Origin of the sequence: Paucibacter sp. Y2R2-4, assembly GCF_025717535.1 — a bacterium.
GTDB lineage: Bacteria > Pseudomonadota > Gammaproteobacteria > Burkholderiales > Burkholderiaceae_C > Paucibacter_A.
In genome coordinates, this window is record NZ_JAJIRO010000002.1 from 921,851 (window position 1) to 964,436 (window position 42,586).

Here is a 42,586-nt window from a genome sequence, read left to right on the forward strand (position 1 = left end):
GACCGCGCCATGGCCATCCCGGGCGCCCCCATGGATCTGGAAGACCTGAAGATCATTGTGCTGATGGTGTTCTGGAGCCTGGGCGAAGAGCCCGATGCGCTGATTCTGGACGAACTCTTCGTCGCCCCGGAAGACCGGCTGATTCACTGAGCCCATCCGACCGCGCCAGCGCGGTCTGAGGACTAGTTCAACAGTCGCCCGGGGTCCACATCCAGCTTGGCCAAGGCGTTCCGCGTGGCCTTGACGGTCAGCGACTCATCCTGCGCCGGCAAGAGCAAGCCAGCTTGCAAGAAGGCCGCCATGCGCTTGAGCGGGAACAGCACGCCGCGGCCGCTGGCGGTCACGAACAAGGCCATCTGCCTGCGTGTGCCGCGCCAAGCCAGTTGCACCGCCTCATTGCGATTGCGGTAGTCCAACATATACCAGCCGCCCACCTGCAACTCGCGCGCCCAGGCCAGCATGGCCGGGGTGGGGTCGGAGCCGCCCTCGGCCACCACTTCCATGCCCTCGGACTCATGGCCTGACAGATCGCGCACCAAGCCTTCGTCGATATTGATCTCGCCATCGCCCTCGGGCAGCATGGCTTCCAGCGTTTCGAGCTGATCCATCAACTCGTCCAAACGCTCGCGCGGAATCTCTGCGCTCTTGGCGGTGAAGGCCGCCGCCAGCGCGTTATTGAGCACGCGGATTTGTTCGTCCTGCTTCTCGGCCGCCAGCCCGGCTTGGCCCATGCCGTCGCGCAATGTTTTCAGCAGCGGCGGCAAGCGGCGGATGACTTCGGCACGCTCTTCGCGCGAGACCTTGGCGCTGGCCGACCAGATCAAGTCCGCCGCCGCTCGCTTCATCAGCCGCGTGGCCTCGGACTGAGCACCGTCGCGCACCGCAGCCACGGCCAAGACATCGGCCCAAACATGGAACAAGAACTCGCGCACACCGTCTTGCACCGGCACGGCATTGAGCATCTTGCGCAGCTCGATGGTGTACTGAATCGCCAGCGTCTCCCGCTGCTCGACCTGCTGAGCCAGAGAGACGCCCAGGCGGCTGGCCTGATTCTCATGCTCGAAATAGTTGTCGAGGAATTTGGCGAACTCGGTCAGCACCGTTTGGAAGACGCGCCGCCCGGTGTCGGGATAAGCCTCGACCACCTGCACCACCCGCTTGATTTCACGCTCCAGCGGATCGCCACCTCCGGCGCTGGCGCCCGCATTGCTGCCGGCGCTGAAACCCATCACGCAAGAGCCCATGCGGTCGATCAACTGGCGAGCGGGATGGTCGGTGGTGGCGAAAAAGTCGGGCTCGCTGACTGCGACCCGCAAGACCGGCATCTGCAATCGCGCAAACCAGACCCGCACCGAGGCGGGAATGCGCTCTTCCATCAAGATGCTCTGGAACATCATGGCCACCAACTCGATGGTGGCGCGTTCGGCCGGCGAATCGGCGGCCTGCTTGAGCACCTGTTTGAAGGCTTGATTGCGCGCCCGCAAGTCCTCCAGCAACTGCGGCGCCGCCATTTCAGCGTTGTCGCCCGCCAAGGCGCTCGCGGCCGGGGCGCGCAGCGTTTCTTGCGCATGCTTGATGGCCGCCGACAAGCGCATCCCCGTGGGCCGCGCTGTGGCCGCGCCCATCAGGCCGGTAGCAGCCCGGGTGGGGTCCAAGCGCGTCGCCGCGAAGGAAGGCACCTGGCTGCCGACAATTTTCTGCAGCAGATGCAAGACCTCTTCGGCTTGGCTACTGACCGGACTGCGAGCTGAGCTTGGCGCACCGCTGGGCATGCCCGACAGCCCCGAGCTGCCGCGAATCTGACCCGCCAGCCGAGAAGGCACCTCGCTGCCATCGCTGGCGGCACTGGCATTGGCGGCGCTGCCTCCATGGCCCGAGCGGCGGATAAAGGGGCGCAAGTCCACTTCGGGCAAGACCGCCTGGGCCAAGAGCCAGCGGTTCACTTCGTGGTAGGCCTCGCCCAGAATCTGAGCGAACTCCTCATGCAGTTCATTGCGCAGCATCTGCCAGTCGGAGGTGCTGAGGCCGCTACGCGTCCAGGCATCCAGCACCAGCTTGGCCACCACATTGGCGCGCAAGAGGTCTTGCGCCGGCAAATCGTCCTGCTGCTCCAACTGCTGCAAGCGAGTGCGCAGATCGGTGAATTCCCAGGTGGCTTTGTCCATCATGGCCAAGGCCAGGCGCGAGGCGGTGATCTCGCGTTCGATGATGTCATCGTCCACCAAGGCCATCATCTTGCTGGTGGTGGGCTCGGCAGCCACCGCTGAGCCAGCAGCATGCGTGCTGGCGCCATGGCTGTCGATGATGCCGTAGACGGCCGCGTGGCGCAGGCCGCTGATCACGCCCGCCTGCCAGGCCGGGCCATGGCGATTCCAGGATTGCACACCGTCCCGGCGTGCCACCATCACTGCGTACTCGGCCGACTGCAACAGCAGTTGAGCGGCCGCCTCATTGATCGCCTGCCCCAGGCCCACCATGCCCTGCACCAGCGCCTCGACGTAGATGCGCCGTGCCTGTGCGGCCATGGCCTGGTTGCGAGCGACGGCGGTCATGGAGTCAAAAGGTCCTAAGCGATTGAGAGTTCAGTCTCGAAGACTCTACACCAGCGCTCCGGCATTCGGATCATCGGGGTCGCCCTTGTTGACCGGGGTGCTGATCAGATCTTCACGCTTGACACCCAGCCACATCGCAATCGCGGCGGCCACAAAGACCGAGGAGTAGATGCCAAACAAGATACCAATGGTCAGCGCGACCGCAAAGTAATGCAATGTTGGGCCGCCGAAGATCAGCATCGACAAGACCATCAGCTGAGTCGAACCGTGGGTGATGATGGTGCGGCTCATGGTGCTGGTGATGGCGTGATCGATCACCTCTTGCGTGTTCAGCTTGCGGAACTTGCGGAAGGCTTCGCGCACCCGGTCAAAAATCACCACCGACTCGTTCACCGAATAGCCCAACACGGCCAAGATCGCCGCCAGCACCGAGAGCGAGAACTCCCACTGGAAGAAGGCGAAGAAGCCCAGGATGATGACCACGTCGTGCAAGTTGGCGATGATGCCGGCCACAGCGAACTTCCACTCAAAGCGGATCGCCAGGTAGATCATGATGCCGATGACGGTGGCCAACAGGGCCTTGGCGGCGTCCCAGGCCAGCTCAGCACCGACGGCCGGACCGACCACCTCGCTGCGCGAGAGCTTGATCGGCTCAGCGCCGGCGGCGTTGACGCAAACCTGCTTGCTGATCGCTTCGCCCTTTTCGCTGACGATTTGACGCTGGCTGATGTTGCCGCTTTCGGCCTTGCACAAGGCGCCAAACACCAGATCGACCTGCTCGGTCTGCTTGATGTCCGGGCGCAGCGGCAAGCGAATCATCACATCGCGGGTGCTACCGAAGTTCTGCACCTGAACTTCGCCGAAGCCCAATTTTTCAACCAGCTGACGGGTCTTCTCGATTTCGGCCGCCTGCGCATACTCGGCCTCGATAACCGTGCCGCCGGTGAATTCGATGGAGAAATGCAGTCCGCGGGTGGTCAGGAAGAACACTGCGGCGGCGAAGGTGAGGAAGGAGATGACGTTGAAGATCAACGCATGCTTCATCAGCGGGAGGTCCCGCTTGATACGGAAGAGTTCCATTTTTTCTCGACTCCCTAGGGCTTACTTGGCCGCAGGCTGTTCGGCCTCGGGTTCAGGTTTCCAGATCTGCCCGATCGACAGCGATTTGAGTTTCTTCTGGCGCCCATACCAAAGATTGGCCAAGGCGCGCGAGAACACCACCGAGGAGAACATCGAGGTCAAGATGCCCAGGCAGTGCACGATGGCAAAGCCCTTCACCGGCCCCGAGCCGAAGGCCAGCAGCGACAGACCGGCGATCAAGGTGGTGACGTTGGAATCCAAAATGGTGGCGAAGGCGCGCTCGTAACCAATATTGATGGCCGCCTGCGGAGCCATGCCGGCACGCAGCTCTTCACGAATGCGCTCATTGATCAGCACATTGGAGTCAATCGCCATACCGAGCACCAGCGCAATCGCCGCAATGCCCGGCAACGACAGGGTGGCCTGAAGCATGGACAAAACCGCAACCAGCAGCAAGAGATTGAAGCCCAGCGCCAGCGAAGAGAACACGCCGAAGAGCATGTAGTAAATGCTCATGAAGATGGCCACGGCCACAAAGCCCCAGGTCACCGACAAGATGCCCTTTTCGATGTTTTCCTTGCCCAGGCTGGGGCCAACGGTCTTTTCTTCAATGATTTCCATCGGCGCGGCCAGGGAGCCGGCGCGCAGCAGCAGCGCGGTGTCACTGGCTTCCTGGGTGCTCATGGCGCCCGAGATCTTGACGCGGCCGCCGCTCAATTCGCTGCGGATCACCGGCGCGGTCACGACCTCGCCCTTGCCCTTCTCAAACAAGATAATGGCCATGCGCTTGCCAATGTTCTCGCGCGACATGTCTTTCATGATGCGGGCGCCCTTGGCGTCCAGCGTCAGGTCCACCGAGGGCTGATGGTTTTCATCAAAGCCGGGTTGCGCATCGGTCAGGTTCTCACCGGTCAGCACGAACTGGCGCTTGACGATGATGGGTCCGTAGCCACGATCGATGAATCGCTCGGTCCCAAAAGGCACCGGGCCTGAACCGCTCAGCGCGGCTTGCGCTTCGGCGCCATCGTCCACCATGCGCAACTCCAGCGTGGCGGTACGGCCAATGATGTCCTTGGCCTTGGCGGTGTCTTGCACGCCGGGCAACTGCACGACCACGCGGTCGCGGCCTTGCTTTTGAATCACCGGTTCGGCCACGCCGAGTTCGTTGACGCGGTTGTGCAAGGTGGTGATGTTTTGATTCAGCGCGGCGTCTTGAACCGCGATTTCAGCCTTGGGCTTCAGAGTGCCGGTCAGGCGCAGATCCAGGCCTTCGGTGCTGGGCAGCCACTGCACATCGGGCAACTGGCTGCTCAAGACGTCTTCGGCCTGCTTGCGCACCGCTTCTTCGCGGAAGGCAATCACAACCGCATTGCCATCGCGGCTGATGCCGGCGTGGCGGATGTTCTTGTCGCGCAGCAGGGTGCGCGCATCGCCGGTCAGCGACTCGGCCTTCTTGGTCAGCGCGGACTTCATGTCCACCTGCATCAAGAAGTGCACACCGCCGCGCAGGTCCAGACCCAAATACATGGGGAAGGCATGCAGCTTGGACAACCACTGCGGCGAGCGCGACAGCAGGTTCAGGGCGACGATGTAAGAGGGCTCGGCCGGATCGGCGTTGATGGCCTTGTTGATCGCGTCCTTGGCCTTGATCTGGGTGTCCAGATCGCCAAACCGGGCCTTGATCGAGTTGCCTTCCAACTGCACGAAGTCGGGCTTGATCTGGGCGTCAGCCAGCGCTTTTTCGATGCGGCCCGTCAGCGCCTCATCGACCTTCATGGTGACCTTGGCACTGGACACCTGCACGGCCGGCGCTTCGCCAAACACATTGGGCAAGGTGTAGATCGTGCCGATCAGCAAAGCGAGCACCAGGATCGCGTACTTCCACAGCGGATAACGGTTCATAGGAACATCCTCTCAGGCCCGGCATGTGCAAACCGGCGCCCTCCCAGGCGCCGGCTGCGTCAGACCGGGTTGCCGCCTGTCGCGGCGGCTTGGCAACAATGCCGAATCTCGGCTTGGCTTAAGACTTGATGGTGCCCTTAGGCAGGACTTGAACCACCGCGCCGCGCTGCACTTGCAACTCAACACCTGCGGCCACTTCCAGCGTCAAGTAGCTCTCGCCGACCTTGCTGATCTTGCCCAGCAGACCGCCGGAGGTCACGACCTCGTCGCCCTTGGCGATGGCGTCGATCATGGCCTTGTGTTCCTTTTGACGCTTCATTTGCGGACGAATCATCACAAAGTACAGCACCACAAACATCAAAACCAGCGGCAACATGCTCAGCAGGCTGGACTCAGCACCACCGGCGGCAGCCGGGGCGGCCTGGGCAAAAGCATTGGAAATAAACACAGCAAATCCCTTTGGAATGAAAACGTCGCCCTGCACACGGTCCACAGACACGGGCGCGGCGGTCGAACAAGCGGCGGATTGTAAGCGCCAGGGCTGAGGGCACTCGATCACCCTCGGCCCCCGACTTACCCGCAGCCATCTGGGGTTGACAGGCCCGCTTCGCAAGGTTATCGTTAAATATATTAACGGCATACCAACGGAGATCCCATGAGCGCCAAACCCCTGCCCCAAGCCCGCCCCGAACTGCCACGCTGGAAGGGCATCTTCCCGGCCGTGACCTCCAAGTTCAAGCCCAACGAAGACCTCGACGTGGCCGAGATGGAGCGCCACTTTGAATTCTTGATCGCCAACGGCGTGGACGGTCTGGTCACCGGCGGCTCGCTGGGCGAAGCCAGCACGCTGACGCTGGAAGAAAAGCTGGAAGTCGCCGCCACCGCCGTGCGCGTTTCTGCCGGCCGCGTGCCGGTGCTGGCCAATGTGTCGGAAACCAGCACCCGCAATGCGCTGCGCTATGTGGAAGGTGCCAACCGCATTGGCGTGCAGGGCTTGATGCTGATGCCGGCCGTGCTCTACCCGGCCGACACCCGCGAAGCCATCACCAATGTGCGCACCATCGCCGACGCCGCCCAGCTGCCGGTGATGATCTACAACAACCCCGTGTCTTACCGCGTCGACCTGAAGCCCGAAGACATGGTGGAGCTGGCCGACTGCGAATGGCTGGTGGCCATCAAGGAATCGACCGACAACATCCGTCGCGTCACCGATTTACGCAACACCGTGGGCGACCGCTACCAGCTCTTCATCGGCGTCGATGACCTCAGCTTCGAAGCCCTGGCCCTGGGCTGCGATGGCTTGCTGGCCGGCCTGTGCACCGCCTTCCCGGCCGAAACCGTGGCCATCTACAAGCTGATGCAAGCCAAGCGCTATGACGAAGCGCTGAAGATCTATCAGTGGTTCATGCCGCTGCTGCACCTGGATGTGAGCGCCAAGCTGGTGCAAAACATCAAGCTGGCCGAGACCATGGCCGGCGTCGGCAATGAGAACGTGCGCCGCCCGCGCCTGCCCTTGGCCGGCGCCGAGCGTGAGCGCGTCATGGCCATCATCCAGCACGGCCTGGACACCCGCCCGGACCTGAGCCGTTTGTTCTGAGCTTTGTTCTGATCTAGGGCGAGAGGCGCCCCAAGCCGGTAAAACCCGGGCCGTCAGTACGGCCTGGGCCTGCGATGATGTGCCCATGAAGAAAACTGCAGCACTCAAGGCACCCGCCGAAGCGCCCATCGCCGCAGGCGAACCCGACAAGCGCCGTTTTGCCGACCAGGCCTACGACACCTTGGAGTCCATGATCTCGACCCTGGCCCTGAGGCCCGGCGCGCCAATCGTAGAAGCCGAGTTGATCGAGCACACGGGCCTGGGTCGCACGCCGACCCGCGAAGCGCTGATGCGCTTGGTGGCCAGCGGCTTGATCGTGCAACAGCCACGCCGCGGCCTGCTGGTCAGCGACATCCGCCTGGCCGAGCACCTAGACCTGCTGGAAGCCCGCCGTGTGCTGGAGCGTTTGATTGCCTCTACCTCCGCGCGCCGCGCCACCCCGCAGCAGCGTCAAGACTTGTTGGTCTGTGCTCAGCAAATGATCAAGGCCAGCGAAGGCTCGGACTTGGGCGCCTATATGTCCGCCGACCAGGCGCTCGACCATGTCAACCACGCCGCCTGCCGCAATCCTTTTGCAGTGGCGGCCGTGATCCCCATGGCCATCCAGTGCCGACGCTTTTGGTACGCCTATCAACACCAAGGCGATATGAGCGAAGGCGCGCGCTGCCATTTGGCGCTGGCCCAAGCGATTGCCGAGGGCGAGCCCAACGCGGCTGCCGCCGCCTCGGATGCCTTGATGGACTATTTACGCTCCTATGCCCAGGCGGTGATCGCCTGACACATTCCCCCCTCACACTGCGCCACAGCCATGCGATTCATTGACTCTCACACCGGCGGCGAGCCGACCCGCATCCTCATTTCCGGTGGCCCGGATCTGGGCTCGGGCAGCATGGCCGAACGGCTGGCAAGCATGCGCGATCAGCACGACGGCTGGCGCAGCGCCTTGGTCAATGAGCCACGCGGCTCCGATGTCTTGGTCGGCGCAATGCTGTGCGAGCCGGTCGACCCCGCCAGTGCTTGCGGCGTGATCTTCTTCAACAATGTCGGCTATCTGGGCATGTGCGGCCACGGCACCATCGGCTTGGTCGCCACGCTGGCCTATCTGGGCCGCATCGGCCCGGGCGAGCACCGCATCGAAACCCCGGTCGGCGTGGTCACCGCCCGCTTGGCCGCCGACGGCGGCGTCACCGTGGCCAATGTGCCCGCCTATCGCCACGCCAAGGCGGTGGCGGTGCAAGTGCCGGACCACGGCCAGGTGCATGGCGATGTGGCCTGGGGCGGCAACTGGTTCTTCCTCTGCGAGGACCATGGCCTGACGCTGACACTGGCGCATGCCGAAGCACTGACCGATTTGTCATGGCGCATTCGCGAAGCCCTGACCGCGCAAGGCATCACCGGCGCCAACGGGCAGTTGATCGATCACATCGAATTGATCGGCCCGCCCCAAGACCCCGCCAACCAAGGCCGCAACTTTGTGCTTTGCCCCGGCAAAGCCTATGACCGCTCGCCCTGCGGCACCGGCACCAGCGCCAAGATCGCTTGCCTGGCCGCATCGGGCAAATTGGCGCCGGGCCAGATCTGGCGCCAAGAAAGCGTGATCGGCAGCGTGTTTGAGGCCAGCTACCGCGTCGATGCGGCCTCCACAGCGGAGGGCCAGGTCTTGCCCTCGATCTCGGGCCGGGCTTTTGTGAATATGGACGCCACCCTGGTCTTCCAACCCGGCGACCCTTTCGCCTGGGGCATTTCAAGCGACTCGCGCGCGGGCGCTGCAGTTTGAGCACCGCGCAGCTGAAGCAGCGCCGCAATGCCGATGTCTTGATTGTCGGCGCCGGCATCATTGGCGCCGCCTGTGCGCGTGAGTTTGCGCGCCAGGGACTCTCAGTTGCGGTGATTGAGCCCGGCGCCTTGGGCGGCGGCGCCACCGCCGCCTCGATGGGTCACCTCTTGATCGTGGACGATGAGGCCGGCGGGGCTGACGCCGAATTCAAACTGACCCTGCGTAGCCAGCTGCTCTGGGCCGAATGGCTGGCCCAGGCCCCGCACCACGCCGAACAAGCCGAACACCAGCGCTGCGGCACGCTCTGGATCGCGGCCGACGCCGAAGAGCTCACCCTGGCCGAGCGCAAGCAGGCCTGGTATCAGCAGCAAGGCCTGACTGCAGAGATGCTGGACGCCACCGAGTTGGCGCGCGCCGAACCGCTGCTGCGGCCAGGCCTGCGCGGCGCCCTGCGGGTGGCCGACGATGCCCGCGTCTACCCGCCCAAGGTGGTGGCCCGCTGGCTGGAAGAGGCACGCGCCGAGATCATTGACGGCGAGGTCGAGAGCTTCGACGGCAGCAGCGTGCGCCTGCGCGACGGTCGGCAGCTCTGGGGCGCAATGACCGTGCTCTGCGCCGGCCTGGCCAGCCAACGCTGGCTGCCCGAGGGCTGGCTGCTGCCCAAGAAAGGCCATCTGGCCATCACCCAGCGCGGGCCGCAAACCGTCAAACACCAATTGGTGGAGCTGGGCTATATCAAAAAGGCCCATGTGCTGGATGCGGACACCGTGTCTTTCAATGTGCAGCCGCGTCCGGGCGGGCAGCTGTTCATCGGTTCCTCTCGCCAATTGGGCGCGCAAGCTTGCGCCGATCGCGCACTTGACCCGTTGATGCTGAAACAAATGCTGGGCCTGGCTTGCGACTATGTGCCGGCCCTGGCCGAAATGAGCTTGCTGCGCTGCTGGACCGGCGTGCGCCCGGCCAGCCGCGATGGCCAACCGCTGATTGGCGCCCACCCCGATTTACCGCGCGTCTGGCTGGCCTGTGGGCATGAAGGCCTGGGCATCACCACCTCGCTGGCAACGGCTGAGTTGCTGGCCGAGCTGGCCCTGGGCCACCCCACCACCCTGGATGCCAGCGCATTTACTCCCTCACGATTCGCATGAACGCGCCCCTGCTCACCCGCCAACTCACCGTCCACATCAACGGCCAGCCCTGCCAGGTGCCGGTCGGCTGCAACGTTGCTGCGGCCTTGGCCCACGCCGGCTTGAGCGGCACACGGCGCTCAGTCGGCGGTGAAGCGCGCGCTGCGTTTTGCGGCATGGGCCAATGCCAGGAATGCCGCGTCCGCATTGATGGAACACCGAATTGCCTGGCCTGCATGACGCCCAGCCTCGACGGCATGCGCATCGAGACCGAAGCATGAGCACACAGCATCAGGCGGATGTCATTGTGGTGGGCGCCGGCCCGGCAGGCATAGCCGCAGTCCAGCAATTGCTCCAAGCCCAGCAGCGCGTCATCTGGATCGACCAAGGCCTGCGCCCCGGCGGTCAGATCTGGCGCGCTGGCCCGCCCCAGCCTTGGGCGCGAACGCTGCAAACTCTGCTGTCCAACCCCTTGCTGCAACAGCTCAGCGGCTATGCCGTGATTGCCGTTGAGGGCCTGGCCGACTACCGGCTGCGCTTGCAAAACCTGCAGCAGCCTCAAGCGCCGGGCATTTCAGTGCAAGCGCCGCAAATGCTGCTGGCCCTTGGTGCCCGAGAGCGCTTCTTGCCATTCCCGGGCTGGACCCTGCCCGGCGTCAGTGGCGCGGGCGGCCTGCAGGCCTTGATCAAGAACGGCTGGCCGATTGCCGGCCGCCGCGTGGTGCTGGCGGGCTCCGGCCCATTGCTGCTGGCCTCGGCCGATACCGCAAGAGCTGCTGGCGCGGATGTGCTGTGTGTTGCAGAACAAGCGCCTCGCCAAGCCTTGGCCAGCTTCGCGGCGCGATTGCCGCTGGCCAAAATGGCCCAAGCGCTGGGGCTGGGATGGCGTTTGCGCGCCATCCCCTATCGCCCTGGTGCCTGGGTAAGCCGCGCGCTGGGCGAAGGCAAGTTGGAGGCGGTGCAACTCAGCAATGGCCGCGAGCAATGGGAGCTGCCCTGCGATGCGCTGGGCGTCGGCTACGGCCTCTTGCCGAATATCGAATTGGCCGAACTGCTGGGCTGCCGCATGGAGTTTGGCGCGATTGCGGTGGACGACGACCTGCAGACATCTTTGCCCGGGGTATTTGCTGCGGGCGAATGCACCGGCATTGGCGGCGTCGACAAGGCCTTGCTGGAAGGCCAGATCGCCGCGCTGCGCCTGCTCGGGCAATCAACCGAGCAGCTCCAAAGACAACACAGGCAGGTGCTTCGCTTTGTTGAACTGCTGCGCAGCCGCTTTGCCCTAAGGCCCGAGCTGCTGCAGTTGGCTGAGGCCAAGACCTTGGTCTGCCGCTGCGAAGACGTCAGCCTGGGCGAGCTGAAAGGGCAGCGCAGCTGGCGCGATGCCAAGCTGCAAACCCGCTGCGGCATGGGGGCCTGCCAGGGGCGAATTTGTGGTCCTATTACCGAAACCCTGCTTGCTTGGCCGGCCGGCAGCAGCGGGCGCGGGCTGCGAGCCCCCTTGCAACCGACACCGCTGCATTGCCTGCTGGACGAATGAGCCGATTGATTCATCAAGCTTCGGCAAAACCGTCATCGCTGCGTCATGCAAAAAGTCCTTAATGGCCGACTCGCTCGAGCCCACCGAAGACCGCTTCGGACGCGGGCCGTTTGTGCTGCGCATTGACGATAGAAGCCATGTGGACCCCAGAACGTCACGACAAGATCATTTCACTGCTGAATGAAAGACAACGCCTGACCACCGACGCCTTTGCGCTGGAGCTGGGCGTCTCCAAGGAGACGGTCCGGCGTGACCTGATTGAACTGGAAGCCCATGGCAAGCTCAGCCGGGTTCATGGGGGCGCGGTCCCCTGCATCCAAAGTAGCGAGACTCAAGCCGAGGCCAGCTACCAAGAGCGGGTGCGTTTGCATCAGCCGGAAAAGCAAGCCATTGCCCGCGCTGCCGCCAGCCTGATCCGCGCCGGCAGCTGCTGCTTCATCGACGCAGGCTCTACCACGCATGCACTGGCGCAGAGCCTTTTGCAGAACGGCCGCGATCTTCGCGTCATCACCAATTCGGTCGAAGTGGCGCGCACCCTGTCGGGCAGCAGCGAGATTCAAACCCATTTGCTGGGCGGTCAGCTGCAAACCGATGTGCCGGCAACCTCGGGGGAGTTCACCGTCAGCGAAATCACCCGCTTTCACGCAGACTTCGCCCTGATTTCACCCACGGCCCTGAACCCCGAACATGGCGCCTTGGACTACGCTTGGCATGAAGCCCATGTGGCGCGCGCTATGTTGTCGCGCGCGCGCAGTTGCATCATGCTGGCCGACGCCAACAAGCTGGGCAATGGCAGCCGCTTGCAAATCTGCCCGCCTACCGCGATTGACGTCCTGGTGACCGACGAGCGCGCCGACGCCTCTATGTTGGAACGCCTGCGCAATGCCGGCGTCAAACAGACGATTTGCGCGCCGAGCTAACTCTGCAGACTTACTGAGTCTCGACCGGCAGATTGGCGGCACGCCATTCCGGGAAACCACCACGGAACCAGTGGACCTTGGTGTAGCCGGCCTTGACGGCGGCGTGGCTGGCCTTGAAGCTCTTCCAGCACTCGGGGCCATTGCAGGCGAACACCAGTGGCGCACTCTTGTCCGCCGGCAGTTTGCTCAAGTCGAACTTGTCCTCATCGGCCTTGAAGTCAGCCTCCTTGGCGCTCTTCTCAACATAGGGCACCAGCTTGGCGCCAGCCGCGTGGCCAGCCTTGAACTCGGCGTCGTTGCGGGTGTCGATGTACTGTGCGCCGGTCTTCATCAATTGCGCCACCGCCGCGGCCTCAACCACGGTTGCGCCAGGCAGCAAGCGCGGCGTGAAGTAACCTAGAGTCGACACATACTCAAATGCATTGGCAGCCACCGCTTGCAACTTCAAGCCCGCTGTCGCCGGCAAATTGCTACCCAGCGCCGCGCGCAAAGCCTCGGGCTGCAGGCTCGACCCGGGCTTGATGGCCACGGCCAAGCCGGGCACCACCTTGCTCTGCATCACCATCTTCAGCGGCTCGCCTGCAGCCACCCAGCGGTCAAACACCGCACGTTCCACTGCCACCACGTCACAGCGGCGAATTTGCAGACAGACCAGCAGCGCGTCTTGATAGCGGCTTTCGGTGATGGCACCGAAGTGCCGCTTGATGGTGCTGTTGCTCGCATTGACCTCGCCGCGCAGCAAATAGGTCACCACGCTGTCCTGTTGCGGCAAACCCAGGCGCTTGCCGGCGGCGTCGCCGAGGCTGGTGATGGGGCTGCTGGTCGGAGCGACCAAGACGGCCTGCACTGATTTATCGACGCTCCCCACTGGCACATAGCCATAGCGCACCGCGCTACCGATCACATGGGCAGGCGCCACAAACACATCGTACAAACGTGAACGGGTCGCACCGAGGTCGGCCGCTGCATCGGTTGAGGGATTGATCGTCAGACCAGCCGCGCGCTCGCGTCGCAGCGACTGCTCGACCGCGGTCTTCCAAACATTGAACACGGCGTAGCGGGACTGCTCGCCCTGATCACCGGGGTTGACCAACACGCTGAGGCCTTCAGCATGCGCCGCGCCAGAAGCGAGCGCCAATGCCGCCATCACAGCCCGCCCCTGCCCGAACAAACGCGCAGGCCAAGCGGCCCAAGCCCGCGAAAAATTCGCGAAGGTCGAGAAACTCCGGCGCGAAGCGGAAGACGAGAAAGCGGCGAGGTCATTCATAGACACGGAGTCTAGGCCAAGGCATGCACCCTGGCACGCAGACCCGCACCTGACGTGCGCTTTATCACGCCTCAGCCTGCGCGCGCGGCAGCAAGGACGCTGCCACGCCACCCCAAGGGACGTTCAGCTCAAACGCTGTCTTTGGGTTTAGCGCAAGCCGGCTTGCACACCACTTCGGTGCGGCCCAGAACACGCTTGGATTGCAGACTGCTCGGCGTGCGGTGCTTGCCGCACTTGAAGCAGGAGCGGGTATGTCCGCTGCCAAGAAAAGGTGAGCCGCCCAATTTGGACTCGTAACGCAGGCCGTTGTCGCTGACGCTTGTGTAGGTGTCTTTGCTCATTGCCATCAATGGTTAGCCTAGCCGACCCGCCACGCGAGGGGCGCAACAGATCCGGATGCCCTTGTGTGCTGCAATTGCTTGCAGTCTCCTTACCCTCTATTCCGATAGTAGGCGGCGAAAGTGAGTTTTGGCTACCTCGCTTGCCCGAGGTTTTGTCATATTTACGGTCCGGCGCACCACTGAGTTAGGGGATTACCAGCGCCTCTGGCCTGCAATGACGATGTTTACGAATGATTGCGACAATGGCGTGACACTCAAGCCTCGCTCGGCTGCATCCAAACTGACCCATGGCCAAACTGTTTTTTCGTTACGCGGCAATGAACGCCGGCAAGTCCACCGCTCTGCTGCAGGTGGCCCATAACTATGAGGAACGCGGACACCGGGTTCGCTTGTTTTCGGCCCAGGTCGATGATCGCTATGGGCTGGGCTTGATCACATCCCGGCTCGGGCCGCAGCGCGAAGCCGAGCTGTTCGGCCCTGACACCGACTTCCTGGCGCTGAACGCGGCTCAGGCTGGCGTGGCTTGTTTTTTGATCGATGAAGCTCAGTTCTTGAGCAAGACTCAGGTCTGGGCCCTGCATGAATTGGCCCATACCCACAATTTGCCGGTGATTTGCTACGGTTTGCGCACCGACTTCCAGGGTGAGCTCTTCCCCGGATCGGCCAGCCTGCTGGCCTTGGCGGATGAGATGGACGAGATGAAGACCATCTGCGATTGCGGCCGCAAAGCCACCATGAATATGCGTGTGGACGCCAACAACCGCAAGGTCACCATTGGCGACCAAGTGGAGATTGGTGGCAATGCACGCTACCGCGCGGTCTGCGGGCGTTGTTTCAGGCTCGCCTGAATCTCTGCCCACAAAGAAAAAAGAAGCCCGAAGGCTTCTTTTTTGGGGCGCTCTGCTTAGGGCTTGGCCAACTGCTCGTCGAGTTCCTTGCAACTCGGCGCGCAAACCGGCTGTGATTTGCCCAAGAGCTTCTTGGACTTCAGCATCGCGCGAGGACGATGCTTGCCGCACAAAAAGCAAGACATGGTTGCTGCACCAAAGGATGAGGTCGCCGCGAAAGGCGAGCCCGGTGCTTTAGAGCGGTAGCGAAGACCATCGGCTTCGATGGTCGTTTTAGTACTGTCCTTGGCCACGTCGGTCCTGATAGTGAGTTAGTAATAGCTCGCCGCACAGCCTCGACCTTTTCACGGGATCAAATGCATATGCAAATTGGCGGATGCGCTATTTTCGCCTATTTGCAGGCCACTCTCCCAACTGATGCACGGGCCAGCCCCCGAGAGAGAGGGAGGGGATACCCCTATTTCCCTGTTTTTGAGCTGCTTTTGCCCTCTCAAAAGCCCCAATAGGGTGCAGCTCAGCGGCCGACAAAGCGCGGCGGCCGGCGCGCTTGCCAGGCCGCAACGCCCTCGGCCAGGTCTTGCGATGCATTGGCCCGCGCCAGATCGCGCTGCAGGGCCGTCACATCGAGCGCGCCCCGGGCGATGGCATTCAGATGCTGCTTCATGCCCAAGAGCGCCAGCGGCGCCATGCTCAGCAACTCATTCAAATGGGCCTCAATAGCCTGATCCAAGGTCGCCACGTCATCCAACAACTGGTCCAGAAAGCCCGAATCCTGCATTTGCTGCGCATTCAAGGTGGCGCCGGCCAAGAGCACCCGTTTGGCCCATTGAAGGCCCAAACGGCTCACATAGCGCTCCAGCCCGCCTTGGTAAAAATGCAAGCCCAGGCGCGCGGCCGGCACAAACATCTCGCAAGCCTGTGCGCCCAGGCGGAAGTCGCAAGCCAAGGCCAGATCGGTGGCACCGCCGTAGACCCCGCCCTGGATGCGCGCCACGGTGATGGGGCGTGCCGCCTCCCAGGCATTGCTCAGGCTTTCAAACAAGGCGCCCGCATCGACACCGGGCACTGCATCGATATTGAAGCCGCTGCAGAAATGCTTGCCCTCGCCGCTAAGCAGCAAGACTCGAACCGAGCTGTCTTCATTGACCTGCTGCAGTTGCTGCTGCAGGGTTTGCAAGTCGACCAATTCCAAGCGATTGGCCAAGCGCGGCCGCCGCAAGGTGATGCGGGCGAGCGGTCCGTCGATGTGGAGCAAAGGAAGAAGACCAGGCATAGCACAGGCAGTTGATCAGCATGCTGCGCAGTCTAGTCCTTGCCCTTGAGTCATCAGCACTCAGCGTGGGGCATGTGGACATCAAACCGGCGACTCGCCCAGCAGTCGATGCAAGCCCGCCTGACCGCGGCGCGTCAGGCGCAATGCCCGGCTGTCCAAGTCGGACTCGATCCATTGCCGCTGCATCAGGGTCTGCAGGCAAGCGGCACCGAGAGCGCCGCCAAGATGCGGGCTGCGCGCACTCCAATCCATGCAAGCACAAGCCAGCAAGCGCCGCCGCTTACCCGCCAACAAGCTGGCCATATCCAGCCCCAATGCAGCAAAGCCATCGACTCCCGCGTCACTGAGGCGGTAGGCCCGAGGTCTATCCTCATCATCCAATAGCCACCCCTCGCGACGCGCGTGGTCGTGCAAACGCACCGCCCAAAGACCGGCCCAATGGTCATAGCAACGCCGCGCCTCGCGCAAGTGTTGGGGTGTGCTGGGTTCAAAAGCTCGGGCAGGCGCAGTAGATCGCCCGGCCAAAACCAGCATGGACTCCAGGGCCGCGGCGACCTCGGCATCGGCCAAGCGAAAGTAGCGATGCCTTCCTTGCGACACACAGGACAGCAACCCCGCCGCCAGCAGACGCTGCAAATGCGCACTCGCCGTTGATGCGGCCACATCAGCGAGGGCCGCCAATTCCGTGGCGGTCCGGGCGTGGCCGTCCAACAAACTGCAGAGCATTTTTGCTCGCGCGGGCTCGCCCATGCTGAGCGCAATCTCGGCCAAGGCCGCATCGGCAAATCGTTGTTGAACATCCATGTTTCGATCGTAGCCGAAGCATTACTGCTGGCCAGCGAAGACACTGCCGGACATGAACTGCCCATACAAACCAGCGCCAGCGCTACATGCCTTGAATGCCGCCCAATCGGCAGATTTGGCAGCCATGCAAGCCTTCTACCAAGGCCTGAGCAGCCAGACCGGCTGCTACCCTGCCCCAGACCAAAGCTATTGGATCGCTGCCGAGCCCAGCAGTGTGCGCCGCGCTCTGATGCACCTGGACTTGGGCGTTCGCCCGCCCGGCCAAGCCGTGCCAGAGCACCTGCTGGGCAGCCAGCTCGGCGGTACTTTTGCCCAGTGGCTGCGCATGCGTGAAGACGCTCGCCATGCCCCTGAAAAGGACGCGCTGTTGACGATCTTCAAGACGCAAACCTTGAAAGCCGAATCGATCGAGCGAAGCACGCGTCGTCAAGCCCGCCAAGCGCTGAACCTGGGATGGTCGCACTGGCAGTGGGCCAGCTTGCCGGCCACTGTGGGAGAACTGCTCGGAGTGGCCATCCACAACCCAGAGGCACAGCAGCGTCTGTTGCAGGACTTGCGCGCCATTGCCCGAGCTTTGCAGCCGCTGGCAGAGCGACAGACGATTCAAGCCGCCGATCAAGCCTGCGTGGCCTTGCGCGAAGCGCTGGGGAGTCACACCGAGGCTCCCCTGTGGAAGGCCTTGCAAGCCCAAAGCCGAGTGATCGCCGACACGCATGCCCAAGCGCTGAGCCTCCTCTGGCAAAGCTACGAGGCTGGCGCGGCTTTGTTGGGCCAAGCCTTGCTAACGCTGGAACTCAATAGCACCTTGTTACTTGAAGACGCATTGACCTTGTTGAGGCAGCAGTCGAATGACCCTGGGGCTTTTCACCACACCCGCCGCTGGGCGCAGCAAGACTGTGAAGTTGAAGGTGCCTTCTTGAAGCAAGGCGTTGCCGTGCTGCTGCTCTTGGTCGGTGATGCAAATGACCTGGCCTTTGGGCATGGGCGTCACCAATGCCCCGGCGAAAGTCTCGCGATGCAAATCGGCGCCTGCGCTCTTCAAGAAGCTCAGGCGTTTTTTCAAGCAGACCGACTGGCGCTATCACCGCCCACTTTGCTGGGATTCGAAAACTTAGCCAATGCCCGGATTCCGATTCTGGCAACCCCCGCCGCAAAGAAAGAAGACCACTCATGATCGCCGTCATTTTTGAAGTGGAGCCCGCCGCGGGTCAGGCCGAGCAGTATCTGCAGCTCGCCGCTGATTTGCGGCCCTTGCTGGTGGGTATTGATGGCTTCATCAGCATCGAGCGCTTCAGCAGCCTGAGCCAACCGGGGAAATACCTGTCGCTGTCTTTCTGGCGCGATGAGGCGGCCGTCCATGCCTGGCGCAATCTTGATGCCCATCGCGCCACCCAAGCCCAGGGCCGAGGCCAGGTTTTTGAAGACTACCGCCTGCGTGTCGCCCATGTCTTGCGGGACTATGGGATGCAATCGCGAGAGCAAGCCCCGGCTGACAGTCGCCGTGCGCATGGCGGCCCGAAGGACTGCTGAGTGCGAGCGCCGTCATCGAAGAATCGCCAGGCCCTGCTACGCTGAGTGCCCACACAGGAGCCTCTCATGCAGCAGAAATGGACCCGCCGGTTGACCGCCTCGATGGCTCTGACCTTGATCTGGCCGAGCTGTGCGATCGCTGGCGACAAAGTTGGCGAGGTCGACACGGTGTTCAAGTGGATAGGCCCGGACCACAAAATCGTCGTTGAAGCCTATGACGACCCCAAGGTGAACGGTGTGAGTTGCTATGTCTCGCGCGCCAAGACCGGCGGGATTTCGGGTGGCCTGGGCTTGGCCGAGGACAAATCCGAAGCCTCGATTGCTTGCCGCCAGACCGGCCCCATCAGCTTCGACAAAGCGCTGCCTCGCCAAGAGGAAGTGTTCAGTGAACGCGCGTCCTTGATCTTCAAGAAACTGCGGGTCGTTCGCATGGTGGATGCCAAGCGCAACACGCTGGTTTACCTGAGCTATTCGGACCGAGTGATCGAAGGCTCGCCGCAGAACAGCGTCACGGCGGTGCCGGTCGAGCGCAGCCAGCCCATTCCAGTGAAGTAGGGCAAGGCCACTGAAGTCGCGCCCCGCTTCAGCACTCGCATAGGCGCCTCTTGTAAGCCAAGGCCGCATCCTCTACGCTGAGAGTTCAGCCAAGGAGCGCGCCACCATGCCTCACTCAAGCGACCTCAGCCCAGAGATGCCAAGGGGGCGCGCCGCGCCTGAGGCCCTCGTTGCTTCGAAACGCAGCTTGGCCTTGATGGGTCCGGCAGGTGCTGGCAAGACCTTGCTGCTGGAGGCGCTGCTGCAGCGCGCCGGCAGCATCAGCGTTGCCGGCAGCATCGAGCGCGGCAATACGGTCAGCGACCATGACCCGCTGGAGCGCAAGCTGCAGCATTCGCTTTATGCCTCGGTCGTACACATGGACCACCAAGGTCTGCGCCTGCATGTCGTCGACACACCCGGCGGATCAGACTTCATTGGCCAATCACTGCCGGCCTTGGAGGCAGTGGACACGGCGGTGTTGGTGCTGAACGCCCAGCACGGGCTGGAGTTGATGGCCAGCCGCATGCTCGAAGCCGCCGGCCAGCGCGGGCTTTGCCGCATGATCGTGATCAACAAGATCGACGCACCAGACCTCGATTTGCCGGGCTTGCTGGAACAGATTCGCAGCGCTTTTGGGCGCGAGTGCCTGCCTCTCAATCTGCCCGCCCAAGGCGGCAGCCAAGTGCTGGACTGCTTCTACAACATCATCGGCCAGGCCGACTTCTCCTCGGTGGGCCTGGCCCATCAGGCCTTGGTGGAGCAGGTGGTGGAGGTGGACGCCGCATTTGTTGAGCGTTACCTGAACGAAGGCGATGTCGACCCGCGCGAGTTGCACGCGCCTTTGGAACAAGCGCTGCGCGAGGGTCATTTGATTCCGGTCTGCTTCACCTCGGCGCGCAGCGGCGCCGGTGTGGCGGAGTTGTTGGACGTGATCGAGCGCCTGCTGCCCAACCCTGCGGAAGGCAATCCGCCGCAGTTCCTGCGCGGCGAAGGCGCCGAGGCGCAGCCTTTGCGGTCTCTGCCCGACCCCGCCACCCATGTCTTGGCCCATGTCTTCAAGATCATCAGCGACCCTTATCTAGGCAAGATGGGCCTGCTGCGGGTGCACCAAGGCACGCTGACGCGCAACAGCCAACTCTTCATCGGCCATGCGCGTAAGCCCTTCCGACTGGGACATTTGTTCCTCTTGCAGGGCGCCAAGCATGTGGAGGTGGATCAAGCGCTGCCGGGCGAGATCTGCGCCATTGCCAAGGTCGACGACCTGCACTTTGATGCGGTCCTGCATGACGCGCCGGAGGATGCGCACATCCACCTGAAGGCACTGGACTTCCCGCAGCCGGTGCACGGCTTGGCGATCAGCCCGGCGCGCCATGGCGACGAGCAACGCTTGTGGGAGATTTTGGGTCGGCTGGTGGAAGAAGACCCCTGCTTGCGCATCGAGCACAGCAGCCAAACCAAGGAGACGGTGGTTTATGGCCTGGGTGAGTTGCATCTGCGCATGCTGCTGGAGCGACTGCGCGAGAGCTACAAGTTCGAGGTACTGACGCAGCCGCCCCGCGTGGCCTATCGTGAAACCGTGTCATCGGCCGCCGAAGGGCATTACCGGCACAAAAAACAAAGCGGTGGCGCCGGTCAGTTCGGTGAAGTCTATTTGCGCGTGGAACCGCTGCCTCGCGGCCAGGGCTTTGAGTTTGTCGACGCCGTCAAGGGCGGTGCGATTCCAGGCCAGTTCATGCCTGCGGTTGAAAAAGGCGTGCGCGCGGCGCTGGAGCGCGGCGTGGTGGCCGGCTATCCGCTGATCGACCTGCGCGTGACCGTACTCGACGGCAAACATCACTCGGTGGACAGCAAGGAAATTGCCTTCGTCACCGCCGGCCAACGCGCCTTGGTGGCGGCCGTCAAAGAAGCGCGCCCGCAGGTGCTGGAACCCATGGTTCATATTGAAATCAGCGCGCCCGAACATGCGGTGGGCGACATCACCGGCGATCTGGCCGCCCGGCGTGGTCAGGTCAATGGCACTGCCAGCGCCTTACCTGGCACGCTGATCGTGCAAGGCTTGGCGCCGCTGGCCGAGTTGGCCAGCTATCAAACACGCTTGAACGCGATGACCAGCGGTCAAGGGCGCTACACCGTGCTGCTTTCGCACTACGAGGCGGTGCCGCCCAACACGCAAAACCAGCTGATGGCGGCCTACAAAGTCAGCGACGAAGAGTAGTCGCCAAGGCCCTCGAGTTAGCGCCGGATCAAGGGCCCTTTATCATTGGCGAATGTTATCCGCCCCCCTGGACGTCGCGCAGGTCCGTTTGGACAACGCGCTACTCCTGTTCGAAGAGTTCGTCACCGCCACCGTCAAGCAACCCGATGCAGCCACCTTGCGGGGGCTGGAGCGGCGCTTTGCCGAGCGCCTGCAGATCCAGCCCAGCTATTGGAGCCAGATCAAGGGCCGCTCGCGCCAAATTGGCGAGCGCCTGGCCCGGCAGTTTGAGCAAAACTGCCACAAGCCCGCCGGCTGGATGGACCAGCCGCATACCGCGGCCGCCAACAAGCCCAGCGCACAAGCCCGCGCCGAACAAGACGCCACACCCAGCGTGCCGCAGGACGACGATGAACGCTTCATCGTCGGCCTGGTGCTGACCTACTACCGCCGTCATCCACAACGCGCCCGCACGCGATTGCTGGACCTGCTCGGCGAAGTGCTGACGCCGCCCACTGCTGCAGCAGCACCAGCTCCGGCAACCACAAGCAAAATACCGCAGAGCAAACCCCTGCTCCAGCCGAGCCCGTCCAAAACCCCCGCTGACTCCAGTAAGCCCAGCCAGGGTGGCGCTGCGGAGTTGGATGAATGGCGCCGCTTGCAACAAGGCATCGCACCGCTGAAACCGAAGAAGCGCTGACATCAAAGCCACAGGGGGGAGCCATCCCCCTAGTTTCTTTATCAAAGCTTGATAAAAGTACTTGCGCAAGATAAACAATCGTTTATCATTTGCGCAAGTCGCGGCGCTCACCGCCTCGGCGAAACCCGCGTCATCAATGCCTCAACCGGGCGCGAGCGCTAGCACCAGGCCCATCGGCGCCTGAGCAGAGAGCGCCAAGCCCAGCCCACCCGGTCCCGCCGGGTCTGATTCCAAAAAGTCGCAGTTTGCTTGCCCGCCGGGGCACCGGCCAGGTGAGCCGCTGCATGCCCAAAACGGCCGCCCCAGGGGCCAACAACGTTCCCGTCCGCCGCCCGGCCATTTCAAGCTCGGCGGTGAAGCCGCCGCATGGCTGTTCGCCACCGCGCTGTCCACTTGTTCAGGAGTTTCTTATGCCTCAGTTCACCGCCCCACGCCCGTCCCATCTGAATCTGCGCAAACCGCGCAATCCCTTGGTCGCGCATGCCTTGATGCGCCAAGCCGGCAAGCATGGCCAGCAAAAGCTGGGCAGCTCGCAACGCCAAGCCGCCAGGCGCGACCTGCAAAAACAAAGCCAGGAATTGATGCTGCCCGACCGCAGCGCATGAATTGACCGGCCCCGCGGCAACGCCCGGCGGCCCGCACGGAGAACCATCATGAGATTGAGAGACTTGCACGGCCCCCACTACAGCCGGGCCGAATTCGAAACCAGCCACCTGCTCTGGCGCTTGCGCCTCAGCCATTGGCTCTTGCGCAGCAGCGCCTTGCTGACCCGCCTGGCCGTGCGCTTGAGCCTGAGCCGCAGAAAGGCTCCGCCGGAGCTGGAGTTTTACGCCGAAGCCGGCGCGCCCGAGGGCGCCCTGTACGCCGACGGGCATCGAGTCGCTACCTTGCCGGGCATCCAGCGGCTGTGAGTCCAAGCCTGCGCCGGCATGCCATACCGTGAATGGTTAGGCATTGCCGGTGCTTTTCACTGGACTGAAGGCTGCCCTCTGGTACTAGGATCAGCCTAAAGCCGAACCTAACGACCATGTCAGCCTCCATTGCCCTCATGCCCATGCACCAAGCCCCACCGGACTTGGCCAGCTGGACTGCCTTGTTCTGCAATGCCGAGATCCCTGTTTTGGCCGAGACCGCCGAAGCCTTGGAGTTGCTGCGCGAGAACGAGGACGCGACCGACGCCAACAGTCTGGGCGAAATGATCGCCACCGATCCGCTGATGACGCTGAAGGTCTTGGCCTATGCCGCCAATCACCGCTCCAGCCGTTTGATGACCGACGCCGAGACCGTCACCGCCGCCTTGGTGCTGATGGGCATCACGCCATTCTTCCGAGAGTTTGGCGAGCAACCGACGGTCGAAGCCAAGTTGGCCGCACAGCCCTATGCGCTGGACGGCCTGCAACGCGTACTGCGCCGCGCCGATCGGGCCGCGCGTTATGCCTTGGCTTTTGCGGTGCACCGGCTGGACCCGGATGCCGCCGTGATCCATAGCGCAGCGCTCTTGCACGACTTCGCTGAGATGCTTTTGTGGATCAATGCGCCGGAACTGGCACAACAGATTCGCCAAAGGCAACAGGCCGATCGCCATCTGCGCAGCACCGCCGTTCAACGCGAGGTCTTGCACATTGAGTTGGCCGATCTTGAGCAAGCCCTGATGCAAGCCTGGCGTTTGCCTGAGTTGCTGCGCCACATCACCGACGACAAACGCGGCAATGATCCGCAGGTGCAATGCGTCAAACTGGCCATTCGCCTCGCCCGCCACACGGCGGACGGCTGGGATGATGAAGCCGTACCCGATGACTTGTGCGAAATCGCCAGTCTGCTGAATCTGAGCGCCGAAGCCACGCTTAAACTGCTGCACGAATTCGACTGAACTCGTCGCAACCAGCGTCGCTGACGCTCACCCACGTTCTGCAATGGCCGGCCCCACCCAAGACTTCTGGCAACAACGCTTCACCAGTGGGCAAACGCCCTGGGATCGCGGCGCGCCGCACCCACAGCTGCAAAACTGGCTGAGCGAAGGCCTGATTCAGGCGGGTCAAACCGTGCTGGTACCGGGCTGCGGTCAGGGCCACGAGTTGCTGAGCCTAGGAAAAGCTGGCGCTCATGCCTTGGGTCTGGACTACACCCCCGCCGCCGTTGAGTTGGCGCGCCTGCGAATCTCCCAAGCGGGCCTAGCTTCAGCGCATGCACGGGTCGAACAAGCCGATGTGCTGGCTTGGAACGCGCCCCAGCCCTTGGACCGGGTCTATGAGCAAACCTGCTTGTGCGCCTTGCATCCCGACCATTGGCGCGCCTATGCCGATCAACTGCATGCCTGGCTCAAACCCGGCGGTTTGCTGTTGGCGCTTTTCATGCAAGCCCGGCGCGACAATGCCGGCCAAGGCTTTGTGGAGGGCCCGCCCTACCATGGCGACATCCAGGCCATGCGCGCGCTGTTCAGCAGCGACCGTTGGGACTGGCCGGCACCGCCCTACCCCGCCCAAGCCCACGCGCAAGGATGGTACGAATTGGCGGTGGTGTTGACGCGCCGCTGAGTCTGCGAGCGCCCCAAGCCAACGATCACACAGGCACAGCGGTCGTGTTCTTCAGCCGGTCCAAGACAAAGCTGGTCTTGCAATCCTGCACGCTGGGGTGCTTGAGCAAGGTCTCGGTGATGAAGCGCGCATAGTGCGCCATGTCTTGCACCACCACGCGCAGCAAATAGTCCATATCGCCGGTCAGGGCCGCGCACTCCACCACCTCGGGCCAGGCCTGCACGGCGACGCGGAACAACTCCATGGGGTTGCGTTTGTGGCTTTCGGTGTGTTTTTCCAAGCGCACATTGATATAGGCCGTCAGGCCCAGGCCCACCCGTTCGGGCGGCACCAGGGCCACATAGGCCGAGATCGCCCCTGACTCCTCCAAGCGCCTCACCCGCCGCAGCACCGCCGAAGCAGACAGATTGACCTGCGCCGCCAAGGCGTCATAGGTCACGCGCCCGTCCAGCTGCAACGCCCTCAAAATGCGTCGATCAATCGTATCGAGCTGGATTTCATTTCCCATACCGAATATTGTTGCAGCTTTCCTGCGCAATCAAGCAAGACGGCGCCAGAGTTCGCATGAATCCTGCGCAGCCAAGCGCCTACAGTCTTGACCCATCGCAAGACTTTGTTGGAGAAATCATGGCATTCACCCCCTGGGAAAATCCGATGGGCACCGCCGGCTTCGAGTTCATTGAATTCGCAGCCCCCGATCCGGCCGAACTCGGCAAGCTATTCCTGACCATGGGCTTCACCGCCGTGGCCAAGCACCGCCACAAGAACGTCACCCTGTACCGCCAGGGCGGCGTCAACTTCATCATCAATGCCGAGGTCGACTCTTTTGCCCAGCGCTTTGCGCGCCTGCATGGCCCGTCGATCTGCGCCATCGCCTTCCGCGTTCAAGACGCCGCCTTTGCCTACAAGCGCGCCTTGGAACTGGGCGCCTGGGGCTTTGACAACAAAGCCGGCCCGATGGAACTCAATATCCCGGCCATCAAGGGCATTGGCGACTCGCTGATTTACTTTGTGGACCGTTGGCAAGGCAAGAACGGCGCCGCCGCTGGCGACATCGGCAATATCAGCATTTACGACGTTGACTTCGTGCCGCTGCTGGACGCTGAGGGCAAGCCGGTGCCGGCCAACCCGGTCGGCCTGGGCCTGACCTATATCGACCACCTGACGCATAACGTCTTCCGTGGACGCATGAAGGAATGGGCGGATTTCTATGAGCGCTTCTTCAACTTCCGCGAAGTGCGCTACTTCGACATCGAGGGCAAGCTGACCGGTCTGAAGAGCAAGGCCATGACCAGCCCTTGCGGCAATATCCGCATCCCGATCAACGAGAGCAGCGACGACAAGAGCCAGATCGCCGAATACCTGGACATCTACCACGGTGAAGGCATCCAGCACGTGGCCATGGGCACCGATGATGTCTACGGCACCGTCGAGCGCATGCGCGACTCAGGCGTTGAGTTCCAAGACACCATCAACACCTATTTCGACCTGATCGACAAGCGCCTGCCCGGCCACGGCGAAAACGTTGAAGAGCTGCGCCGCCTGCGCATCTTGATCGACGGCGCCGCCCATCTGGACGCGCCTAACGAATTGCTGCTGCAGATCTTCACCAAGGAAGTGATCGGCCCGATCTTTTTTGAAATCATTCAGCGCAAGGGCAATGAAGGCTTTGGCGAAGGCAACTTCAAGGCCTTGTTCGAGAGCATTGAGCTGGACCAGATCCGCCGCGGCGTCTTGAAGGACGAAGCCAAGGCCTAATTGCTGTCTATGGCCCTGCACTGAAGGTCGCTGCTGCCGCCTTCAGTGGGCAACCCAAGCCCTGCGCGACGATGTCGCCCAGGGCTTTTTCCATGGTGATTCGGAATGGCGCCCTGGATGCGTATTCCGAACCCACAGCCACCTGCTCTCGTTGAACGTGGCTACCTATTCCGGTTCGCGATGGCCAGCCACAGCGGACTCAGTTAGCACAGCTTGGGTAGGCCTCTAGGGGCAGCGATGTGCCCGGATCTGCTCTTCGTTTGGGCGGAGATCAGACCACTTGGGGGCTCTACGCCGCTCCTGTCCCCCGCCCCGGGCTTGCGCCCGGGTCTCCTCCTTTACCTCGCGTCGCAGAACCCCAAGCGCCCTGATCCAACACGGCCTTGCTCCCTCGACGATGACGCACATCGGTGGAACTGCCGAGTGGCGTCGGGGGCGTGATTCCGCGAGGTAAAGGAGGAGCCGGCGCCTGCAAGGCGACGGCGGGGGACTGAGCTCGGACTCAAGGCGTCCTGTGGACGGCTTGAGCCTAGCGAAGGGCTGGGCCGTTGGCCCAGACAGGAGCGGAATTGCGCCCCCGACGGCGCTCGGCACCATGCACATCCACAAAGTTCCGCTCCAGACACTTTGGAGTCGCTCAAAACCGCCGAAACCTGATCGCCGGGACCAGCTTTTGGCTCGCGTAGCCACATCTGGATGGGAGGTCAGTTTGATGCGGAACAGGTGGCTCCATCGATCGGAATGGCGCCCTAGACTCAAAGCAAATGCATGCGCCGGGCCTGAGCACGCAGGTCGGCGCGAAAGTCCGGGTGGGCAATTGCAATCAGCGCGGCGGCACGCTGCGCAGCGGACTGCCCGCGCAAGCGCGCCACGCCGAACTCAGTCACCACATAGTCCACATCATTCTTGCTCGTGCTGACATGCGTACCTGGGCTCAGCATGGGAACGATGCGTGAGAGCGCGTCGCTCTTGGCGGTGGACGGCAGCACGATGAAGGCCTTGCCGCCACGAGAGCGGTTGGCAGCGCGCACAAAGTCGGCCTGCCCGCCGGTGCCGGAGTAAGGCACAGCCCCCAAGCTCTCGGAGCCGCATTGGCCCAACAGATCGATCTGCAAGCTGGCGTTGATGGCCAACAGCTTATCGTTCAAGCCCGCCAAGCAGGGATCGTTGGTGTAGTCCACGGGGTGCATCTCCAGCGCAGGGTTGCGGTCCATAAAGCGATAGAGCTTGTTTGAGCCCAGCGCGAAAGTTGCCACCATCTTTCCCGGCAGATGGTTCTTGCGCTTGTTGGTCACAGCGCCGCACTCAATCAGCGAAAGGATGCCATCGCCAATCATCTCGGTATGGATGCCCAGATCATGCTTGCGCGTCAACTGCATCACCACCGCGTCTGGGATGCCGCCATAGCCGATCTGCAGCGTCGAGCCATCCTCAATCAAATCGGCCACATATTTGCCAATCGCTTCTTGCACCGGGCCGATCTGCGGCAGTGCGACTTCAAACACCGGCTCGCTGCTCTCGGTCAGCGCCGCCACCTGCGAGATGTGCACATGGCAGTTGCCAAAAGCAAAGGGCACTTGCGGATTGACCTCCAGCACCACCGCGCGGGCTTTGGCGATGGCCGCCATGGTGTAGTCGGCGGCCAAGCTGAGGGCAAAGTAGCCCCGCTCGTCCATGGGCGATGCCATCGAGAACACCAAGTCCGCGGGAATCAGCGCCCGCTCGATCATGCTGGGCAATTCCGAGAAGCAGTTGGGGATGAAGTCGATCCAACCCGCCTGTCCACCGGCTCGACTGGCGCTGCCGTAAAAGAGCGCGATATGGCGCACATGGTCGACGGTTTCCGGATCGAAGTAATCGTATTTGCGCAGGGCCAGGATCTGCGCCACCTTGACGTCATGCAAGTCACGCCGCCGTTTCGACAAGGCCGTCAACAGCGCCGGTGGCTCGCCAACACCGGTGGGCACGATGATGAAGTCGCCGTCGCGCACCAAGGCGACGGCGTCGCTGGCTGACATTTGCTTGCTGCGATAGGTTTCTTGGAATGACATGGCACCCTTGTTGGGACTTGGCTTGGACTGAGCCGCGCTAGAAATAACTCTGGCCCGAATGTGAATGGCGCTCTGTGCGATGGCTCGCATAGCGCTGAGACCTCCCCCGCCCCCAAATTCTTCTGTTCGCCGCCGCACAGACGATGCACCGTCCTGCCCCGAGGCTGAGGGCTCGCACTGAGCACGCGCCCCGCACACCGCAACAGGAGTTGATTCATGAGCACCGAGAACCGCAATGAGCACGCCGCTGATGCCAACAAGCTTTTCAGCGAATTGACCCAGGTCTTTGAGCAGTTCAAGCTGCCCGCCGTGAACACCAGCTTGTTCATCGACTCACGGCGCAAGGACGTGGAGTCCATGGTCGCCGCGAACAAGATCACCTACGAAGCCCTACAAACGCTGGCGAAAACCCAGACCGAATTGCTGACCTTGGCCATGCAAGGTTTGCAATCCAGCGCCAAGGGTGTGTCGTCCAATGGCAGCTTGAGCGCGGGGGCAAACAAGCTCACCGAGGTCGCTCCCAAAGCTTGGCAACAGATGATGGCGGACATGACGCAGTTGGCCGAAAAGATGCACAAGGCGCAACTCGACGTGCTCAGCGGACTGAGCGAGCGCGCTAAAGAAAGCTTGAGCGAAATGCAAGCCCAAGGCTTGGCACCGATGTCAGCGTCAGTGCCTATGCATGGCAAGTAACCTGCGCCGCTCCGAGTACCACTAGCGCATATACAGGCCTCACGGTTCTTGCCTATGCGCAAGCCCTGGCCCCATGAGGACTTGGCGGGGGCTTGCTCTCATTTCGCATAAGCATGGTCACAATCGGCAGCAGAACCATCCAAAGATTTGCGTAAGCTCGGCAAGACTTGCGCATCGGGTCGAATTGACCCGGACCTGCTGAAGAATTTTGAGACCCCGCTAGACATGAATTTATCGACCCTGAGCGCCGGACTGCTGTCGCTATGCCTTCTAGGTACGGCCAGCGAAGCTCATGCCCAAACTCTGCGCTGGGCCAGCGCGGGTGACCCGCTGACCCTGGATCCTTATGCCCAAAACGAAACTCTGACCAACACCATCAATGGTCAGGTCTACGAGTTTTTGGTGACCCGCGACAAACAGCTCAAGCTGGTGCCGCAACTGGCCACCGAATGGAAGCAAACAGGCCCGCAGAAGTGGCTGCTCAAGCTCAGGCCCGGCGTCAAGTTTCATGACGGCCGGCCTTTCACGGCCGATGATGTGGTCTTCTCGATCCAGCGCGCGCGCCAGCCCAGCTCGCAAATCGCCATGTACGCCAATGCGGTCGGCGAGCCACGCAAGCTCGATGACTTGAGCGTGGAATTCGTGCTGCCGCAGGTGAACCCGATCTTCTTGCAACACCTCAGCACCATCTACATCATGAGCCGCGGCTGGGCCGAGGCCAACAAGGCCACCAAGACGCAGGACTTCGCCAACAAGGAAGAAAGCTACGCCGCCTTCCATACCAACGGCACCGGGCCTTTCATCTTGGTCAGCCGCGCACCGGACAGCAAGACCGTCTTCAAACGCAACCCCAAGTACTGGGGCACGATTGAGGGCAATTTGCAAGAAGTGATCTACACGCCGATCAAGAGCGAAGCCACCCGCACCGCCGCCCTGGTCTCAGGCGAAGTGGACTTTGTGCTGGACCCCGCGCCTCGCGATATTGGCCGACTGTCTCAAACAGCCGGCTTGAAGATCATCACCGGGCCCGAGAACCGCATCGTCTTCATCGGCCTGGACCAGGGTCGGGATGAACTGCTCTACGGCAATGTGAAGGGCAAGAACCCCTTCAAAGACCAGCGCGTGCGGCGCGCGCTCTACCAAGCCGTGGACATCGAATCGATCAAAACCCGGCTGATGGATGGTCAGTCGGCTCCCACCGGCGCCCTGGTGCCTTCGCCGCTGGGCAGTTTCAATGACCCAGCCTTAGAAGCTCGCCTGCCCTTTGACTTGGCCGCGGCCAAGAAGCTGCTCGCCGATGCAGGCTATGGCACCGGCTTTGAGTTCACGCTGGACTGCCCCAACAATCGTTACGTCAACGATGAGCGCATCTGCCAAGTCCTGGCCTCGCAATGGGCCAAGCTGGGGCTGAAGGTCAAGGTCAATGCTCAGCCCAAGGCACTGTTCTTCAACAAGGTCGAGAAGCTCGACACCTCGGCCTATCTGTTTGGTTGGGGAGGGGCCATCACCGACCCCGAGAGCATCTTCACCAGCCACTTCCGCAACCGTGGCGAAAAAGGCATCGGCGAGTACAACCGAGGCAATTTCAAAGATGAAGAACTTGACGCCTTGGTCGCCGCCTCCAGCCGGGAGCCCGATGAAGCCAAGCGTCAGCAGTTGATCAAGCAAGCGCTCAAACGCATGGCCGATCAGGTCCACTACATCCCCTTGCACCGCCAGTTCATTCCCTGGGCAGCGGCCAGCCATGTGTCTGTCGTTCACCGACCCGACAACTGGCTGGAATGGCGCTGGATCACGGTCGCGCCCAAGCGCTGAGGCCCAATCTACTGAATTTGAGCCTGGGCACTCGCCAGCTATTCAATCAGCTAAAAAAGGGCAGCCTGTGCCGACGGTTTCTGTCAACCCATTGCTTGCACAGACTCCTTTGCGGACAAAGTCGTTCGCAGGGTTTCGCTGAAGGCTCGACACAACGCCACAGGCAGATTCGAATGCCCGTTGCATGGCTGCCAGGCATTGGCAGCTGCCGCCTGGCCAGATCCGCGATGTCGTCGCGACCAGGACTCCGCCTGTCGTGACTAGCGCCGATTCCCGTTGAGTTCGTACCTTCTGGCGAGGCAAGTCATGCGGGTAGGGAGAGAATCACGCTCTGGACGGCCACTGGTCGGCAAGACAGCCCGTCCCTCTCTACAACTGATGCCCTCAGACCGCTCATGACCGACGCTCAATACACGACCTTGCCGCAGTGGCCCCACGCTTATCCAGCCAGTGGTGCCAGCGCCACCCTGAAGTTTCTCAACGAGGACTTCGTCGTGACCGAGCTGCCGCTGCAGTTGCCCTCCGGTGCGGGCGAACACATCTGGCTGGACATCGAGAAGAACGGCGCCAACACCGCCTTCGTCGCCCAGCAGCTCGCCGCGGCCGCCGGCGTGCAGGAGTGGGACGTGGGCTATGCCGGCCTCAAGGATCGCTACGCCATCACGCGTCAGTGGTTCAGCATCTATCTGCCCAAGGGAGAGACGCCCGACCTGACCCAGCTCCAGCACCCGGAATTCAAGGTCCTGAGTCAGAGCCGTCATGTGAAAAAGCTGCGCCCCGGTGATCTGCAGGGCAACCGATTTCGCATCGTGCTGCGTGAAGTCGCCGGCGACCGCGACTCCATCGAGGCCAATCTGAAGGCCGTTGCATCACAGGGCGTGCCCAATTACTTCGGCGCACAACGTTTCGGCTTTGAGGGCGGCAACGTCGAGCAAGGCCGAGCCATGCTGACGCGCGAGATCCGCGTGCGCAACCCGAAGAAGAAGGGCATCTACCTTTCGGCGGTGCGCTCTTTCGTCTTCAATGAAGTGCTGGCGCTGCGGATTCAGCAGGGACTCTGGGGCAAGACCCTAAGCGGTGACGTGATGGACGAAACGGGGTGCCCCACGGGACCGCTCTGGGGACGAGGCCGCGTGAACACCACCGAGCAGGCGCAGGCCCTAGAAAACGGGGTGGCTGAACGTCACGCCACCTTGTGCGATGGCATGGAACACGCCGGGCTGGATCAGGAGCGCCGCGCCTTGGTCGCGAGCCCGCAAGACATGTCGTGGGAATGGCCGCAGGCCAATCAACTGGTGCTCACATTCTCTTTGCCCGCCGGGAACTACGCCACCTCCGTTCTGAACGAAATCCTCCACACCACAGAGCCTGATCGGCACACCGAGAACGAGTCTGCGGCTGTCGAATGACGGTGCCGTTTCTTGGTGTGGTGTGTCAGCAGCCGGGGTAGCTGAGCGCGTGCTACCGCACGTGTGCCGACACTCGCTGAACAAGGGGGGCGCAGCGCGCCTAGTCCAAGAGCCGCGCCGCGATCAGCGCGGAGAAGGTGCGCACACCGACGCGGATGCTTTCCTCATCGACGGCAAAGTCCGGCGAGTGGTTCATCGCATTGATGCCCTTGCCGGCATTGCTGCCGCCTAGAAAGAAATACACACCGGGCACCTGCTGCTGGAAATAGGCAAAGTCGTCGTTGAAGAAGGGGGCCGCGCCATGGACGAGTTGGACCGCGTCCGCCCCATAAGCCTGCTCGATGGCCTGCACGGCCGAGCGCGTCAGCGTCGCGTCGTTGATCACTGTTGGGTTCTCCCGCGTGAAACTCACGCCGAGCAGCTGGGCTTCGTGCCCGCTGGATTGCACGGCCTGCGTCACGCGAGCAAGGATGCTGCCCAGCTTGGCGGCGTTCGTCTCGTACAGATCGGCCTCCAGGCTCACCGTGCCCGGCTTGGTGCGCGTGGCGCGCAGCTCCTCCATGATCAGGTAATCTTTGAACGTGGTGCGCACCGACATCACGCCGACCTCAGGGTCCACAAGGCGCTGGAGCTCCCTGGGACTTGCGAGCGGTGGTTTGCGCGTCAGCGTGTCCAGCACGAGCTGGCCCAAGAGTTGAAGTTCGCCGTCGGCCAGGGTGTCGTTCAGTGTGATTCGAAGGCGCCGCTGGTAGGCGAACATTTCGCCGGCTCGCACAGCGATCTGGCCGACGGGCAGGCCCGTCACATGCAAGCCAAAGATCTCGTCCACGGGCAGCGATGTGAACAAGCCGCCGTCCAGCATCGCCTTGGCCCCCAAGAAGTTCTCCTCCTCGGGCTGGAAGATGAAAACAACGTTGCCGTGCAATTGGGCGCGCTGTCCGGCGAGGACCTCGGCAATTCCTAGCGCGATGGCGATATGGATGTCGTGTCCGCAGGCGTGATGAACGCCCGTCTTGCGCGACCGGAAGGGCACGGGGTCAAGGAAATAGCCCTTCAGCGCATCGAGGTCTGAGCGCCAAGCCACGGTCTTGCCGGGCTTCCCTCCGCGCAAGATAGCGACCACGCTGTGCCCGTAAGGGCCCTTGCGGACATCCAGGCCCAGCTTGCGCAGGCGTTCGGTCACCACGGCTGCGGTGCGTACCTCCTGCCCTGAAGGCTCGGGGTTCGCATGCAGATCTCGCCGCAATGCCACGAGCCGCTCCAGGGTGCGATCCGTCTGCCTTGTGATGGCATCCGCAGTGACGGTTTTGCCGGGACTGGCGGCCTGGCTGCCCGCACAAACCTGGGCGATGGTGATCGAGAGAAGCGCAGCGAGTCGATTCATGGGTTCTTTCGGGCAACTCGCCGCAGAATGGATCCCGCGATAGAGCAATGCAGGGGTAGGCAGCCATGCTAACCCACCAGCACTACGTCATCACTGCCTCGGGATCTGCTCGTCTTTGAGGCCTGCGCTGGGCCCTACGAGAACCCTGACAGCGGAATTGATGCGGCTCTGCCATATTGATGCCGACACTGAACAGGGTCACTTTGAAGCCAGAGCAACGCAGTTGTGAGCCGGCGGTAAAACGCGGCACCGATCCACAGGTTCATTCCCCATCACAGCGCAAGAACCGCAAATCTGTAGACAAGGCCAAACGAAACCATATACTGTACAAACATACAGCACTATTGGAGTCAGCGCTCATGAAGTTGAACCTTGGCGATCCCGCCAGCATCGTCGCTTGGTGGAAGATCCTGCCCGAACGGCATGGACCTCAACTCGAAGCCTTCGAGCGCCTGCGGCCTCAGTTTGCGCCGCCAATCCGAGCGGCCTGGCGAATCATCAAAGCGGACCCCAAACTGCGACCCGCGTTTGAACAAAGCAGAGCGCTTGCGACCGAGGTGTTGGTGACTGCCCCCTATCGTCACTACAAAGACGACCCAGCCGATGCGCTGCTTGCCGCTTGAACAAAGGAAGCTTCTTGAGGCCTGAGGTCGTCAGTGGAAGGACTTGCGATGAAACAAGTTGAATTCTGGTTTTGGCTGATGCGCAACCCTGTCACCGGTGAGATCGCCCAATCCAGCTGTCGCCTCACTGAGGCTGAGGCAATGAGGCGCGATCCCGACGCATCCAAGGTCGAGGGCAGCTGCCAGGTTCGCGTCCTGCCCAAGCATCCAGACGAATGGCTGCCCAAGATGACGCTTGCATCACGTCTTTTGAGTCAAGAGCCCAGACTAGAGCGGCAACGGCTTTAAGGGATGTCGTCAGGCGGTATGCCATCAACCTAGCTTGAATCTGGTTGCGACTAGCAGGCTCGCCGTGCCCCTTTCCAACATAGAAGCCGCCCAGTCGCACAGTCAAGACCACTATTTGTGCTTTGGCGTCGGGGCGGCAGGCTTGGCAGCTTGAGGCGCCACATAGTCACCAATCACCGTCTTGACCGGGCAGACGGAAACGATGGGGCATCTGCGGCAACTCACGGCGATGGCGACGGGACAGATTGTCATTGCAACTCCCTTATTGACGATGGAACTGACGGGCTGAAGGGCTGACGGGCTGAAGGGCGGGACCACGCGTCGCACCTCAGACGTCGTCAACTTACAAATGCTCAGCTTCCTCGTCTGTGCGGCAGCGAACGCATGCCTGCTCGCACTCTGTTCGAGAACGCACCGACCTGCGCGCGGCTTCGCCCTATGTTCCCTGCATCGCGCCCGGAAGTCATGAGCGCCAAAAGTCCAGCAACAAGACAGCGACCCACCCGATGACCGAGTTTTCAAACTACCAGCCATTGATCGGACTCTTGACCGGCCCCATGGCAACCAGCAGCTCCGCGCGCAGATGGTGAGCAACTGGCAACGGTTGCTCATGTTGTGGCTGCTTTGGCCACTGTTTTGGCTACAGGCACGCCATGTGCGGCGGGTCACTTTGCGCATGCCGGAGCCGCCGGGGCAACGCACGGGTGTTGCCGGCAGAGGCTCGCTGGTGCGCCTTTTGGTGGCGGGCGACTCGGGTGCTGCCGGGGTGGGCGCGCCAACACAAGACCAGGCACTTTGCGGTCATCTGGTGCGATGCTTGAGCAGTCATCACCGCGTGGAGTGGCGGGTTATTGCAGTCAAAGGCTTGGATTCTCCGGGCCTACTTCAACTGCTGCACCAAGCCCCTCACGAGCAGTTTGACGTCGTGGTGCTGTCGATGGGCGCCAATGACGCCACCGGCCTGTGCGCGCCACTGGATTGGGCTCTCTGGCAAAGCAAGTTGGCTGAGCTCATCGACCAGCGATTCGCGCCGACACTATTGGTCCACAGCGCGGTGCCGCCTATGCATGCCTGCCTGGCGCTGCCACAACCGCTGCGTTGCTTCATGGGCCTTTGGGCAAGGCAAATGAACCAGCGCTTAATCGAGAGAATGGCTGACCAAACTGGGCGGATCCTGCAATGGCATCCTGCAACGACGACCCAGGTCGGCTTGGCAGCCGACGGCATTCACCCCAGCTCGGAAGGCTATGCCACTTGGGCCGAGGGCTTAGGCACTCGCATCTTGCGGACATTCAATCCTTAGCCCCAACGCGGCCGCGATGGCTTGCCCTAGCTGGGTCGGGTCGGTGCTTTCAGCTGAATCTCAACTTGGCGCTATCAATTCACCTGACCGACCTCAAACACCCCATTCCGCTGCGAAATTGAGCCTTGTGGGTAAAAGCTGACTATCGTTGGCGCCATCATGTTGAATCATTGAGGCAAAACTGCGGTGCATTTATGTCCCGAGCAGCATAGGGTCTTAAGCCTGCGGCTTCCGACGTCTTCGAGCGCGCGAAGTTGTCACATGCTTTGAGTTTAGAGTGTCGTTCGTAACCGAGATGGGATGCAACCGTCCTTCGACCGTAAGCCATCGCCTGAATCGCAGCTACTGCCCGTGGGCTGCAAGGAATTGCCATGAACAAAGATCACCAGGTGCCATCCGAATTTGTTCAACTCGATGCCATCCCCGTGGACAGTTGTGGTTCCTGCGGCTCTGCGGAGCGGCTCGGTTTCCAGTTTGACTACGCGTACCAGCCCATCGTCGACGTGGTCACTCGCAGCACCTATGCTCACGAAGCATTGGTGCGCGGCCCCGCCGGTGAAGGCGCGCTTTCGGTCCTGTCACAGGTCACTGAACAGAATCGCTACCGCTTCGATCAAGCTTGCCGCGTGAAGGCCATCAAGACGGCGGCGCAACTCGGAATGAAGGAGCGACTGTCGATCAACTTCTTGCCGAACGCGGTCTAAAGGCCAGAGGTCTGCATCAAGACGACCTTAGAAGCTGCGCGCGCGCACAACTTCCCCACTGATCACATCATTTTCGAAGTGACGGAAGGCGAGCGTGTCGAAGACGGGCCCTGGCTTGCAACGATTCTTCGTGAATACAAACGCTACGGTTTCTTGACCGCCATCGACGATTTCGGAGCGGGTTATGCCGGCCTCACCTTGCTGGCTGACTTCACGCCGGATTTCATCAAACTCGACATGGCGCTGGTACGGGAAGTGAATGTCAGCAAGTCACGCCAAGCCATCACGCGGGGCCTGCTGCGTATTTGCCAGGAGCTGAACATTCAAATCATCGCCGAGGGCGTCGAAACCCCGGCCGAACGGGATTTCTTCTTGTACGAGGGTGTGACGCTGATGCAAGGGTACTTATTCGCCAAGCCTGTATTCCGGGAGATTAGCTCGGCCGTGACCACGTCTTGGCCAGCGCCGCTGCACCGTTGAATTCGAGCCCCCCAACTGGCTACCTGACCCATCCAACGGCCCCCGAGGTCAGTCAGCAAGCAAATTTGCGTTCGCGAACTAAGCGATTTTCGCGCTCCGGTGTCTCGGTCCAAGCCTGTCTAGGAGGCCGATCCAAGAGCGCACGGCCACCTGACTCAGTGTGCTTGAGACGCCCGCCCGGGCAAAAAAAAGACCGGCTCACAAGAGCCGGTCTTTCAATGGGAGGCGGCGATGTCAGTAGCGACCACCACCAAAGCCGCCCGTGCCGTAGCCTATATCCGATCGCTTGGTCGCGGTGTAGCCACCCGAACCGTAACCGGTGGATTCAGTACTGGCTTCGCGCGGACGCGCCAAAGTCACGACGATCGAACGACCATCGACGGACACGCCGTGCAGCGCCGTGATGGCGGCTTGAGCGACTTCGGCAGACACCATTTCCACGAATCCAAAGCCCTTGGAATTGCCGGTCTCCCGGTCCATCATGACTCTGGCTGAGGAAACACTGCCGAACTCGGCGAAGTTGCTTCTCAGGCTGGAATCGGTCACCGAATAGGGCAGATTGCCCACGTAGATCTTGCTGCTCATGGACGAGCCTTTCTGAGTGTTAGCGCACCGTCAGGATGCGGATTTCGAATCTGCGAGCGAGTCGCCCGCAGCGATTGAAACGCTTGGACTGGATCTGGCTGGGCCAGATCGTCAGCAAGCAGATGGCAGCGGCATGCACACGCGCAACTAACCCTGGGTGACGGCGAACAACCGAGCTGCGTCATTGGACGCGAAGGTTGTTTCGAAGCGGAACACTCGGCTGCTACGTCCGTTGTCCTGAGCCCGGCGAACTGAAAATGAGGCGCGAAAGCGGCCACAGTCGGTCGGGTGTGTCGCGGGCGAAACGACGTACTTGCCCATGGGTATGGCGTTATTTGAAATATTGTTCAATCAGTATTGCGGGCGTGAATCGCCCGACGGGGCACTTTGGGCTCGACCTCGATGAGGTGCCGGCCAAAAAAGTAGAAGCTCGTAAAGAACGAGCCAGTTGGCCGCCACAGTCACGTCAGCGAGCCAAGTCATCAGCCAATCGGATTATACAATTTCAATCTATTGATTGCTATTTTTATTTCCAAAAGTATTAAATCTGTCATGGAACCCGTGGATTGCGTCAAGCGCGGCCGGTGATTCTGTTCGGCCCCCTATTGCTGCCGGGGGCTCGAAGGAAGCTCGGCTTTCTCTATGTTTTGTGGCTTTCGCCCACCATCCACACGCCATCCTTTGCTCGGTGTCGTTACATTGTTCTTTCGAGAACTAGCGCCATTGCATGGCAAGGGAAGCAAGCCCAATGAAGCTGCCACGGGAAGAATTCCTGAAAGTGGTCATGGACACGGCAGACTTGGACGTGTGGGAAAACGAACTCGTCAGCGGCAAGGTCACCCGAAAAGCCAGCAAGGATTATGCAGAACTCGGGTACAGCGAGCAGGAGGCGGGCGACTGCATGGACAACATCTTCGCGGTCATTCATCCGGAAGATGTCGACCGGATGAGAGGCGCGCTGAATGACCACGCAAGCGGAAAAACTCCCAAATACCAGTGCGAATTCAGAATAAGGGCGAAGTCCGGTGCGTGGATTTGGTACGCCAACAGCGGAAAAATCGTGCCACGACCGGATGAGCCCGAAGCCAAACACTTGATCGGCGTAACTTACAACATCCACGTACGGCGACAGCAAGAGGAAGAGCTAAAACGACTTAACCTGGAGTTGTCCGCCCAAAAGAAACAACTGGAGCAATTGAACGCCAGCTTGCACCACATGGCGATGACAGACGCGCTGACCCAACTGCCCAACCGCCGTCTTCTGATAGACCGTGTAAGTCAGGCCTTGTGCAGCGCCAAGAGAAGCCTGCAAATCGGAGCGCTGTTGTTCCTAGATGCGGACAATTTCAAAGCGGTCAATGATCAGCATGGACATGAAGTGGGCGACCTGTTGTTGAAGGAAATGGCCACGCGCCTGAGGTCGACGGTCAGAGAAGCTGACACGGTGGCGCGCATCTCCGGCGACGAGTTTGTGGTGATGTTGGAAGACCTCGGCACAGACGCCATCGAAGCAGGCCAAAAAACGCGCGCGATTGCCGAAAAGATATTGGCCGCGCTCGCTCAGCCGTATGCGCTGGGTGAGGTTCATTTCACAAATACCGTCAGCATCGGCGCAACCTTGATGGACGGAGGGCAGCAAGGCTTCGATGACCTGTGTCCCACTGCTGACGCAGCCATGTACGAAGCAAAAAAAGGGGGGCGCAACAGGTTTCATATGTTTGTGCCAGGCCAAGCAAAAGGAATGCCTTAAGCCTTTGCATTTCGGCATGTGCCCTGCAACGTCATTGAGGCTGACCTGACACATCGGGCCGGACCACTGTGTTCAGGAATGCAGGAGTAGGCATCCGCTCAATCGTGGCGTGGATGAGGTCAGCAGGCCAAGTCTTAGCTCTTGCGATCACGAAAATTTTCATGTCGGGTTGCCGGTCGAGATGATGCGAGGGCGCCATGCCAAGCGCCGTACGCGTTTCATCTTTGTTGGCTGCAGACCTGAGCCCATGTCGCGGGCGGATGGTGGCGGGGCCTAGAGACGGTCTTGTCTGACAAGGCCTCGGCTTCTTGGCTGCTTCAGCAAGAGCCCTCGCACAGCTAGCCTTGCCTGCCAAAGTCAGCAAAGGTCATGATGGGCGAGAAACATCAACAAGTATCGAAGTGCGTAGCCGCAGCGAGCCGAACTCTATGGACTGGGCTGCGGGCCTTGCTACGCTCAAGATGTCGGTCTTCGGCTCGGCCCGCCAGCGCCGCTGGGCCAGCCTTGTATGGCACGCTGGTCAACGGCGCCACGCCATGAGGCCAGCGCAGCTCTGGCAGCTGTGCAAACAAGCCAGTACCGCTTGGATTGATGATTATGCTCCGAGCATGGGTGCGGCTTTGGCCTACTACACGATGTTCTCGATTGCACCGCTTTTGCTGATCGCAATTTCGGTAGCCGGCTTGGTGTTCGGGCGCGAAGCGGCTAGTGGCGAAGTGCTGATGCAGCTGCGCAGCTTGATGGTTGAGAGCGGCGCGCTGGCTGTACAAGCGATGTTGGAAAGTGCCGCGCGGCCGGCTGAAAGCTGGACCGCTGCGCTGATCGGTGGGGCCTTGCTGCTGTTGGGGGCCACGACGGTATTCGGCGAACTACAGGACGCGCTGGATCGTATTTGGAGGGCGCCACAGCGCAACAAACCACAAGGTCTTTGGGGATTGCTGCGCTCGCGCTTGCTGTCTTTCGGGATGATTCTGGGCATCGGTTTTTTACTAACGACCTCGCTGCTGCTGAGCGCGGCGATCGCAGCCTTCAGTGCCTGGAGCGGGGCACGACTGGCAGGCTGGGCTGTATTCGCCGGTTTCGTCAACTTCGTCATCAGCTATGTCTTGGTGGCGGCGATGTTTGCGTTGATCTACAAAATCATGCCTCGCATGCGAATCGCTTGGCGCGATGTTTGGATAGGCGCCTGGGTGACAGCGCTGCTGTTCAATATCGGCAAGCTCTTGATTAGCCTCTACATCGGCAAGAGCGGCGTGACCTCGGCCTTCGGTGCCGCCGGATCATTGGCCGTGCTTTTGCTCTGGGTCTACTACTCGGCACAGATCTTTCTCTTCGGCGCCGAATTTACTTGGGCCTACGCACACAGCTTTGGCTCCTTCAGCCACGGAAGCTCCTCTCGCGGGCTAAGAGCGACCGACGCCAACCAAACAATGCCCGCCATTTGACGGTGGTCGAGCGCTTAGCTCATGAATCGCTCCTGCTTATTGGCGTGGAAGAGCGCGAACACGTTCAGCGTCGAGATCTAAGCAGATCGCATTTCTCTCGCGCGATGCGTTGCACAGCACTTCAGTGCATGGCATTGCCTAGCCGTTCACCGCCTGCCGGTGACATCCATCACCTACGCGAGCTTGTACGCATTCATCGTTTTGGCGCGACACCGGTTACATTTTGGACAACGGTCAACGTACCGGAGGAGCTCGGATGAGCATCAAGTTCCAAAGGTCCCCAAGGAAGATGCATTCGCGGCTTCTTGCATCAGGCCTCGTGGCCCTTGTGCATTGTTGCTTGGCCCAAGGCCTCGCTCTGGCGGCACCGGATGATGTGTTGAGAATTTGTGTTGTGGATGTGCCGCTGCCACCGTTTTTCAGCGGTGAGGAAAGCAAGCCTGGTTTGACGGAGAGGCTGCTTCGTGACGCAGCAAAAGGCGCCAGCCTCCAGATTGAATTCGAGCGCTTACCTCAGGCAAGGTGCCGGGCCTTGTTGCTAAAGGGCACGATCGACGGCATGTTCGCTGCCCCGATCTCGGTGCACACCGAATCATTCGCCTTTCCCCGACTCGCAGACCGCCAAATTGATCGATCGCGCCGAGTCATGACCATTGAGTACGTCTTGGTGCGGCGGGCCGGAACTAACTTCGACTGGGACGGCAGAGAGTTCTCGCCAGAAGCTCAGCCAATGATCGGGGTGCGGCGCGGTGTGCCATTCCTGATGGAACGCCTAACTGCTGTCGGCGCCAGAGTCGATGATGGAGCATCCTCTTACGAGCAGGCGCTGAACAAGCTGGTAGCCGGACGTACCCATCTCGCGGTCGTTCCCCGATATTCGCTGCAGGCCTACCAGACCAACTTAAAGCCGACTGAGTTGCAGTTGCCCAAATTGGAAGCGCTCCGAAATTCGCTGCTCACGCAGGACTTCTACATTGCGATACGGCCAGACTTGGATCCCGTCAGGCGTTCGACAGCTGAATCTTTTTGGCAGGAAATCGGGCGACTGCGTGATCTTGAGGCCTATCGTCTGAAATAGCTGAATGAATGGGGCCAATGCCCCAAAGTTGCCTGCGCTGAAAGCAGAGCAAGTTGACTGCCGGATACCAGTCGTCCGCCAAGGTCGGCACCTGGCCGGCAGTGTGATTTCGACGTTACACCTGGAAGCAGACGTTGGCTGGTCACTGTGCCCCCGCCGAATGGCTGCTTCGGGGCGGGCCTACGAACTGGCCGAAAGCACCAATCGACGCAAGCCCGCGGCAAGAGTCCATTAGGCAGCTCTGTGCCCAAAGCGGGTACTGGCCTGAGTTCACTCAATTCACACGATCGGCCAGTAGCTGTCGTAGACGAAGGGCAGCTATACGGCAGGCCAGTGTGGCGTCGGTCTACCAGCCGATTGAAGGCCCAATGAATCCATCGGACTGCGCACCCCTCCGCCTCCAACCTTGAGCACATGCGTGTAGATCATGGTTGTGGCGACGTCAGAATGGCCCAGCAACTCCTGAACCGTGCGGATGTCGTAGCCCGCCTGCAGCAGGTGGGTCGCAAACGCATGACGCAGGGTGTGAGGCGTCGCCGGTTTGGTGATGCCGGTGGCGACAGTCGCCCGTTTGAAGGCACGCTGGAAGGTCTGGTCGTACAGATGATGCCGCCTGACAACGCCGCTCCGAGGATCGGTGGAGTGCTCGGCCTGGGGAAACACCCAGAACCACGCCCACGATGCGCCGGCCCTCGGATAT

General features: G+C 61.6%; 44 protein-coding genes (1 of these 44 only partly in view). 30 read left to right on the forward strand and 14 right to left on the reverse strand.

Going from position 1 to position 42,586, the window contains the following annotated elements:
- Nucleotides 1–150 carry the end of a Smg family protein gene (locus tag LNV06_RS10950; protein ID WP_263538274.1) on the forward strand. Its footprint begins 303 nt before the window's first position, so 150 of the gene's 453 nt are visible here — the last part of the coding sequence; its start codon lies off the left edge, out of view; it ends in the stop codon at nt 148–150.
- 32 nt (nt 151–182) lie between these two features.
- Here the strand turns inward: LNV06_RS10950 and LNV06_RS10955 are convergent, their stop codons facing one another.
- The 4 genes from LNV06_RS10955 to yajC all read right to left on the reverse strand — a co-directional run bounded on the left by LNV06_RS10955 (nt 183) and on the right by yajC (nt 5,982).
- Nucleotides 183–2,552, reverse strand: a complete 2,370-nt coding sequence (locus tag LNV06_RS10955) for a DUF1631 family protein (protein ID WP_263538275.1) — start codon at nt 2,550–2,552, stop codon at nt 183–185.
- 45 nt (nt 2,553–2,597) lie between these two features.
- The gene (gene secF / locus LNV06_RS10960; RefSeq protein ID WP_263538276.1) at nt 2,598–3,632 is read right to left on the reverse strand and encodes a protein translocase subunit SecF; all 1,035 of its coding nucleotides are present in this window, start codon (nt 3,630–3,632) and stop codon (nt 2,598–2,600) included.
- A 21-nt stretch (nt 3,633–3,653) separates the two neighbouring features.
- A complete protein-coding gene (gene secD / locus LNV06_RS10965; RefSeq protein WP_263538277.1) occupies nt 3,654–5,534 on the reverse strand; it encodes a protein translocase subunit SecD in 1,881 nt (626 codons plus the stop codon).
- A 118-nt stretch (nt 5,535–5,652) separates the two neighbouring features.
- Nucleotides 5,653–5,982: a preprotein translocase subunit YajC gene (gene yajC / locus LNV06_RS10970; RefSeq protein ID WP_263538278.1), complete on the reverse strand. Its 330-nt coding sequence runs from the start codon at nt 5,980–5,982 to the stop codon at nt 5,653–5,655.
- A gap of 207 nt (nt 5,983–6,189) precedes the next feature.
- On the opposite strand from yajC, the gene LNV06_RS10975 reads away from it, so the two are divergent.
- The 7 genes from LNV06_RS10975 to LNV06_RS11005 all read left to right on the forward strand — a co-directional run bounded on the left by LNV06_RS10975 (nt 6,190) and on the right by LNV06_RS11005 (nt 12,492).
- A complete protein-coding gene (locus LNV06_RS10975; RefSeq protein WP_263538279.1) occupies nt 6,190–7,131 on the forward strand; it encodes a dihydrodipicolinate synthase family protein in 942 nt (313 codons plus the stop codon).
- Between the two features lie 85 nt (nt 7,132–7,216).
- Complete coding sequence (locus tag LNV06_RS10980) at nt 7,217–7,909, forward strand: GntR family transcriptional regulator (RefSeq protein ID WP_263538280.1); 693 nt, start codon at nt 7,217–7,219, stop codon at nt 7,907–7,909.
- Nucleotides 7,910–7,939: 30 nt separating this feature from the next.
- Nucleotides 7,940–8,908 (forward strand): 4-hydroxyproline epimerase, encoded by a 969-nt coding sequence (locus tag LNV06_RS10985; RefSeq protein WP_263538281.1) that lies wholly within the window; start codon nt 7,940–7,942, stop codon nt 8,906–8,908.
- On the forward strand, nt 8,905–10,053 hold the full coding sequence (locus LNV06_RS10990) for an NAD(P)/FAD-dependent oxidoreductase (protein WP_263538282.1): 1,149 nt from the start codon (nt 8,905–8,907) through the stop codon (nt 10,051–10,053). The genes LNV06_RS10985 and LNV06_RS10990 overlap by 4 nt, the downstream gene beginning before the upstream one ends.
- The gene (locus tag LNV06_RS10995; protein ID WP_263538283.1) at nt 10,050–10,313 is read left to right on the forward strand and encodes a (2Fe-2S)-binding protein; all 264 of its coding nucleotides are present in this window, start codon (nt 10,050–10,052) and stop codon (nt 10,311–10,313) included. Before LNV06_RS10990 ends, LNV06_RS10995 begins: the two co-directional genes overlap by 4 nt.
- The gene (locus tag LNV06_RS11000) at nt 10,310–11,572 is read left to right on the forward strand and encodes an FAD-dependent oxidoreductase (RefSeq protein ID WP_263538284.1); all 1,263 of its coding nucleotides are present in this window, start codon (nt 10,310–10,312) and stop codon (nt 11,570–11,572) included. The genes LNV06_RS10995 and LNV06_RS11000 overlap by 4 nt, the downstream gene beginning before the upstream one ends.
- A 137-nt stretch (nt 11,573–11,709) precedes the next feature.
- On the forward strand, nt 11,710–12,492 hold the full coding sequence (locus LNV06_RS11005) for a DeoR/GlpR family DNA-binding transcription regulator (protein WP_263538285.1): 783 nt from the start codon (nt 11,710–11,712) through the stop codon (nt 12,490–12,492).
- A 10-nt stretch (nt 12,493–12,502) separates the two neighbouring features.
- Here LNV06_RS11005 and LNV06_RS11010 read toward each other — a convergent pair whose 3' ends face one another.
- Nucleotides 12,503–13,639, reverse strand: a complete 1,137-nt coding sequence (locus tag LNV06_RS11010; RefSeq protein WP_263538286.1) for a rhodanese-like domain-containing protein — start codon at nt 13,637–13,639, stop codon at nt 12,503–12,505.
- A 248-nt stretch (nt 13,640–13,887) separates the two neighbouring features.
- Complete coding sequence (locus tag LNV06_RS11015) at nt 13,888–14,100, reverse strand: hypothetical protein (protein ID WP_263538287.1); 213 nt, start codon at nt 14,098–14,100, stop codon at nt 13,888–13,890.
- Between the two features lie 287 nt (nt 14,101–14,387).
- Here LNV06_RS11015 and LNV06_RS11020 point away from each other — a divergent pair, with 287 nt between their 5' ends.
- Nucleotides 14,388–14,948, forward strand: coding sequence for a thymidine kinase (locus tag LNV06_RS11020; RefSeq protein ID WP_263538288.1), 561 nt, complete (start codon nt 14,388–14,390; stop codon nt 14,946–14,948).
- Between the two features lie 56 nt (nt 14,949–15,004).
- Here LNV06_RS11020 and LNV06_RS11025 read toward each other — a convergent pair whose 3' ends face one another.
- The 3 genes from LNV06_RS11025 to LNV06_RS11035 all read right to left on the reverse strand — a co-directional run bounded on the left by LNV06_RS11025 (nt 15,005) and on the right by LNV06_RS11035 (nt 17,025).
- Nucleotides 15,005–15,241 (reverse strand): hypothetical protein, encoded by a 237-nt coding sequence (locus LNV06_RS11025; RefSeq protein ID WP_124454629.1) that lies wholly within the window; start codon nt 15,239–15,241, stop codon nt 15,005–15,007.
- A 221-nt stretch (nt 15,242–15,462) separates the two neighbouring features.
- Nucleotides 15,463–16,221: an enoyl-CoA hydratase/isomerase family protein gene (locus tag LNV06_RS11030; RefSeq protein ID WP_263538289.1), complete on the reverse strand. Its 759-nt coding sequence runs from the start codon at nt 16,219–16,221 to the stop codon at nt 15,463–15,465.
- An 81-nt stretch (nt 16,222–16,302) separates the two neighbouring features.
- Entirely contained in the window at nt 16,303–17,025 is a 723-nt protein-coding gene (locus tag LNV06_RS11035; protein WP_263538290.1) for an ArsR/SmtB family transcription factor, read from the reverse strand.
- Nucleotides 17,026–17,077: 52 nt separating this feature from the next.
- Here LNV06_RS11035 and LNV06_RS11040 point away from each other — a divergent pair, with 52 nt between their 5' ends.
- From LNV06_RS11040 to LNV06_RS11080, 9 genes are all read left to right on the forward strand, one after another.
- Entirely contained in the window at nt 17,078–18,199 is a 1,122-nt protein-coding gene (locus LNV06_RS11040; protein ID WP_263538291.1) for a cytochrome P450 family protein, read from the forward strand.
- The gene (locus tag LNV06_RS11045) at nt 18,196–18,555 is read left to right on the forward strand and encodes an antibiotic biosynthesis monooxygenase family protein (RefSeq protein WP_263538292.1); all 360 of its coding nucleotides are present in this window, start codon (nt 18,196–18,198) and stop codon (nt 18,553–18,555) included. Before LNV06_RS11040 ends, LNV06_RS11045 begins: the two co-directional genes overlap by 4 nt.
- A gap of 102 nt (nt 18,556–18,657) precedes the next feature.
- The gene (locus LNV06_RS11050; RefSeq protein ID WP_263538358.1) at nt 18,658–19,110 is read left to right on the forward strand and encodes a CreA family protein; all 453 of its coding nucleotides are present in this window, start codon (nt 18,658–18,660) and stop codon (nt 19,108–19,110) included.
- Between the two features lie 136 nt (nt 19,111–19,246).
- Nucleotides 19,247–21,307, forward strand: a complete 2,061-nt coding sequence (gene fusA, locus LNV06_RS11055) for an elongation factor G (protein ID WP_263538359.1) — start codon at nt 19,247–19,249, stop codon at nt 21,305–21,307.
- 52 nt (nt 21,308–21,359) lie between these two features.
- The gene (locus tag LNV06_RS11060; RefSeq protein ID WP_263538293.1) at nt 21,360–21,986 is read left to right on the forward strand and encodes a hypothetical protein; all 627 of its coding nucleotides are present in this window, start codon (nt 21,360–21,362) and stop codon (nt 21,984–21,986) included.
- A 410-nt stretch (nt 21,987–22,396) separates the two neighbouring features.
- On the forward strand, nt 22,397–22,591 hold the full coding sequence (locus tag LNV06_RS11065) for a hypothetical protein (RefSeq protein WP_263538294.1): 195 nt from the start codon (nt 22,397–22,399) through the stop codon (nt 22,589–22,591).
- 48 nt (nt 22,592–22,639) lie between these two features.
- Complete coding sequence (locus LNV06_RS11070) at nt 22,640–22,897, forward strand: hypothetical protein (RefSeq protein WP_263538295.1); 258 nt, start codon at nt 22,640–22,642, stop codon at nt 22,895–22,897.
- 116 nt (nt 22,898–23,013) lie between these two features.
- A complete protein-coding gene (locus LNV06_RS11075) occupies nt 23,014–23,856 on the forward strand; it encodes an HDOD domain-containing protein (protein WP_263538296.1) in 843 nt (280 codons plus the stop codon).
- 43 nt (nt 23,857–23,899) lie between these two features.
- Nucleotides 23,900–24,520, forward strand: a complete 621-nt coding sequence (locus tag LNV06_RS11080) for a methyltransferase domain-containing protein (RefSeq protein ID WP_263538297.1) — start codon at nt 23,900–23,902, stop codon at nt 24,518–24,520.
- A gap of 25 nt (nt 24,521–24,545) precedes the next feature.
- On the opposite strand, the gene LNV06_RS11085 is transcribed toward LNV06_RS11080, so the two are convergent.
- Nucleotides 24,546–25,028: an Lrp/AsnC family transcriptional regulator gene (locus LNV06_RS11085; RefSeq protein WP_263538298.1), complete on the reverse strand. Its 483-nt coding sequence runs from the start codon at nt 25,026–25,028 to the stop codon at nt 24,546–24,548.
- Nucleotides 25,029–25,147: 119 nt separating this feature from the next.
- Between LNV06_RS11085 and hppD the strand changes: the two genes are divergently transcribed.
- Nucleotides 25,148–26,278 carry a 4-hydroxyphenylpyruvate dioxygenase gene (gene hppD / locus LNV06_RS11090; RefSeq protein ID WP_263538299.1) on the forward strand — a complete coding sequence of 377 codons (1,131 nt, stop codon included), beginning with the start codon at nt 25,148–25,150 and terminating at the stop codon, nt 26,276–26,278.
- A 755-nt stretch (nt 26,279–27,033) separates the two neighbouring features.
- Here the strand turns inward: hppD and LNV06_RS11095 are convergent.
- Nucleotides 27,034–28,329 (reverse strand): acetyl-CoA hydrolase/transferase family protein, encoded by a 1,296-nt coding sequence (locus LNV06_RS11095; RefSeq protein ID WP_263538300.1) that lies wholly within the window; start codon nt 28,327–28,329, stop codon nt 27,034–27,036.
- A gap of 216 nt (nt 28,330–28,545) precedes the next feature.
- On the opposite strand from LNV06_RS11095, the gene phaP reads away from it, so the two are divergent.
- The 3 genes from phaP (at nt 28,546) to truD (ending at nt 32,246) form a co-directional block, all read left to right on the forward strand.
- Nucleotides 28,546–29,022 carry a TIGR01841 family phasin gene (gene phaP, locus LNV06_RS11100; protein ID WP_263538301.1) on the forward strand — a complete coding sequence of 159 codons (477 nt, stop codon included), beginning with the start codon at nt 28,546–28,548 and terminating at the stop codon, nt 29,020–29,022.
- Nucleotides 29,023–29,247: 225 nt separating this feature from the next.
- A complete protein-coding gene (locus LNV06_RS11105) occupies nt 29,248–30,837 on the forward strand; it encodes an ABC transporter substrate-binding protein (protein WP_263538302.1) in 1,590 nt (529 codons plus the stop codon).
- 395 nt (nt 30,838–31,232) lie between these two features.
- Entirely contained in the window at nt 31,233–32,246 is a 1,014-nt protein-coding gene (truD, locus tag LNV06_RS11110; protein WP_263538303.1) for a tRNA pseudouridine(13) synthase TruD, read from the forward strand.
- 100 nt (nt 32,247–32,346) lie between these two features.
- Here truD and LNV06_RS11115 read toward each other — a convergent pair whose 3' ends face one another.
- Nucleotides 32,347–33,630, reverse strand: coding sequence for a M20 metallopeptidase family protein (locus LNV06_RS11115; RefSeq protein WP_263538304.1), 1,284 nt, complete (start codon nt 33,628–33,630; stop codon nt 32,347–32,349).
- A 179-nt stretch (nt 33,631–33,809) separates the two neighbouring features.
- On the opposite strand from LNV06_RS11115, the gene LNV06_RS11120 reads away from it, so the two are divergent.
- From LNV06_RS11120 to LNV06_RS22590, 5 genes are all read left to right on the forward strand, one after another.
- Nucleotides 33,810–34,253 (forward strand): hypothetical protein, encoded by a 444-nt coding sequence (locus tag LNV06_RS11120; RefSeq protein ID WP_263538305.1) that lies wholly within the window; start codon nt 33,810–33,812, stop codon nt 34,251–34,253.
- A 48-nt stretch (nt 34,254–34,301) separates the two neighbouring features.
- Nucleotides 34,302–34,541: a hypothetical protein gene (locus LNV06_RS11125; protein WP_263538306.1), complete on the forward strand. Its 240-nt coding sequence runs from the start codon at nt 34,302–34,304 to the stop codon at nt 34,539–34,541.
- Between the two features lie 610 nt (nt 34,542–35,151).
- Nucleotides 35,152–35,844 (forward strand): SGNH/GDSL hydrolase family protein, encoded by a 693-nt coding sequence (locus LNV06_RS11130; RefSeq protein ID WP_263538307.1) that lies wholly within the window; start codon nt 35,152–35,154, stop codon nt 35,842–35,844.
- A gap of 371 nt (nt 35,845–36,215) precedes the next feature.
- Nucleotides 36,216–36,548 (forward strand): hypothetical protein, encoded by a 333-nt coding sequence (locus LNV06_RS22585; RefSeq protein WP_318013476.1) that lies wholly within the window; start codon nt 36,216–36,218, stop codon nt 36,546–36,548.
- Between the two features lie 15 nt (nt 36,549–36,563).
- Nucleotides 36,564–37,028, forward strand: a complete 465-nt coding sequence (locus LNV06_RS22590; RefSeq protein WP_318013479.1) for an EAL domain-containing protein — start codon at nt 36,564–36,566, stop codon at nt 37,026–37,028.
- Between the two features lie 234 nt (nt 37,029–37,262).
- On the opposite strand, the gene rbp is transcribed toward LNV06_RS22590, so the two are convergent.
- On the reverse strand, nt 37,263–37,613 hold the full coding sequence (gene rbp / locus LNV06_RS11140; protein ID WP_263538308.1) for an RNA-binding regulator: 351 nt from the start codon (nt 37,611–37,613) through the stop codon (nt 37,263–37,265).
- A 748-nt stretch (nt 37,614–38,361) separates the two neighbouring features.
- Between rbp and LNV06_RS11145 the strand changes: the two genes are divergently transcribed.
- From LNV06_RS11145 to LNV06_RS11155, 3 genes are all read left to right on the forward strand, one after another.
- On the forward strand, nt 38,362–39,363 hold the full coding sequence (locus LNV06_RS11145) for a sensor domain-containing diguanylate cyclase (RefSeq protein WP_263538309.1): 1,002 nt from the start codon (nt 38,362–38,364) through the stop codon (nt 39,361–39,363).
- Between the two features lie 536 nt (nt 39,364–39,899).
- Nucleotides 39,900–40,808 (forward strand): YihY/virulence factor BrkB family protein, encoded by a 909-nt coding sequence (locus tag LNV06_RS11150; RefSeq protein ID WP_263538310.1) that lies wholly within the window; start codon nt 39,900–39,902, stop codon nt 40,806–40,808.
- A 256-nt stretch (nt 40,809–41,064) separates the two neighbouring features.
- Nucleotides 41,065–41,886, forward strand: a complete 822-nt coding sequence (locus LNV06_RS11155; RefSeq protein WP_263538311.1) for a substrate-binding periplasmic protein — start codon at nt 41,065–41,067, stop codon at nt 41,884–41,886.
- Between the two features lie 318 nt (nt 41,887–42,204).
- Here the strand turns inward: LNV06_RS11155 and LNV06_RS11160 are convergent.
- Nucleotides 42,205–42,586, reverse strand: a 382-nt coding sequence (locus LNV06_RS11160; protein WP_263538312.1) for a tyrosine-type recombinase/integrase, incomplete at its 5' end; no start/stop codon positions are given.

Bases quoted from the DNA above. Each gene is read 5' to 3' on its own strand.
- LNV06_RS10955 (WP_263538275.1), bottom strand. From the start codon at position 2,552: ATGACCGCCGTCGCTCGCAACCAGGCCATGGCCGCACAGGCACGGCGC.
- secF (WP_263538276.1), bottom strand. From the start codon at position 3,632: ATGGAACTCTTCCGTATCAAGCGGGACCTCCCGCTGATGAAGCATGCG.
- secD (WP_263538277.1), bottom strand. From the start codon at position 5,534: ATGAACCGTTATCCGCTGTGGAAGTACGCGATCCTGGTGCTCGCTTTG.
- LNV06_RS10975 (WP_263538279.1), top strand. From the start codon at position 6,190: ATGAGCGCCAAACCCCTGCCCCAAGCCCGCCCCGAACTGCCACGCTGG.
- LNV06_RS10980 (WP_263538280.1), top strand. From the start codon at position 7,217: ATGAAGAAAACTGCAGCACTCAAGGCACCCGCCGAAGCGCCCATCGCC.
- LNV06_RS10985 (WP_263538281.1), top strand. From the start codon at position 7,940: ATGCGATTCATTGACTCTCACACCGGCGGCGAGCCGACCCGCATCCTC.
- LNV06_RS10995 (WP_263538283.1), top strand. From the start codon at position 10,050: ATGAACGCGCCCCTGCTCACCCGCCAACTCACCGTCCACATCAACGGC.
- LNV06_RS11000 (WP_263538284.1), top strand. From the start codon at position 10,310: ATGAGCACACAGCATCAGGCGGATGTCATTGTGGTGGGCGCCGGCCCG.
- LNV06_RS11005 (WP_263538285.1), top strand. From the start codon at position 11,710: ATGTGGACCCCAGAACGTCACGACAAGATCATTTCACTGCTGAATGAA.
- LNV06_RS11010 (WP_263538286.1), bottom strand. From the start codon at position 13,639: ATGGCGGCATTGGCGCTCGCTTCTGGCGCGGCGCATGCTGAAGGCCTC.
- LNV06_RS11015 (WP_263538287.1), bottom strand. From the start codon at position 14,100: ATGAGCAAAGACACCTACACAAGCGTCAGCGACAACGGCCTGCGTTAC.
- LNV06_RS11020 (WP_263538288.1), top strand. From the start codon at position 14,388: ATGGCCAAACTGTTTTTTCGTTACGCGGCAATGAACGCCGGCAAGTCC.
- LNV06_RS11030 (WP_263538289.1), bottom strand. From the start codon at position 16,221: ATGCCTGGTCTTCTTCCTTTGCTCCACATCGACGGACCGCTCGCCCGC.
- LNV06_RS11035 (WP_263538290.1), bottom strand. From the start codon at position 17,025: ATGGATGTTCAACAACGATTTGCCGATGCGGCCTTGGCCGAGATTGCG.
- LNV06_RS11040 (WP_263538291.1), top strand. From the start codon at position 17,078: ATGAACTGCCCATACAAACCAGCGCCAGCGCTACATGCCTTGAATGCC.
- LNV06_RS11045 (WP_263538292.1), top strand. From the start codon at position 18,196: ATGATCGCCGTCATTTTTGAAGTGGAGCCCGCCGCGGGTCAGGCCGAG.
- LNV06_RS11050 (WP_263538358.1), top strand. From the start codon at position 18,658: ATGGCTCTGACCTTGATCTGGCCGAGCTGTGCGATCGCTGGCGACAAA.
- fusA (WP_263538359.1), top strand. From the start codon at position 19,247: ATGCCAAGGGGGCGCGCCGCGCCTGAGGCCCTCGTTGCTTCGAAACGC.
- LNV06_RS11060 (WP_263538293.1), top strand. From the start codon at position 21,360: ATGTTATCCGCCCCCCTGGACGTCGCGCAGGTCCGTTTGGACAACGCG.
- LNV06_RS11065 (WP_263538294.1), top strand. From the start codon at position 22,397: ATGCCTCAGTTCACCGCCCCACGCCCGTCCCATCTGAATCTGCGCAAA.
- LNV06_RS11070 (WP_263538295.1), top strand. From the start codon at position 22,640: ATGAGATTGAGAGACTTGCACGGCCCCCACTACAGCCGGGCCGAATTC.
- LNV06_RS11075 (WP_263538296.1), top strand. From the start codon at position 23,014: ATGTCAGCCTCCATTGCCCTCATGCCCATGCACCAAGCCCCACCGGAC.
- LNV06_RS11080 (WP_263538297.1), top strand. From the start codon at position 23,900: ATGGCCGGCCCCACCCAAGACTTCTGGCAACAACGCTTCACCAGTGGG.
- LNV06_RS11085 (WP_263538298.1), bottom strand. From the start codon at position 25,028: ATGGGAAATGAAATCCAGCTCGATACGATTGATCGACGCATTTTGAGG.
- hppD (WP_263538299.1), top strand. From the start codon at position 25,148: ATGGCATTCACCCCCTGGGAAAATCCGATGGGCACCGCCGGCTTCGAG.
- LNV06_RS11095 (WP_263538300.1), bottom strand. From the start codon at position 28,329: ATGTCATTCCAAGAAACCTATCGCAGCAAGCAAATGTCAGCCAGCGAC.
- phaP (WP_263538301.1), top strand. From the start codon at position 28,546: ATGAGCACCGAGAACCGCAATGAGCACGCCGCTGATGCCAACAAGCTT.
- LNV06_RS11105 (WP_263538302.1), top strand. From the start codon at position 29,248: ATGAATTTATCGACCCTGAGCGCCGGACTGCTGTCGCTATGCCTTCTA.
- truD (WP_263538303.1), top strand. From the start codon at position 31,233: ATGACCGACGCTCAATACACGACCTTGCCGCAGTGGCCCCACGCTTAT.
- LNV06_RS11115 (WP_263538304.1), bottom strand. From the start codon at position 33,630: ATGAATCGACTCGCTGCGCTTCTCTCGATCACCATCGCCCAGGTTTGT.
- LNV06_RS11120 (WP_263538305.1), top strand. From the start codon at position 33,810: ATGCCGACACTGAACAGGGTCACTTTGAAGCCAGAGCAACGCAGTTGT.
- LNV06_RS11125 (WP_263538306.1), top strand. From the start codon at position 34,302: ATGAAACAAGTTGAATTCTGGTTTTGGCTGATGCGCAACCCTGTCACC.
- LNV06_RS11130 (WP_263538307.1), top strand. From the start codon at position 35,152: ATGTTGTGGCTGCTTTGGCCACTGTTTTGGCTACAGGCACGCCATGTG.
- LNV06_RS22585 (WP_318013476.1), top strand. From the start codon at position 36,216: ATGAACAAAGATCACCAGGTGCCATCCGAATTTGTTCAACTCGATGCC.
- rbp (WP_263538308.1), bottom strand. From the start codon at position 37,613: ATGAGCAGCAAGATCTACGTGGGCAATCTGCCCTATTCGGTGACCGAT.
- LNV06_RS11145 (WP_263538309.1), top strand. From the start codon at position 38,362: ATGAAGCTGCCACGGGAAGAATTCCTGAAAGTGGTCATGGACACGGCA.
- LNV06_RS11150 (WP_263538310.1), top strand. From the start codon at position 39,900: ATGAGGCCAGCGCAGCTCTGGCAGCTGTGCAAACAAGCCAGTACCGCT.
- LNV06_RS11155 (WP_263538311.1), top strand. From the start codon at position 41,065: ATGAGCATCAAGTTCCAAAGGTCCCCAAGGAAGATGCATTCGCGGCTT.